This is a genomic window from Marinoscillum luteum (assembly GCF_044005705.1).
GTDB lineage: Bacteria > Bacteroidota > Bacteroidia > Cytophagales > Cyclobacteriaceae > Marinoscillum > Marinoscillum luteum.
This window is the reverse complement of the sequence record NZ_JBIPKE010000020.1, coordinates 865,073-922,743: the sequence shown is the minus strand read 5'-3', so window position 1 is coordinate 922,743 and position 57,671 is coordinate 865,073. Positions and strand designations below refer to the sequence as shown.

General features: G+C 44.8%; 41 protein-coding genes, 1 pseudogene and 1 riboswitch (2 of these 43 running past the window's edge). Of the genes and pseudogenes, 30 read left to right on the top strand and 12 right to left on the bottom strand.

The window, feature by feature from the left end:
• The 3 genes in view from ACHKAR_RS21500 to ACHKAR_RS21490 are tightly spaced (at most 12 nt apart) and all read left to right on the top strand, a layout consistent with a single transcriptional unit that may run on beyond the window.
• Nucleotides 1-2,490: the 3' portion of a hypothetical protein gene (locus tag ACHKAR_RS21500; protein WP_395419534.1), read on the top strand. 822 nt of this gene lie to the left of the window's left edge; the window shows 2,490 of its 3,312 coding nt (coding positions 823-3,312); its start codon lies off the left edge, out of view; it ends in the stop codon at nt 2,488-2,490.
• Between the two features lie 12 nt (nt 2,491-2,502).
• A complete protein-coding gene (locus ACHKAR_RS21495; protein ID WP_395419532.1) occupies nt 2,503-5,931 on the top strand; it encodes a DUF6443 domain-containing protein in 3,429 nt (1,142 codons plus the stop codon).
• Entirely contained in the window at nt 5,932-6,429 is a 498-nt protein-coding gene (locus ACHKAR_RS21490; protein ID WP_395419530.1) for a hypothetical protein, read from the top strand.
• Between the two features lie 32 nt (nt 6,430-6,461).
• Here the strand turns inward: ACHKAR_RS21490 and ACHKAR_RS21485 are convergent.
• Nucleotides 6,462-6,710: pseudogene (locus tag ACHKAR_RS21485) on the bottom strand (helix-turn-helix domain-containing protein); the annotation flags it as partial.
• A gap of 700 nt (nt 6,711-7,410) precedes the next feature.
• Here ACHKAR_RS21485 and ACHKAR_RS21480 point away from each other — a divergent pair.
• The 8 genes from ACHKAR_RS21480 (at nt 7,411) to ACHKAR_RS21445 (ending at nt 21,489) form a co-directional block, all read left to right on the top strand.
• Nucleotides 7,411-8,274 carry a hypothetical protein gene (locus ACHKAR_RS21480; protein ID WP_395419528.1) on the top strand — a complete coding sequence of 288 codons (864 nt, stop codon included), beginning with the start codon at nt 7,411-7,413 and terminating at the stop codon, nt 8,272-8,274.
• A gap of 175 nt (nt 8,275-8,449) precedes the next feature.
• The gene (locus ACHKAR_RS21475) at nt 8,450-16,936 is read left to right on the top strand and encodes an RHS repeat domain-containing protein (RefSeq protein ID WP_395419526.1); all 8,487 of its coding nucleotides are present in this window, start codon (nt 8,450-8,452) and stop codon (nt 16,934-16,936) included.
• Complete coding sequence (locus ACHKAR_RS21470; protein WP_395419524.1) at nt 16,933-17,577, top strand: hypothetical protein; 645 nt, start codon at nt 16,933-16,935, stop codon at nt 17,575-17,577. Before ACHKAR_RS21475 ends, ACHKAR_RS21470 begins: the two co-directional genes overlap by 4 nt.
• A 213-nt stretch (nt 17,578-17,790) precedes the next feature.
• Nucleotides 17,791-19,008, top strand: coding sequence for a hypothetical protein (locus ACHKAR_RS21465; RefSeq protein ID WP_395419523.1), 1,218 nt, complete (start codon nt 17,791-17,793; stop codon nt 19,006-19,008).
• A complete protein-coding gene (locus tag ACHKAR_RS21460; protein WP_395419521.1) occupies nt 19,008-19,349 on the top strand; it encodes a hypothetical protein in 342 nt (113 codons plus the stop codon). Before ACHKAR_RS21465 ends, ACHKAR_RS21460 begins: the two co-directional genes overlap by 1 nt.
• Nucleotides 19,330-19,791, top strand: coding sequence for a PulJ/GspJ family protein (locus tag ACHKAR_RS21455; RefSeq protein ID WP_395419519.1), 462 nt, complete (start codon nt 19,330-19,332; stop codon nt 19,789-19,791). The genes ACHKAR_RS21460 and ACHKAR_RS21455 overlap by 20 nt, the downstream gene beginning before the upstream one ends.
• On the top strand, nt 19,778-20,914 hold the full coding sequence (locus tag ACHKAR_RS21450) for a type II secretion system F family protein (protein ID WP_395419518.1): 1,137 nt from the start codon (nt 19,778-19,780) through the stop codon (nt 20,912-20,914). The genes ACHKAR_RS21455 and ACHKAR_RS21450 overlap by 14 nt, the downstream gene beginning before the upstream one ends.
• A gap of 11 nt (nt 20,915-20,925) precedes the next feature.
• Complete coding sequence (locus ACHKAR_RS21445; RefSeq protein WP_395419516.1) at nt 20,926-21,489, top strand: toxin-antitoxin system YwqK family antitoxin; 564 nt, start codon at nt 20,926-20,928, stop codon at nt 21,487-21,489.
• 16 nt (nt 21,490-21,505) lie between these two features.
• Here the strand turns inward: ACHKAR_RS21445 and ACHKAR_RS21440 are convergent, their stop codons facing one another.
• From ACHKAR_RS21440 to ACHKAR_RS21400, 9 genes are all read right to left on the bottom strand, one after another.
• The gene (locus ACHKAR_RS21440; protein ID WP_395419514.1) at nt 21,506-22,459 is read right to left on the bottom strand and encodes a hypothetical protein; all 954 of its coding nucleotides are present in this window, start codon (nt 22,457-22,459) and stop codon (nt 21,506-21,508) included.
• Between the two features lie 309 nt (nt 22,460-22,768).
• Nucleotides 22,769-23,377, bottom strand: a complete 609-nt coding sequence (locus ACHKAR_RS21435) for a porin family protein (protein WP_159582183.1) — start codon at nt 23,375-23,377, stop codon at nt 22,769-22,771.
• Between the two features lie 73 nt (nt 23,378-23,450).
• Nucleotides 23,451-24,350, bottom strand: coding sequence for a Cbp1 family collagen-binding glycoprotein adhesin (locus ACHKAR_RS21430; protein WP_159582182.1), 900 nt, complete (start codon nt 24,348-24,350; stop codon nt 23,451-23,453).
• A gap of 52 nt (nt 24,351-24,402) precedes the next feature.
• Nucleotides 24,403-24,534: a hypothetical protein gene (locus ACHKAR_RS21425; protein ID WP_395419512.1), complete on the bottom strand. Its 132-nt coding sequence runs from the start codon at nt 24,532-24,534 to the stop codon at nt 24,403-24,405.
• Between the two features lie 49 nt (nt 24,535-24,583).
• Nucleotides 24,584-25,165, bottom strand: a complete 582-nt coding sequence (locus ACHKAR_RS21420) for a hypothetical protein (protein ID WP_395419511.1) — start codon at nt 25,163-25,165, stop codon at nt 24,584-24,586.
• A 173-nt stretch (nt 25,166-25,338) separates the two neighbouring features.
• A complete protein-coding gene (locus ACHKAR_RS21415; RefSeq protein ID WP_395419509.1) occupies nt 25,339-26,685 on the bottom strand; it encodes a sigma-54-dependent transcriptional regulator in 1,347 nt (448 codons plus the stop codon).
• A gap of 14 nt (nt 26,686-26,699) precedes the next feature.
• Nucleotides 26,700-29,192, bottom strand: coding sequence for an ATP-binding protein (locus ACHKAR_RS21410; RefSeq protein WP_395419506.1), 2,493 nt, complete (start codon nt 29,190-29,192; stop codon nt 26,700-26,702).
• Between the two features lie 4 nt (nt 29,193-29,196).
• Nucleotides 29,197-29,730 (bottom strand): lipoprotein, encoded by a 534-nt coding sequence (locus ACHKAR_RS21405; protein WP_395419504.1) that lies wholly within the window; start codon nt 29,728-29,730, stop codon nt 29,197-29,199.
• Between the two features lie 92 nt (nt 29,731-29,822).
• Nucleotides 29,823-30,716 (bottom strand): DUF4382 domain-containing protein, encoded by an 894-nt coding sequence (locus ACHKAR_RS21400; protein WP_395419503.1) that lies wholly within the window; start codon nt 30,714-30,716, stop codon nt 29,823-29,825.
• Between the two features lie 351 nt (nt 30,717-31,067).
• Here ACHKAR_RS21400 and ACHKAR_RS21395 point away from each other — a divergent pair, with 351 nt between their 5' ends.
• The 9 genes from ACHKAR_RS21395 (at nt 31,068) to ACHKAR_RS21355 (ending at nt 43,598) form a co-directional block, all read left to right on the top strand.
• Nucleotides 31,068-32,750: a PAS domain-containing sensor histidine kinase gene (locus tag ACHKAR_RS21395; protein ID WP_395419501.1), complete on the top strand. Its 1,683-nt coding sequence runs from the start codon at nt 31,068-31,070 to the stop codon at nt 32,748-32,750.
• A 223-nt stretch (nt 32,751-32,973) separates the two neighbouring features.
• Nucleotides 32,974-33,165: a hypothetical protein gene (locus ACHKAR_RS21390; RefSeq protein WP_159582175.1), complete on the top strand. Its 192-nt coding sequence runs from the start codon at nt 32,974-32,976 to the stop codon at nt 33,163-33,165.
• A 287-nt stretch (nt 33,166-33,452) separates the two neighbouring features.
• Nucleotides 33,453-33,839: a hypothetical protein gene (locus tag ACHKAR_RS21385; protein ID WP_395419499.1), complete on the top strand. Its 387-nt coding sequence runs from the start codon at nt 33,453-33,455 to the stop codon at nt 33,837-33,839.
• Nucleotides 33,840-33,857: 18 nt separating this feature from the next.
• Nucleotides 33,858-35,723 (top strand): tetratricopeptide repeat-containing sensor histidine kinase, encoded by a 1,866-nt coding sequence (locus tag ACHKAR_RS21380; protein ID WP_395419497.1) that lies wholly within the window; start codon nt 33,858-33,860, stop codon nt 35,721-35,723.
• A 141-nt stretch (nt 35,724-35,864) separates the two neighbouring features.
• A complete protein-coding gene (locus ACHKAR_RS21375; RefSeq protein WP_395419495.1) occupies nt 35,865-36,230 on the top strand; it encodes a hypothetical protein in 366 nt (121 codons plus the stop codon).
• Between the two features lie 70 nt (nt 36,231-36,300).
• Nucleotides 36,301-38,151 carry a tetratricopeptide repeat-containing sensor histidine kinase gene (locus ACHKAR_RS21370; RefSeq protein WP_395419493.1) on the top strand — a complete coding sequence of 617 codons (1,851 nt, stop codon included), beginning with the start codon at nt 36,301-36,303 and terminating at the stop codon, nt 38,149-38,151.
• Between the two features lie 48 nt (nt 38,152-38,199).
• Complete coding sequence (locus ACHKAR_RS21365) at nt 38,200-40,101, top strand: tetratricopeptide repeat-containing sensor histidine kinase (RefSeq protein WP_395419491.1); 1,902 nt, start codon at nt 38,200-38,202, stop codon at nt 40,099-40,101.
• A gap of 39 nt (nt 40,102-40,140) precedes the next feature.
• Complete coding sequence (locus ACHKAR_RS21360; protein ID WP_395419490.1) at nt 40,141-40,641, top strand: hypothetical protein; 501 nt, start codon at nt 40,141-40,143, stop codon at nt 40,639-40,641.
• Nucleotides 40,642-40,643: 2 nt separating this feature from the next.
• Nucleotides 40,644-43,598 carry a T9SS type A sorting domain-containing protein gene (locus tag ACHKAR_RS21355; RefSeq protein WP_395419488.1) on the top strand — a complete coding sequence of 985 codons (2,955 nt, stop codon included), beginning with the start codon at nt 40,644-40,646 and terminating at the stop codon, nt 43,596-43,598.
• Nucleotide 43,599: 1 nt separating this feature from the next.
• Here the strand turns inward: ACHKAR_RS21355 and ACHKAR_RS21350 are convergent, their stop codons facing one another.
• Together ACHKAR_RS21350 and ACHKAR_RS21345 are read right to left on the bottom strand one after the other, a co-directional pair.
• Nucleotides 43,600-44,076 (bottom strand): gluconokinase, encoded by a 477-nt coding sequence (locus ACHKAR_RS21350; protein ID WP_395419486.1) that lies wholly within the window; start codon nt 44,074-44,076, stop codon nt 43,600-43,602.
• Nucleotides 44,077-44,159: 83 nt separating this feature from the next.
• Nucleotides 44,160-44,642 carry a hypothetical protein gene (locus ACHKAR_RS21345; RefSeq protein ID WP_395419484.1) on the bottom strand — a complete coding sequence of 161 codons (483 nt, stop codon included), beginning with the start codon at nt 44,640-44,642 and terminating at the stop codon, nt 44,160-44,162.
• Nucleotides 44,643-44,922: 280 nt separating this feature from the next.
• Between ACHKAR_RS21345 and ACHKAR_RS21340 the strand changes: the two genes are divergently transcribed.
• The 10 genes from ACHKAR_RS21340 to cobA all read left to right on the top strand — a co-directional run.
• Nucleotides 44,923-45,978 carry a complex I subunit 1/NuoH family protein gene (locus ACHKAR_RS21340; RefSeq protein ID WP_395419482.1) on the top strand — a complete coding sequence of 352 codons (1,056 nt, stop codon included), beginning with the start codon at nt 44,923-44,925 and terminating at the stop codon, nt 45,976-45,978.
• Nucleotides 45,975-46,841 carry a 4Fe-4S binding protein gene (locus tag ACHKAR_RS21335; protein WP_395419481.1) on the top strand — a complete coding sequence of 289 codons (867 nt, stop codon included), beginning with the start codon at nt 45,975-45,977 and terminating at the stop codon, nt 46,839-46,841. Before ACHKAR_RS21340 ends, ACHKAR_RS21335 begins: the two co-directional genes overlap by 4 nt.
• Nucleotides 46,828-47,331: an NADH-quinone oxidoreductase subunit J family protein gene (locus ACHKAR_RS21330; RefSeq protein WP_395419480.1), complete on the top strand. Its 504-nt coding sequence runs from the start codon at nt 46,828-46,830 to the stop codon at nt 47,329-47,331. The genes ACHKAR_RS21335 and ACHKAR_RS21330 overlap by 14 nt, the downstream gene beginning before the upstream one ends.
• The gene (gene nuoK, locus ACHKAR_RS21325; RefSeq protein WP_159582164.1) at nt 47,328-47,636 is read left to right on the top strand and encodes an NADH-quinone oxidoreductase subunit NuoK; all 309 of its coding nucleotides are present in this window, start codon (nt 47,328-47,330) and stop codon (nt 47,634-47,636) included. The genes ACHKAR_RS21330 and nuoK overlap by 4 nt, the downstream gene beginning before the upstream one ends.
• Entirely contained in the window at nt 47,636-49,600 is a 1,965-nt protein-coding gene (locus ACHKAR_RS21320) for an NADH-quinone oxidoreductase subunit 5 family protein (protein WP_395419479.1), read from the top strand. The genes nuoK and ACHKAR_RS21320 overlap by 1 nt, the downstream gene beginning before the upstream one ends.
• 13 nt (nt 49,601-49,613) lie before the next feature.
• On the top strand, nt 49,614-51,242 hold the full coding sequence (locus tag ACHKAR_RS21315) for a complex I subunit 4 family protein (protein WP_395419477.1): 1,629 nt from the start codon (nt 49,614-49,616) through the stop codon (nt 51,240-51,242).
• Nucleotides 51,243-51,245: 3 nt separating this feature from the next.
• Nucleotides 51,246-52,682 (top strand): NADH-quinone oxidoreductase subunit N, encoded by a 1,437-nt coding sequence (locus ACHKAR_RS21310; protein ID WP_395419475.1) that lies wholly within the window; start codon nt 51,246-51,248, stop codon nt 52,680-52,682.
• 6 nt (nt 52,683-52,688) lie between these two features.
• The gene (locus tag ACHKAR_RS21305) at nt 52,689-54,575 is read left to right on the top strand and encodes an amidophosphoribosyltransferase (RefSeq protein WP_395419474.1); all 1,887 of its coding nucleotides are present in this window, start codon (nt 52,689-52,691) and stop codon (nt 54,573-54,575) included.
• A gap of 172 nt (nt 54,576-54,747) precedes the next feature.
• Nucleotides 54,748-54,857: riboswitch (SAM riboswitch) on the top strand.
• Between the two features lie 338 nt (nt 54,858-55,195).
• Complete coding sequence (locus ACHKAR_RS21300) at nt 55,196-57,316, top strand: nitrite reductase (RefSeq protein ID WP_395419473.1); 2,121 nt, start codon at nt 55,196-55,198, stop codon at nt 57,314-57,316.
• 3 nt (nt 57,317-57,319) lie between these two features.
• On the top strand, nt 57,320-57,671 hold the start of the coding sequence (gene cobA, locus ACHKAR_RS21295; RefSeq protein WP_159582158.1) for a uroporphyrinogen-III C-methyltransferase. 416 nt of this gene lie beyond the right edge of the window; the window shows 352 of its 768 coding nt (coding positions 1-352); its start codon is at nt 57,320-57,322; its stop codon lies beyond the right edge, outside the window.

The following is a 57,671-nucleotide window of genomic DNA, read 5'->3' as shown; positions in this document are numbered from 1 at the left end:
ATCAGCTTTTCCAATGGGAGTGTAGTTTTTAATTCTAGCGACAATCGAAGTGATTTGTACAAGACGCGACTTACGTCTATTGATGTATTTGATGATGTAAGCGTTAGCCCAATCAAATCCTTTGTATTAAGCAATAATTCTTACTTCTCTACATCGGGAGGTACTTCAGCGACTTATAAGCGAATGAAATTAACTGCCATTCAGGAGTTTGGTAATGATGGGGTATCCTCTAAACCGCCTTATGAGTTTACATATTTGGAAAGTGGCAACTACGAATTGCCCGTTTTCCAGTCCTACAAACAGGACTATTGGGGTTTCAAAAACGGGAACACCTTCAACTCTCATATTCCCAAAATCACGGTTAATATTGATGGTTCATTGTATACACTTGGAGCGGCAAATAAAGAGCCGCACAGTGAGTATATGAAAGCTGGCATCATTCGTAGTATAAAATATCCAACTGGTGGTAAATCAGTTTTCGAGTTTGAACCAAACAGTGTTAAGTATACTTATCCGGTGGAGGTTAGTGGGCAGGGCTACACGGAAGAGGCCAGAGTTTTCCCTAATTCATCCACGAGAACCAAGATAACTACTTTTACTTTCCCTAATCAACTGAACAATGTAAGCGCTCAACTTAATTATTCCATTGGGAGTGCAGGAGGGACTAATTTTGTCGGAACCTTTGTGGAGCTAAAGGATGTAACTGCTAACTCAATTAAGTTCTCTCAAGGAGGCAATCAGATTTCAGGAACTGTTGAGGTTATTTTAATACCCAATCATCAATACAGGCTTGAGGCCAGAGGCACTGGAGATCCAATGCAGTATGCTAATCTCATTTTAGAGTGGTCTGACCCTTCTACAACCGAGTGGGTTACCACTAACAAGGTGGTCGGAGGTTTGAGAGTAATCAATATCAAGAATTATAATAGCAATGATGATCTTCTCACGCAAAAGACATACGAATATGATAGCCCGGAGGATGGCTATTCATCTGGAGTGTATAATTCCAGCAATGTCCCTATCCCAGAGGACTATTTAGTAAAATCAAAATATTGGAATGAGTGTGGTGGATATGATTTTGTTTGGAGTGCGAGCAACACTCCGTTTCATAGTCGAAGTTTTCCTTCTGGTGATTTGGTAACATATAGATATGTCACGGAAACTGATGGGGATGGTTCTGGCCTTAATGGTAAATCAGTTTATCAACATGATATTGTTCAGGATGGTCTCCTTTATACCCCACATGAATTTTTAGGGTTTGAACTGCGAGATCAGGGATACCTGCGCGGGAATCTGGTTGACGAGAAACATTACAATGCAACCGATGACCTTCTAAGGCACGTAAGTTATCTGCATGAAACCATTACGCTCGATGAAAGAGTGAAGGCTATGCGGGTGGGGCTCAACTTTGAAGCAACAGAACTTTGTCTGTGCGGAGCTGCATGTGATGAGGGTTATTTGGACGAACTAAGGCAACAGCAAATTGATTTGCGTAATTATCAGATTTTTATGTCTTGGAAGAGACTGAAAACCAAGACAGAGCTTGTTGATGGTGTTTCTACCATTACGCAGTATTATTATGATCCCGACCTTCGACACACGAATATAGTTGCTATTGAAGTTCCCGATGGAACCGATGATGAGATTCGAACAGAGTTCAAGTATGCGCACGAGGTAGGGGAGGCATTCATGAGAGATTACCGAAATATGGTTGGAATCCCATTGGAGTCTAGGCGATGGAAAGACGGCATATTGCTCGGTGGGTCAAAACTAATTTACGGCTCCATGAGCGGCCTTTATGTTCCGCAGTTCTTTTATGAGGAATTAACGGATCAGACCTTTCGACTCATTGCTGAGGTCAATAGTGTCGCGAGTACTGGAAAATTGAGACAGATATCAACCAATGATGGGATAACGAAGAGCACTATATGGGATATCGATGAAATATATCCAATGGCCTCCGTTGTTAATGGTGATCTGGGAGAAATTGCTTTTACATCTTTTGAAAGTGGAAGCAATGAAGGTGGATGGAGTTTTGTGAGTACTCCAACCTCGGATACAAGAAGCTCCGATGCAAAATTCGGAGCTGTTTCTTTTAGAAATGCCAGTATCACTAAATCCAACTTACCCTCGCAGAAATACAGAGTCGGTTTTTGGGCAAAAAGGACAACATCTACTGGTTCCATTGGAGGGACAGTTAGTGCGAGTGTAAATCATACCGATTGGCGATATTATTCATTTGAAACAGAGGTAGTTACCACTGTTTTAGTGAGCGTGAGTGCTACTGTCCTAATAGATGATCTGAGATTATGTCCGACGGATGCGCAAATGACTAGCTATTCTCATAAACCACTTGTGGGCATTAGTTCTCAAACGGATCATAACGGGAGGGTTTTGCACTACATATACGACACACATGGCCGTCTATCTCAGACCATAGACCATCATGGAAATGTCCTGGAGGAGTACACCTACAATTACAAAAACTAACCGCCTGATCTGATGAACCTAAGAACCATACTACTAACGCTCACGGGTATCGTACTATCCCACTTTAGTTACTCACAGACCTCAGATGAGAATTTTGTGACCACCCACAGGGCCCGGATTAGTGGTTATACCGGAAGTATCACTGGGGTCACTGATCAGACAAAGGTTATGCGCTCTACCCAATACTATGATGGTTTGGGCCGACCCATGCAGCAGGTCATACGAAAAGGATCCCCCAATAGCAAAGATTTGGTGACCCCAATAGCCTATGACACCTACGGAAGACAGGATAAAGGCTACCTGATGTATGAAAATGCGCACGCCACCCCAGGGAACTATCATAGTAGCTGGAGTACGGAGATTGCTTCTTTTTACTCCTCCACTACCAATAAGGTGGCCGATGAATCCACGTACTATTATAGTGAAACGAAGTTTGAAGCATCACCGCTTAACAGACCGTCAAAGCAATACGGCGCGGGTGGCGGCTGGAGAAGCCCAGACAAATTTGTCGCTATGGACTATTCATCAAATGTCCCGATTATGGACTCTAAACATATTCTACAGCGTTTTAGTGTTGCAAATAATAGCAATCAAACGATCACCCATGAGAGCGCCTATAGTGCCGGGGACCTGTGGGTGACAGAGACGACTGATGAAAACGGAAACATTAGCCTTGAGTTCAGAGATAAGCTGGGGCAGACGGTGGCCAAGAAAAGCCAGGTATCTGGTAACACCTATGCGACTACTTATTATCTGTACGATGTGTATGGCCAACTCACTTTTGTGCTTCAACCGGAGGGAACGGTGCAGATGGGAACAACCTACAGTCTGCTCAATGATGCCGCTTTTCGTAAGAAATGGATGTTTCGTTACCAGTATGATGGCAGAAGGCGCATGATCGAAAAACAGGTACCGGGAGCTGAGCCGGTTTATATGGTATATGATGCCAGAGATCGGCTGGTACTGACCCAGGATGGCAACCAGCGTGTGCAGCCGGTCAGTAGCAATATTTCTTTGGATAAGTACTCAGGGCAATCGTACCAACTCAATGGAGGCACCGTTACCCTCACTCCGGGATTTCATGCCGGCGGAAGTAGTACCAACGCTTTTTCCATCTCAACCACAGCATATAATCAATACACCTTTACCAAATATGATGTGCTGAACAGGCCAATTATGACAGGTATCTGTACCATCACAGATGACCTTGTGGATATAAGGGCGGATGCCCAGGCCATGAGCGGAGGTGAGACCATCACTACGACAGGTCACGGCTACAGCACAAGCACTACCTATCCCAATGAAAGCAGAAGTAGCATCACGTTTGATCAGGTACTATCGGTGACTTATTATGATGACTATCGGTTCAAGGGACAGGGTTATTTTGGAAACCATACGCACAACTACATAGACAAAGGGGCTGATTTTGAAAACACGGCAATGAGTGCTGTGAGCGGACAAGTGACAGGGAGTAAGGTCAAAGTACTGGGTACAGACGACTACCTTTATACGACCTCCTACTATGATGACAGGTATCGGATGATCCAGAGTATGAGTACCAACATCCATGGGGGGACAGACAGGGTGAGTAATGCCTACTCCTTTACGGGCACCGTGAAGAAGAGCATCCGCAACCATGATGGGGAGGAGAGCGTGGATACTGAAGAGACTTATGCTTACGATCATATGGACCGGTTGATCACTGCTACGCATAAGATAGACCAACAAGGAGCTGTGACCATGCAAAGCAATAGCTACAATGAGATCGGGGAGCTGGTGGAGAAAAATATTGGCAATGCTGTGCAGAGCGTAGATTATCGGTACAATATTCGTGGTTGGCTGACAACCATTAATGGCGGCACTTTTGATAATGATGATGGTAACGATAAATTTGGGTTACAGTTAATGTATGAGGTTAGCTCATCAGGCCATCAGCAATACAATGGGAACATTGGGAGAATGCTTTGGAAAAGCGTAGATCAAGAGACTACCACTCTTGATGACCTTCAGTATTATGATTTCACCTATGATGGTCTTAACCGGTTAAAGAGGGCAGACCATGATTCATCTCATCCTGATTATGCTGACCAGTATACCTTATCTGGTGATGATGGAGGTATTCGGTATGATATGAATGGTAACATTGAGGATCTTACCAGAAAGTATCAGGGTATGATAGTGGATAATCTAACCTACAATTACCTAGGTAATCAACTGACCAGTGTAGGGGACAGTGGGAATAACACACTATTTGATGAGGCTGGGAGTGAAGGCAACATGGCTAATGAATATCTTTACGACCAAAACGGCAACATGATCAGTGATGCCAACAAGGCGATTGGTAGTATTACTTACAACTACCTGAATCTCCCTGAGCGCGTGAGCTATACTGATGGGAATGGTGTGCAGGAGGTACAATATACCTATGATGCTTCAGGAGTAAAGCTGAAAAAAGAGACTACTTCGGGAGCGGATATAGACTATCTCGGGGGGATACAGTACCGTGATGGGCTACTTGATTTCATCCAGCACAGTGAGGGCCGGGCGCGCAAGAGTGGCGCCAGCTTTCTGTATGAGTACAACCTCACTGACCACCTGGGCAACGTGCGGGTGACCGTAGATGCAGGTGGAAATGTGATCCAACGGGATGATTACTATCCTTTTGGGGGGACTTTTAACTCCTGGGCACAGGCCCCTAAAAACAACTACTTGTACCAGGGAATGGAATTGCAAGATGAGACTGAAACCTATCTGACTGAGTTTAGAACCTATGATCCTTGGTTAGGTAGATGGGGACAAATTGATCCAAAGGCAAATCCTTTTGAGAGTCCCTATGTTGGGATGGGTAACAACCCTTTGAAATACATTGATCCTTTAGGTGACACGGTAATTGTCATAACTGCTCCTGAGTCAGTTGCTGGTGCCGGACATGCTGCTATCTTGGTGGGAAATGATAACGATGGTTATACCCTTTATTCTAAAAATGGTACTGCATCTTCAGAAAGTTCAGTAGAAGGTGGAGTTACTAGTTCATCGGGAGAAGGAGACAATGATCAGAAAGGAGTTTATGTCGGGTCGTTGCAAGAATTTGCAAATAGTGATTTAAATAAAGATGAGGATGGGAATCCTTATTACACTCAAGGTTATATGTTGCCATCTGATAGCGAGACAGATAATAAAGCTGTGGACGGAGCGAATAGTCAATTAGATAAAGACTACAATGTTCTATCAAATAATTGTGTAGATGTTTGCTCAGATGCTTTATCTAACGCTGGGTTTGATCCGGGTTACTCGACTGGCTCTTCTTCATACATTAGCCCAGGAGGAATCCCAACAACCAAAACAACCAAAACTTTATCTCCAATCCCCAATGTTAGATACCAAAAAATCAAGAAAAATAATAAAGGAACGGATGTGTCTGACCGTTTAAGAGTGAATTAGATGAAACTTATAATCGTATTGGCTTTTTTGGGTATGGCTTTCTCTGGCTGCAATATCAAGCTTGATGGAAGACCGGGAGTTAGTCAAAGCATATCTGACTCTAAAAGTAGAGAAGTGTTTACTGCTGAATATGAAGTTCGATATCGGCCAATAGGGTCTGACCTACCAGAAATCAATGTGACAGAAGCTTGGGTAGAAAAAAAATGGAGGTTCACCAAGTTCAGTTACGATGATACGAATATTCAAGAAGGGTATCAACTGTGCTTTAAAGTGGATAAAGGATCGATAAAGGATTTAAATAACGAATGGTTTATTGAAAGGAAGGGAAGCGAGGCAATGGGTCAAGTTGGAGAAGATCGTATATGGATCAGCGATTTTGATATGATGGATACTGACAGTGTTTTCTACAAAGTTTTTAAGGGACGGCCTAGGTTAGAAACCCCAAGCAGTAAGTCGCTAGGAGAATTAATCCTGATAAAGAAGAAAGAAACGAAATAAGTTGAAAAGCCCGGCCATTTGGTTGGGCTTTTTTAATGCGCTAGTTGTTGCTGGAAGAAATCCTTCATCTTCATTTTGGTGAGTGCCATATCAATGACCTTCAGGACAGTCTCTTTTTCTTCGGTAGGCAGTTGATCTATCATCTGAATTTTGCTCATTAGAGACTTATCCTTTACCTCTACTTCCTTCAAGGGGTCATCCTTACCTTTCACCAAATCATCCAGAGTCACTTCCAAAGCATCCGCAATTTTGAGCAAGGTTTTAAGAGTCGGTTCTACCTTGTTGTTTTCCCTCCGCTAGCGCACGCGTGTCGCGTGTGCCTTGAGCAATATCTGGTTCTTGGTCTATTCATGTGATTTTCTATTTCTTGAGTATTTTTCTGTTATGAGTAGAAAGTACAAGTTTCACAATCCTGAAGGACTATATTTCGTGAGCTTTGCCACGGTCTATTGGTTGGATCCGCAGTGGAGCTGGTTTTTGTTAGAGACCTCTATAGTTCGATTATCGTCGAGAGTCTTGACCATCTCAGGACATTTCCTTCCATCTGCCCAAGCATGAGATAAAGAAAACTGGCGCAATGCGTCTCACTTGTGCCTTTTCTTTGGTAGGAAATTGAAAAAGTAGCCTCTGAGAAGTCAGGGGCTTTTTTATTGTGCCAGTTGCTGTTGAAAGAAATCCCCCGCCCTGGCTTAAGTTTAGCGCAGCGTAGCTTAAGTCTAACATAAGTGGTCAGTAAGTAACTGACTAAATAAGAAGGATAAAGTAAGCCTCATTTCCAAACAGAAGCCAGTGGAGGGGAACATCAGCAGCCAGGACTGAAGCCCGCTGAGGGAGTCACTTTAAGGGCATTGACCACTCCAAACCACTGCCTATTATATTGATTTTCACATCCCCGAGATTTTAATATTGCACATCCGGGATTATTTCTTATTTTGGTTCCGCAAAAACCAACCATTTTTTTATTTCCAACCCTGTTGACCAATGAAACGCCTCTCCTTATTGATAAAAACCGCCTTTTTACCTGTCTTCATGCTTATACTTGGATGGGGAGAACTCAAAGCTCAATCTGCAAATGTTGCGCTCAATCATGGAGATGGCTGGTACCGCCTCATTCTGGGAGGGCATCCGCGAGCTGGTGGAGAGATCAGCATTTACGGTGGCTTGGGTAATAATAAACTCACCCTTATTAAGCTCCATGCCACCTTCATGGGGTATAGTCAATATGGATCCATAGAAATCGTAGAAAACCTGTTTTATAATGGAAACCATGTGGCTGCCATACGCTCGGGGACTACTGGCGGAGGGTTGAGTGCTCTGGACTTTCATTTCGTTGGGATCACAGGCACTCCCACGGTAGTAGTAGAGGTGGATGGTATTAATATGACCATTGCCGACCCGCCAGAGTACGAGCCTGTCGCACCTACGGGAGTCACAAATATATCGGGTCGTGTTCTTGGTATATCGAGTGTGCAATGGCCGGTCTATTTTGGGAACAAGGTGGGGATTGGTACTTCCATACCATCAGAGGAACTAGAGGTGAATGGCACCATTCGCTCCAAAGAAGTAAAAGTAGAAGCCGCCCCCTGGCCGGATTATGTTTTTTCCGCTGACTACTCCCTCAAATCTCTGGAGGAAACAGAAGTCTTTATCAGAGAAAACAACCGACTGCCTGACATGCCTTCAGCCAAAGAAGTGGCCGAAAACGGAATCGCGCTAGGTGAAATGAACGCCAAACTGCTCGAGAAGATCGAGGAGTTGACATTGCATCTGATCGAAAAAGATCACGAGATCAAAGAACTCAAAAGTCAGATGTCAGAGGTTTTAAAGGAGCTGAAGGTGAAATAACTCCTGATTTTTTAGCACGAACTGTCATTTGCCATGCCATCAATGATTTGCAGTTGTGGTATATTCTGAAGCTTTCAGACAATGTGGCCCGTTCTGTTGAAATTTTACTTGCACCATTTAATAAAAAAATTGATTTTAGTGAATTGAAATCAATTATCACCTAACCTAATTGATCATGAATGCAAAGAGTTTAATGTTCCTCACGGCACTGCTATGTACTCACCTGTCATTTTCTCAGGAACAATCCTCTGCTGGTAAAATCGTTGATACCAATACCTTTTCCGTGGGTGGAGTAGACGCAGGGTCTCTCCAAAACAGCGTTAATTTATTCAGTGGAGAAGTTAATCTACCCGTAAGTTTAATAAGTGCTCCAGGAAAGCAGGGTTTGGGAATTAATGTTGCGATCAGCTATAATTCTAATGTTCAGCATCAGGCACAAACCATCAATGAGGAGTCTGCGACTGGAGTGTTAGGGCTCGGCTGGACCCTCAGCTACCCCGAGATCGTCGTGGATCATAAAAACACCGGAAATGTGGAGGATGATCAGTATTATTTGAAGGATGGGTCGCTTACAGAATTAATTTATACAGGTACCGAGTCCTATTACTCAAAAGATAGAAACACTACCTATACAGCGGAGGTTTTTAAATCAAAGAATTATACCAATTGGAAGATCCGATACATTACTTCCAGAGAAAGATGGGAGATCACAAAGGAAGATGGGACGGTTTATATATATGGAGACCAATATACTTTTCCGTCCTCTATTCCTTGGGTGGTCAAATGGGGCAATTGGATTGGGAATAGCAATGTGACCAGTGGACAGAGTCAGATGCCAAGGGCATGGAATCTGTCTAAGATAATTAATAGATTAGAAACAGATTATGTGATATATGGCTATGATAAAGTTGAGAGCAAGGTTGGTGGTTCATCTGGCCTACTACATACTGAAGCCTGCTACTTATCAACTATAGAAAATGGGTTGGGATATGATGTATCACTTACTTATTCTTCCAAGAATTCTTATGAGTATTATGAGCCACACAGGGAGAATCCAACTGAGCCGGATGCATATCAGGAAATCTATGAAAAGAAATATTTAGTTGATGTCAGGTTAAACCTGAATGGTGACTTAATCCAGACAGTTACCTTGAACTATCATCCATTGACTGAGCTCAGTTCTGACGATCGGTATAAAAAAAGGTTGTTATCTGAAATTCGCTCATCAGATCGATTTGGTAGCTATACCACCCAAGCGTCTTTTGAGTACTACACATCGGGAACCTACATAGGAGCATTACAAACGGTTTTGACTGCATCTGGGGCATCCATCTCATATACTTATCAGACCAAATCTGTGGGAGATTTGGATTTGCCAATTTATGCCCCCGCGGGCTACTCCGAGCCCCAAATCTGGCAAGGACCCGGTTATGTGGTGGTCTGCTGGAGAGAATTGAACGGGGTAAATCATGATAACTCTGATAGGCCTGTCAAGGTGTATGTGTATGAGTGGGATGGCAAATGGAAGGAGAATTTCATTACCACCATCCAGGGGGTTGACCGGGATGCACTGGGAGGAGACAGATATCAGGAGTTTTTCGTACAAACACAAAAGGATTTTTTCGGGATAGCTACTCCGGGGACAGGAGGATATTGTGAGCTTTTCCTCGTGAGTAAAAATGACCAGACTGGTGGGTGGAGCCTCTATAGTCCACAGGTCAATATTGGCAGTTCGAAACCCTCCTTTGTGTCAGGAGATAATTTTGTAGGAGTTGGCCAAAGAGCAGAAGGAAGTAGCACCAGTTCCAAATTGACTGTTTACATCAAGAATAATAATATGAACTCCTGGCGCAGTGCCGTAATTAATAATTATAGTGGAACCCGTGATCCATATCATATTGGACAGTCAAATTATATATTCACAACTTACGAAATAGGAGATTATAATTACCGGGACATTCATTACCTGAAGAGGGATAAAACCTTTGCCAATAAGCAGACTTACGACGGTAATGATTCATGGAATGCACAAATGGGGATTGCATCAAACAATTTTGTAGCACTTAAATATTCAAATGGGAAAGCCGTAATTTATCAATGGGATCAATACTTCAATCAGACTATGACCCAGCTTGGCACAGGGTTTAGTAATTTGATGCGGATGCAATCAGTCAATAATTCCATCGTCCAGGCCAGTGATTATTATCAAAGTAAAATTGATTTGGGGAGATTTAACGGCCAAAGTTGGATTACTTATAGTGAGGCTACTCATAACGACGTATGGAGGAGTTCTTTAAATGATGACTTCTTCGTTTGGTCTGACAACAGTGGTGGGTATGACGGATTCAGAATGGAGTTTAACCCCAATACCAATTCGTGGAAAACGAGAACCCAGCTTCCAGAACACCCGTCTTACCCAAATGATGGCTTGACGGTTGGTTCATTTTGGGGGAACTACTCTTATTACTGGCCCTACTTGCATAAACGTAGCAATACGGGTATTTGGAACAATACGTTTTACACTTCTGAGCTGTCTGATACACAGGGTGAATCGAGCTACGTGTATGGTAGCCCGAACTTCTTTTTTCACGAGCAAAGTGATGGAACAGGTCTTTATAAGTACACCTTGCACAATGGAGAGGTAGAGAAAACCTACATAGACGGTACTTACCATTCCGGTTTTTTTGCCAATGAGGCAGGTGGGTTGGGTGTTTTTGTTACCTATGGTTCGTCAGATGAGTGGAGTGCTACATCTCTGAAATTACATAAAGTGATTCGCCACTCTGTGGGTGGAGCATTGAGTTTTTATCCTGTGAAGTACATTTCTGTTAATGACGGGTTTAGTACGATTTCTACAGCTTATAATTTCACCACCTCCACAGCCACAATAACACCAGACGGAAGGTCTCCTCAGTTTAATGAAGCCACTACGCTACTTGGCACGACATCTACTACTACTTCACCTAATGGTAAAGTGATTTCTTACTTCTACAATGGAGAGGTGTTGGCTGATGAGCATTTGACCAATGTCAATAGTAAGTCGCCCTTTGTAAGGGGAATGAGCTACAAAACGATAGCATTAGACGCTGGTAATGCAGAAGTATCTAAAACTGAGAGCTATTTCACTAGAAAATCTCTTAGTATCACCAACGCCTTAGGGCAAATGATTCAGACGGCCGAGCTGATACTCCCGACACAAACGAAATCTACTGTTGAGGGAATAACGTCTATCGTAACCTACGATTATAATGTACTCAACCAACCGGAGGCTACCACTTCTGTCAATTATGATGCAGATGGTAATAGTGATGTATATAAGCAAACGCAGAAGTATTATTGGCAGGTTTATAGTACAACAGGGCTATCTGATAATCTCTTGAGCCCTGTGATTCAACAAACTAGTTTGGTAAACGGAGTAATTCAGGGATCCTCTGTGACCACATGGTCTGGAGATCTACCATTCAGAAGTTATTCTCAGGTGGCCTCGGGTAGTGCTTTTAATGATTGGACCAATTCGGGCACTATTCCCTCCAATTGGCAACTTGTGGGGGAGATGGTTTATGATTCAGACGGACGAGTGATTGAAACCAAAGATGCATTGGGGGTGTGGTCATCCACTTTATATCGGAATGATCTGCCTGTATTGAAGGCTTACAATGCCAGGGAAGATGAAATTTGGTCTGCAGATTTTGATGATGGTACCTTTGGAGGAACTTCTACCTGGTACACCCCGGTATCAGGAGGCAATTGGTCGACATTGTCAGGAAGCGCAGTTTTTGATCAATCCACCATCACAGGAATGATGTATACTGATCTATCTGGTCAATTCGATGGGGATTACATTTTTGAATTTGATTTGACATTTGAGCACAATGCGACGAATGGTTCTGTGGAGATAAATTGGGATAAAACGTCCAGTGCAGATGGGTATGTGTTGACGATTGATTTTGATGGGAAAGTTACCTTATTTGACGGAGCTAGCGAACTAGCGACAAATGTTACAGATTTCAATTTGAGTAAGTGGCAACCGTGCCGTTTGGTGAAAAGTGCTGGGGAGATTCATGTGTATATCGGTAATGAAAAGGTCCTTAGGTCCGCTGTTTCAGAAAGATCCGGATCCAGAGTAGAAGTATGGGCTAATCAGATCGCATGTGCGTTTGACAATTTCCGGGCCTATCCCGAAGATGCATATGTTTCTTCATTTTCTTATGACCCTAAAACAAGGTCTGTGATTGCTACTAAAAAGGAGAGTGGTTCAACTAATTATTACGCCCAGGATGAAAATTATGCTACTTACGCGCATATAGATCATAACCTGAATCCGGGAGGAAGTTCTGCTAACTATTTACCTGGTAAATATGGTTTATCCGTCAGTTCTTCCAACCCTATTATTGGATTGCAGAGTGCATCCAGTGGTACAGAGGGTTTTTATGAGGGTTTTGACTTTAATCTGGGTCGGTGGTCGGCCAGTGGTGGTGACTGGACGTTTGAGGAGGGGGGGCTTACGCATTTCAATAATGCCGGAGCCAGCGGGAAGTTCATTTTGGATTTACCGGAGGACATTACTGGCAAAAGAGTGGCTGTGGAGTTTCTGGTGAAAATGCCATCCTACTATACAGGGGGATCGGGCAAGTTGAGTTTTGGTTTTGGGGCAGGTTCCTCCACCTGGGATGGTAATGAAGGAACCTCGGGCAATGCGGTTTTCAACGAATTTATGTACGATGGTAGTGGATTTGATTTTCTGCTATATACTACACCGCGGGATGTCAATATGAAGATGGGCAAGACCTATAAGGTGCTCACCATTTTGGATTTCGAAACGCAAAAGGTGGATTGCTACGTAGACGGCAAATACATTATTACGGAGAGTTTTAGATCAGGAGCTTCTAATGTCGGAAAATTTGTCTTCTTCAACCGAGGAGACTACGGCTATTCTACTCCGTGGACTGTTGATAATCTACTGATCTATTCAGATCCAAGTCTCTCAGCCACTTTTGTAGATGCTTCAGGAAAGGTACGTCAGTCACAGAGTGAATTACCAGATACCAAAGTGATGGTTTCGGGCGTATTCTATGACAACCTTTCCCGACCCTATGTGCAGACCAGATCCCTGGTTTTGGCAGGTAGGTTGGGCTATAAGTCTTCCTTTGCCAGCTGGAACTCTTCTACCAAACAGCTTTCCGGTGATATCGCGGCAGAGTATGGTGCATTGGCTTATTCAGCATCAGTATATGAAACATCACCATTAGGGCGTGTGTTAGAGTCGAAAATTCCAGGAAATGATTTCGTGTTAGGGGGGGTGAGGACTACCCGGATGGCCTACGGAACCAATGGTGATGCAGGACTGAACTTTGACAATGAAATTGGTTTTGATGTTGACTTACCTGATAATTTTTATCGAGCCAGCAAGGTGGTTAACGCCGATGGCTTGGAATCATTTCAGATTAGTGATCTGTCGGGTAATACGGTATTGACCAAAGCAGGAAGTGTGAAAGGGATAAAGTACGAGGCCCAGAATTTCCAGCTCAGTTCAAGCCAATCGACGCACTCATTTACTGCCGTTAGAGACCAAACCATTGATTATGGCTATTATGGAACCTCCTTTAAAGTAGGAACTTCAGGGCCAGGATCATCCAATATCGTGAATAATACGGTGGGCTACGGATCATTTACATTTCAGGCTACCCAGGGCGTGACTTATTATGTGACGTATGCCGGATCATATGGCGGATCGATCACCTACGATACCAAGGACCCGAATGCTGACATTTATCTGTACAGCAGGTCAACCTACGATGATGTTAGCAATATATCTTATTACTATCCACCTAATTATTTTGACCAGGGTCTGTCAGAGAGTGAAAGAAACTCTTTTGTGGCGACTTCCACTCACAATTTTATTGGGCAGGTGACTGAATCCAAAGATGCTGAGTCGGGGATCACGAAATATAAATACGATGCCTATGGTAGGCTCAGGTTCTTGGAAGATGCCAAGGGGAGGGCTCAAGGGTACTTTCTCTACCGCAAGTATGATGCTTTGGGCAAAATGATTGAGGAGGGTTATATCAACAGTGGCTTTACCAGTGCTAATCCGGATAACCAGGCATGGCCACCTACGCCTGCCACCTGGAGAAAGAAGTACACCTATGGTAATCATGAGAATACGACTTACGATAGGGACATGTTGATCCAGGTGGAAGTGAACAATGACGATGATAATGCTGCTGAGGTGACCGAAAGTTATGATGCCCTGGATGGTGAAGGCTATCAGAACGCCGTAAGAACAAAAATACATGGTGAAGGAGTAGCCATGCCGATCATAGCTTATAGCAGGAATAACAGTGGTCAGATAGTACAGGTAGAGTATACGAAGCCCGTAGATCAGTTGATTGGGGAAATTGTCACCGGCACCAGGGAGGTTCAGGCAAAAGAGGTGGTGCTTTCAGGTACTCGTGTTGAGTCTGGTGGAGATTTGTCCGTGATGGCGTCTAATAGTATTGTCCTTAAGCCAGGCTTTTGGGCTAAAACCGGATCATCTTTCATAGCTTCTGCCGGAGTGGCCGCTATTGATGAAGCGGCTATTGTTTATGATTATGACTTGTCCGGGCGTTTGATATCAATAGGGAGTGAATCAAATCCGAATGAGTATGCTGTCTATGTATACGGGAACAATGGAGCCTTAAGTCAGGAAATACTGAATAACGAGACTCTTCCAATTAATTATAGTTATTATAGTGACAATGGATGGCTAGCTTCCATTGACGTTCCTTCGAAGTTCACAGAGTCTATCGAGTATACCACCAATGCATATGGCAGCCCCTCTGGTTATTATTCAGGCAATATCTCCAAGGTAACACATACCTACCCCAGCGGTCTCGGCATAGAGAACTATTCCGTCAGATACAAGTATGACAAACTCGGCAGACTACTGGCTGCCGATAACAGCAGGTATCATGAAAATGACATTGGAGTGGGTGGAGATATGTTTTATGACCGAAATGGAAACATTCTGACTAAGCGGGTGCAAAGTACGAATTGGAACTATTCGTATATAGCTGGCACCAATAAGGTATCCACTCTGACTGGAAGCGGCACACTGGGGACTTACACTTATGACAATGTAGGCAACATCACCTCTAATGTAACCGATGGACTGTCAAATATCACTTATGATAAGGGACTAGGACTCACTACCTCCATTGACTTGTCAGGTGAGATGACCTCCTTTCAATATGGTGCAAATAATCAGCGCCTGCTAAAGAAGGATCAGGAAGGCGCCAATACCTTCAAAACCTATTATGTACATGGAGATGCTGATTATCCTCTGGTGGAGATCAATGACGATGGAGCTACTCAGGATGTCAGCAAGTATATCTACGGACCGGGTGGTGTAATCGCCATAGCCAAAGAAGGAAACTGGAGTTTTGTGATCAAAGATCATTTGGGCAGTACCAGAGCGGTGGTGGATGCATCTAATGCCTATACTGCCGGGTACAACTACAGACCATTTGGACGGCCATTCAAAAAAGTAGGCACTGAGGAGGTCGCCTATCAGTTTACCGGGCAGGAGTATGATCAGGAGACAGGCCTGCACAACTACAGAGCTCGCTTATACGATGATGAGCTGGGCAGGTTCTATGCGGTAGACCCCGCAGGGCAGTTTGCGAGTCCTTATGTCGGGATAGGGAATGATCCGGTGAATGGAGTGGATCCCGATGGGGAGTTTGTTACATGGAGTATTGGAAATGGAGGGTTTAGTGTTGGCTTTAATCTGACACCTATCGGAATACCATTGGGAGCGGGCTTAAATGTGGGATGGCAGGATGGCTTCTCGGCTGGGCCTTACGGGGAAGTTGGGTACAGGGTTGGTGGTAATGGCTTGGGGGCTGGCGCTGCGGTTCAGCAAGGGTTAAATTACAATTTCTCGAATGGAAATTTGAGTACTTCCACAACGGGTCTTGCCTATGGTTCAGTCGGGCCTTTTACTGCAGGAGGATCGGTCAGCTATAATTATGATATTACCAATAATCAATGGAGCAACAGTTGGGGAGTAAATGCCGGGATTGGGTTTAGTAACTCTGACGGTAGTGGTGGTATGGGTATCGGCATAGGTTACGGTTCTGGAGGGTTTTCATATGGTTTAAGTGGTAACTATAATTCCGTTGGAGCCCGGAATAGAATTATTGGATACAACCTCGAAAGGAAGGGCAATACTCTTTATCAAAACTCTCCAGAGTTAATTGAGAGTTTTCTAAGTGACGGATTTACAGCGCCAAACGGAGAATACATTTCGAGAGATGAGCTGGTGATTACATATAACAGGGATAAAAAAGGTAATGGAAGATATTTAGGATTTGAAGATGGTAAACACCATGTCAATTTTGATATCCAAAGTTATGAGACTACAATACATAATGTAAAAGCACTTGCTGTTCATGAAGTTTATGGGCATGGTATGAAGGGATATCATAATGTGCTAAAAAATCACCACATGGCATATTTTGCTTCAATTGACAGTAAATATTGGGCGGGAACAACTCCGGGTTTTAAAACGCACACAGTGAACCGAATGTATGAGTATTTTAATACTCAAACGGGTGGTACGAGAATGCCGATGCCTTATCATAACATATTTTGGAAATATCAAACCTTGTTCAAATGATCAAAAGTACACTTATTATATTTTTTATAAATATTGGCCAAATATTGATGGCTTGTGATTGCGCAGAATTTACCCAAGAGTATGAGCAGAATAATTCTGACATGATTTTTTTAGGTAAGATTATCGAGAGTAATAGCGAATACTACACGATAGAAGTTTTAGAGGTTTTTAAGAATCACTTATCCTCAAGAGACAGTATTTTCAAAATAGGAATAAATAGCTGTTCAATTAGTACAACAAATGAGGAAGTTTGGTTAGTCTATGGACAATTTGAAAACGGAAATCTAGAGGTCAGTTCTTGTGGTTATTCAAAAAGTCTAACCTTTTTTAATCAGAGTGCGAGTTCAAAAATTTTACCGCCACGTCCTCTTAACTATACTCGAGAAGAAGAAGAGATTGTTATGAGTATTCATAACTCGAAGGTAGCAAGTCAACTGTATTTTACGATTAATGGTTTAAGGCTGAGTAAATTGGAAAAGATGATCAAAAACAGTTCGGAAGAAGATGTCCAAAAAGATGTTGAAGATAATTCTGGCTTCTATATCTCTGCTCTTGTTTTGGCAGCCTTAAATTTGATAATCTTAATTTTTCTCGCATCAAGATTATCCACCGTGGAAAGAACTTCACGAAAGAAACCATGAAATAAATATATTTGAAATTTTGCCCTTGTTGGTCTTGTGACTAACAAGCAAGATGCAGTCCGAGCGGGTGCGAGGTGAAGTTTATGTCAGCCAGTGGCGGGATTGATCAAAATTCAGTTCCGCAGGTTGTTTATGCTCTCATTCCCCCAATCAGATTTTGCTCCCAATACCTGAGTGCTCATCCACATCTTTGTTAAATTCACCTCCATGGTCATGAGAATATCAGGTGGGGTGTTGTCCTATGTGCTCGCCATCAGCTTGCTGATGAGTGTGGGCTTGTCCATGCTCACCCTATATGTCTATTATGCACGGATGGAGCAGATTCATTACCTCACCAGAATACGACTCCAGAAAAACCTGGCCTCCGGGATACAGATGACGCTTGGGGAATATGACCACTTTGAGTATGACCGTACCTATGATTTCGACCTTTATGGGGAGGAACAAGATAGTATTTCCATCTTGCGTAGGGCATGGGGGCTTCTGGATCAATACCGGGTTACGGCCTATAAACGAAACCAGGAAGTAAGTCGCATCTACACGTTAGCTCATCGTCCTGAGAACAAAGGAAGATCAGCAGTATTTTTGGTGGATGACAGGCGTCCATTGTCGCTGGTGGGAGATACGCGCCTGATCGGTGATTGTTACCTGCCGGTATCGGGTGTACAAAGTGCCTATATCAATAGAGTGGGGTATACCAATGACTCACTAATTTACGGCACGGAGTTGAAGAGTGAGAAAAAACTTCCCGAAGTGACGCTGAGAGAAGCTTTTGGGCGAATGGAGCAATTGGAGGGCGTACAACTGGAGCAGGACAATGACACACTGATCAATTCATTTGATACGGATCTCGTGGAGGTCAAAGCAGGTAATGCTGGAGTTAACAAAGTTTATTCGGGTCATGTGCTGATCACATCTCAAAGTCGTTTGATCTTTGATACTTTGGCCAGCACCACGGATATTGTGGCCTATGCGCCAGTGATCGAGTTTCTGAGTGGTTTTCGGGGGAATGGTCAATTTTTTGCCACGGATACCATCATTGTTCACGACAATGTGAAGTTGACCTATCCGACGGTGCTGGCCACGTATAACCGGAATGACCTTGCTACCATTCAAACCCGTGGGAAGTGTGAAATTACTGGCTGGCTACTAATGGATGGGAGCAAAGATGGTTTCAGAAGGCGGGTAATCTATCTGGAGGATGGCACACAATTTCGAGGTATGATTTACTGCAATGGAATGTTGGAAACCTATGGCACAGTGGAGGGACACGTGACAGTGAAGCGTTTTCTGGTAAATGCTCAGACAGGCGTGTATGAAAATTACTTATTCAACGCGACCATTGATGGCACTCAGTTGGACACTGCTTTTTTGGCCCTGTCCCAGTGGTTTTATAAGAAGGAAGGTAAAGTATTGAAATACCTAAACTGATGCGGCTAAAAGCGTATACAATTATTGAGGGCATTGTATCGATGGTATTGCTGAGTATTTTGCTTTCCATAGCGGTGATCGTGTCATTTAACCTTTACAGGTCCTTTCCGGCCCGTCGTGAGTTGGCGTTGAAAAATCAGGTTACACAACAGTTGGATTCACTGGTGGCGATCAAACAAATTCGACCTCTTACTTTCTCCAAAGACCATTTATCTTTATCGTATGAGGTGAGGGATTTTCAGGGGTTTGATCTTATCAAGATCGGCTCATGTATAGGGCAGGACAGCACCGGGTTGAAGGAGCAAGCATCTACCATTTTTTATGTACCAAAAGAGGATTAGTGGATTTACCATCATAGAGCTACTCGTGAGTATGATCATCGCATCGATCATCATGTCATTGTGCTGGGGGGTGATTTCATTTGTTCAGGGTTACAAAAGTCGGATTGAGACCAAAGCAGAAGAGATCACCCAGGGAGCACGCGTGGAGTACCTGTTGTCGAAAGATTTTCAAGCCTGCGAGGCATATAAACTATCCACAGGACATTTACATTTGATTTCCGAAGGTCGGGAAATTGATTATGAATTCGGAGCTGAGGTGATGGTAAGGATCCTTAAAGGTACAAGCGATACCTTGGGAGTCGGTATGAACGTATCGATAGAGGAAAATGCTCCTGGTGTACTACGTACCTGTCTTTTTTTTGGAGAAAACAGTCATTGTTTCCAACTATATCAGATAGTTTCGAGTGAAAATCAGATGAATAATACCATTGAAACTTACTGACCTGGACATATCTGGCCCTAAGGTCACTCAGGAGAAAAAACAGGAGTCATTTCTGACTAAAGAAATTGACCTTTTTCCACATAGGGTTTCTGACAAAGAAAAGGAAACCATCTATCGTCAACTGAATGTGCTACAACAGTCAGGGGTAGACATCCGTGCATCTTTTGAGATATTGTTTCAGCAACTCAAACGCAAAAAGACCAGGGAGAAATTGCAAATGGTGCTTACGGAAATTGTGAAAGGAAAGTCGCTTTCAGAATCACTGGCACAATTCAAGGATTTCACACCCTATGAGGTGTTTTCATTGAAAATTGGGGAGGAGACAGGTCGTTTGACCCTTGTTTTCGAAAAATTAACCACCTATTTCGAAAATCAGATAGCACAAAGGAGGCAAATCGTGAGCGCCCTTTCGTACCCGATTTTGATTACGCTCACTTCTTTTGGGGCGGTCTCCTTTATGATCTTCTTTATCATTCCAATGTTTGAGGAGGTCTTCCTGCGTTTTAATAGTGACCTCCCGGCTTTAACCAAAACCATCATTGGTCTTTCACGCGGATTCAGATCCAATGCCTTATTGCTCTTCTCATCGGTGGGCATCATACTTTTTTCGATTTATGCGCTCAGAAAAAATCTTAGATTCAGATGGTTTAAAGAATGGATTTGGCTCAGGGTACCGCTTGGGGGAGAAATATACAGACAGATATATCTGGCTCGTTTTTGCGACAGCATGGGATTGCTTATTCTATCAGCGGTTCCCATGGTGCATACGCTGGAGATGGTCAGGAAGATGATTGGCTTCCTCCACATTGAGGTGGTTCTTGATCAGATCAAAACGGATCTTGTTCAGGGAAAAACCATTACGGAGGCCTTTGAAAAACATCCTGTTTTTGACAATCAGATGATCGCTTTGATCAAGGTGGGTGAGGAGGTGAATCAGTTAGGCTCGTTTTTTCAGAAATTGTCACTAGATTATACCAACTCGGTCAAACATAAAACGGCCTTGATGGCTACTTTTCTGGAGCCATTCATGATCATATTTTTGGGACTGGTGGTTGGGGTTATCCTGGTGGCGATGTACCTTCCGATGTTTGAGCTGTCGTCCAGTATGGATTTTGGAAATTAAAATTTATGGCAATGAACAAGTTTTTATTGGTGCTGGGGTTTCTTCTTGTTTTAACAGGTTGTGGTCAACGGATATTTCCGTCAGATGATGGAGAACTTCAGAAAGTGACCACCAAAGCGGGTGATGACTTTCTCGAATTTCGGTTGACCAGAACGAAGGTGAATCCTGACCCAAACCGGGAATATTTTTGGTTTAAAAGTGGGCAACTTCAATCCACCCGAGGGAGCTTTTCGGGGTACTTGCTGGATGGGGAATTTACCCGAATGAATCAGGAAGGTCAACTGTCAGCCAGGGGCGAATTCAAGGATGGCCTTAAAACGGGTACCTGGTATTCATACGAGCAGGGTGATCTGGTAACCATAGAAACCTACCGCAAGGGCCAGCTTTCAGGTAAGTCGCAGGATCTTCTAGGCGGAGAGGTTGTGGAAGAACGTATTTATAAATCCGGTGTTTTGAATGGATTCCGAAAGGAGTTGCAGGGAGATTCTGTGAAACAGATCAAATATCGAGGTGGAGTGCCCACCGATACCACCTATCTGAAAAGTGGAATTTTGTCTTTAGATTTTCTCCATTAAGACAATTTGTTGAACCTTAGTCTCTTTGAATGTGCTGATCCAATAAGGTTTGATTTTCCACTTTTAATTGTTGAATCTGTTTGTTCATTTCTATCATATGAAGTGTAAGCTCCTCTATTTTCTGCAATAATTTGGCATTCATTTCACCTAAATGAATGCCACTTTGCAGCACTTCCGTTTCACTGGGTATTTCAGGTAGATGCCCGTTTTCGGTAATGTACTGTTCCATTTCTTCTAGTGTAAGGAGCTTGTAATTATCATCAAAAACAAAATCTGACCATCCATCCATAGTTACCTTGACTTCTTGAGAAAGTATCTTACCCTCCACAGTCAATAAATAGTCATCAATTATATCCGGTCTACCAATAGCAATACCATTTTCGTAATAAAGTGTGGAGCCATTGATTGCCCATTTGGCTGTGCTGGGAGAGCTAAACGAGTCGGATATTTGCAGGTTATTTAAGGATCCGTCATGGAACGCAACATCCACTATCAATGCTGTAGTGGATAGTACCGTGGAAGTATAAAAAGTAACGTCATTTTTTTTATAGGTGATGGTACCACTTTCCCGCGCTATCTTCAGGATGTCTCCTACGGCGTAAGGTGATGCTGAGGTATACATCAGAACACCTTTTTCGTATACTCTTAATTCTCCTCCTTGTCTTAAATAGATGGCAAAATCAATTGATAAATAATGCGCATCTTCGTTGGTTTCTGAAAGACCTAACATTCTTGCAGTTACTGTTTGATTAGCGGTTGTTTCAACCCAGCCGTCGGTATTTTCATTTAGTATATTAACCGAAGCTGCACCACCATCCCCCCAGTTGTATACATATCCGGTTAATGTAAGGTTATCTTCAGAAACCTCAACATTGACAAGATCTGTCCAATTGGCTGCTTTTTGTGCATTTGAAGGATCTAGGATAATGAATGTAGCACTTAATATAAAAATGACTTTGAGAGACTTCATGGCGGATTCCTTATGGGTGAAAAGTTACTTTGGTGTTTGGTTGAACAACGGTCTGGTTATTAATGGATAAAAATGATTAAAAACAATGGAATTGCAAAGAGCGAGCTGAATTTTGAGATCTCTCATTTTGTTCAGGATTCGTAGGCACGAAATTTTTTTTCATGCGCATGAAATTGGAAAAACGTAGGCATGTTTTTCGAGCTCTTTTGGTAAAGGGGCTGCATAGACGGTATGGGGTGAACAAAAAATAAGGCCCTGAACGTAGTTCAGGGCCTTATTGCCTTTCGGCGAATCTATGTACTTTTCGACTTAAAAGTCGAAACCAAGGTAAAGTTGCAGGGCGGAGTTTTTAGAGTTTTCGGTGGCCTGTCCGGCTACCCCGCTTTGTCCAATCTCCACAAAACCGTAGTTATACCTTAGACCAAGCATGCCATCAGGAAAGTCAAACCCTATACCTCCGGCAATACCATAATCAAATGTATTGAAGTCATCACGATCCAGCGACTCCACGTCGTTTACACTACCATCATCGTCAATGTCCTTCACTTTGGCACCCACCAGAAATCCCAGATAAGGACCAGCGTGAATGTTGAAGCTTCCTATCTTGGCCATGGCCAGTACAGGTACTTCCAGGTAGTTGAGGTTGAACCTGTATTTTCCGCTGCCACCAAGAAACCCACTATACTGTATTTCGGATCCCTTCTGAGTAAAAAGAAACTCGGGCTGTATGGCAAAATTGTTGCTGATGTCTGACCGGTGGAATAAACCCACATTGAATCCAACTTTCATGTTTTCATCGTCCACATCGTCCACGTAGAGATTGGTGAAGTTCACACCCCCTTTGAGTCCCGCTCGCTGAGCCTGGGCAGAGGTGAAAAAGATACACATTGTGGCTAGAAATAGTATTTTGAATTTCATGGTCTTAATGTTTTAGTTTGAAATGTTAAAATTAGGGTCCGGATCTGTTCCGGACCCCATAGCTGATCGAATATTATCCTTTTACGGAAACAACCAGGTACTTGGATATTTTCCAGAATTCTGAAGGGTTCACCACTTCCAGGTATTTCACTTTACCGTCTTCATTCACCAACTTGTAGCTCTCGCTGGGGTGCTCCGTCACGATTTCCAGTTTCTCACTGTCTATGTAAAACCGCTTGGTGTTCTGTATATCCACTTCGGTGAATTTCTGCTGGGCGGCATCCGCTTGCAGCTCGGTGGTTTTTCCTATCCAGAGGAACCCACCTTCTTTGGTCACTAGTCCTTCTTCTTTGAGTTTTTTCTCAGTGTCTACCGCAAAAAAGGCCGTGTTCAGATCGTTTTCACGCTCCACGAGCTCCTGGTTTTGGAGTTCTATGGTTTCCGTTTGCAGCTGCACACGGGTCACCAGTGAGCCCACCTCGGTATCCAATTCGGCGATTCGGTTATCTCTCATCTGAATGTCTTCCTTCAGCTGAGCGATTGATGCTTCTCTGGCTTTCAGGTTTTTCATCATATCCTGTACCCTTCTTTTAAAAGCATTCAGCTCTATGTTTGAGTCTTCCAATTGACTCGATAGGGACTTTACTTTTTCATTGGTACTGGTGATCAGCTCATTGATTTTCTTCAGGTCACCCACCATTTGGTCTTTTTCCATGCTGGAAAAGTCACCTGATGACGAATTGGCAATGAGGTTTTCCTGCGTTTTGATTTGCTCGATCTGAGTTTCCACTTCGGCCATCACGTTCATGATGCTGTTGAAAGCCGAATCACGCTCGTGCAGTTTTTGCTCCAGCTGGTCAGCCTGAGCTTTTAGTTGTTCGCGTTCTTTTTTGTCGCAGGAGGTGAAAGCAAGTGCTCCTACCAGCAATATGGCTGAGATTTTCAGCGTACTTTTTTTTGTTTGAGAGTTCATAACAGTATTGATTTTAAGGTTATCATCTTATTTAATGGATCCGTTTCGGACTTTATCTTTCTTCAGTAGCAGGTTGGTTTTTGCTGTTTTCCGTTCTCAGTGGAAGGTGACGTCTGATCTTTCTGATCCCAAACAACATCACCAGCGCACCTAAGCACAGATATATGATGGCTAGAGTTTCCATGTTTTGTTCTTTTATGATGAATCAAAACACCTGTTTGCTTTAACTTTTTTTAGAAGGTAAACTTGATGCCCAGTCCGGGGTCCAGTGCGAGGTACGCATCCCCGTTGGTGGTGACCTCCAGAAATGGCTTTACATCCAGACTTACCGCTATGGGTACTTCGCGGATTTTATATTCCAAGCCGAAGATTCCATCTATACCCACTCCAAAGTCCCCGTTGGACCTGCGGTACCCTCGTACACCATCATAGTATACCCAGTCGGTTTGGGTGGCTATGTGACCACCGATACCATAGTACCAGTTGAGCCCTGGTTCGTCAAATGCATTGACATATCGTTCGAAAAGGATGGTGGCGGACAGGGCGCTGGGCCACAGACCGATGATTCCTTCTATCGCTCTGGAGTTGGAGGTGAAATGTTTGATGGTAAGACCTGAGGTACCAAGTCCCCGCACACCGAAAGCGGTGTTGTAGCTGGAGGTGTTGATGGCCAGCGATGGCTTCACAGGATAATGAAGAGAGGAGGCAGAGAGTTCTGCTTCTGTTTTTTCATCTTTTTGGTTACCACTGGCAAGTACACCGCCGATGGAAAAGGTAAAGAGAATAAATGCTGAAAGTATTTGTTTATAGTTCATGGCTATACGTTTTGATTTACGAATAGCCATTATGCCAAACTTGTACCAGATTTTTATCGTGATTTAACTAGCTGATAATTAGGTAATTGTATTTTCATCTAATTCTCACTTTATCCCAAATTGACAGGCGCATTCTCAAAAAGAGAAGCCTATCTCAAAATTGTAGTGCTAAATCACTTCTCTTTTTTCAGCATCCGATAGATGGTGGACTGGCCAATGTCCAGCAGCTCGGCCACCTTTTTGATGTCATCGTTGTGGTTTTTGAGGTACATTTTCACGATTCTAAGTTCGTAGTCCTTCATGGTGAGCGCTTCATCGAAGAGTTCCGTGATGGGATTGGACTGAGTAAAGGTGATGTCTTCGGCAGTAATCTCATGGTCTTCCGCCATCACCACGGATAGCTCCACGATGGATTTGAGCTCCCTGATATTTCCTGGGTAGGAGTAGGTCATGAGCTTCTTGAGGGCATCCTTAGTGAAGGTTTTCGGCGGCATGTCGTTTTCTTTATAGAAACTCTCCGCGAAGTGTTTGGCCAGGATCACAATGTCATTCTCACGATCGCGTAAGGGGGGCAGCTCTACCGGTAGCCCAAAGAGCCGGTAATAGAGGTCTTCCCTGAAGGCGCCCTTTTTCATCTCGTCCAGCAGGTTTCTATGGGTAGCGGCTATGATCCTGCAGTCCACCTTTACTGATTCGGTACCCCCTACACGCACGATTTCCTTTTCCTGAAGTGCTCGCAGCAGTTTGGCTTGCAGCTCAGGAGCCATTTCACCTATTTCATCCAGAAACAGTGTGCCGCCGTGTGCCTGCTCAAACTTGCCCGCATGCCTGTTGGCAGCGCCGGTGAAGGCACCTTTTTCATGGCCAAAGAGCTCACTTTCTGCCAGCTCCTTGGGGATGGCACTCATATTGACCGCCACAAAGGATTTCTTGCTTCTGGGTGAGTTGTAGTGGATGGATTTGGCCACCATTTCCTTACCGGTACCAGTCTCACCGGTGATAATCACCGAGATGTTGTTGGTAGTGGCCTTTTGCATCATCTGAAAGACCTTTTTCATTTCCTTGCTCTGGCCTATGATAGATGTCTCAAACTCATACTTCTGAGCCACCTCCGTCTGGAGATTTTCCAGCTGGGTTTTGAGTGAGCGGTTTTTGTTGATGTGCTGGACCACATTGAGGAGGCGATCGCGAATGTCTTCGGTCTTGGTGATGTAGTCATATGCCCCGGCTTTCAGCAAGGAAACGGCCGTTTCTATTTCACTTTGCTCCGAGATGATGAGCACTTCTATGCTCGGATCCGCCGCCTTTATTTTTTTGAGCAGGTCCTCTCCATTATAGTCTGGCAGGCGGTAGTCCAGGGTGACCACATCCGGCTTTTCATTGATTTGCTTCAGAAAAGCTTCCCCATTGGCAAAGGTCTCCACCCGGTATTCAGGGTTCAGGGTGAGGTTGTGATGGAGGAGCTTTCTGTACCAGTCATCATCTTCTACTACAAAAATTGTAAATGGCTTTTGACCCATAAGTTTTAATGTTTTCAGTTGAATATCTGCGCCTGAAGGGCTGATCTCAGGGAGGCTATAACTCGATCCAGTTCCTGTCGGATATGGTTCAGGTCGGCCTCCGAAATGGTAGAATCCTGGTCATCTGCTCGTTTTTCCAGGTTTTTCAATAAATCTACTAATTGTCCCGCTTTGAAGTGTCTGGCGGGAGCCACTATTCTGTGTGCAACGAGCGAAATGTTTTCGTATGCTTGATTTTTCAAGGCGATATCTATTTGCTGGAGACCATCCTTTGCCCCATTGATAAAGGTCTCTACCATGTCTTCCACAAACTTTTGGTCACCCATTTGCATCAGCGAGGAAAGGTCGGTGACCCTTTTTGGGGAATCTTCTGGTGGGGCGATGTTCAGAGCGTTGGCTATAGAATCAAAAAGTTCGGCTTCTTCAAATGGCTTTCTCATAATGTGATCAAAATGGAAAGTGGTCCCCCGACTTTTGTCCAGGCTGGAGACAGTGGCTGTGAGGGCGATCATTGGAGTGTTTTGATTGGGCCCAGCTGTGGATTTGATCTCTTCGAGTAGCTCCCATCCGGTATGACCAGGCATCTTAAGATCGAGCAGGAGCATGTGATACGGCTTGGTCATGGCCAACTTCAGAGCGCTGGTGCCATCATGTGCCACATCAAAGGTGATTTGTTTTTTACTCAGGATGGTAGCCAGCAGTTTGGTATTGAAGGGCTCATCGTCTGCAATGAGTACGTGCACACCCTGAAAATCATGTTTTGTTTCTTTGGTAGATTCTTCCACGGGCTGCTTGTCAGTGAGCGGATAGGCCATCTTCACGAATACTGAGGTACCTACTCCTTCCTTGCTGTCTAGACGTATACTTCCTTGATGCAGGTTAACAAGCCTCTTGGTAATGGCCAGTCCCAGTCCTGTACCCTTAGAGAATGAACTCTGATTGGCCTGCTCAAACTCCTGAAAGAGCCTCAGTTGATGGTTTTTGGAAATCCCTATTCCAGTATCTTTTACCTCCAGGGCCACGTGGAATTTGTTTTGCTTGCGCTCTCCGCTTACGAGTAGCGCCACTTCGCCTTTTTCGGTGTATTTGATGCCGTTGTTCAGCAGGTTGAGTATGATTTGCCTGAGCCGATGCGGATCTCCCAGTACATACTCAGGTACATTATCAAGCTCGCTATAGAGTTTCAATCCTTTGTGCGCGGCGCTGGCTTTTAGTAGCGTAATGCTGTCATCGCAGACCTGACGGATACTGAAGGGTGTTGTCTCCAGTTGGAGTTTTTCCGCCTGTAGCTTTGAGAAGTCCAGGATGTCATTGAGGAGTCTCAGCAGGTGTTCACTGGATTTGTGAATGATTTCCACCTGTTCCTTTTGTTCTTCATTCAGCTCGGTTCTCAGGAGGACTTTGGTGAAACCCGATATGGCGTTCATCGGTGTACGGATTTCATGGCTCATGTTGGCGAAGAACCGCTCTTTGGCTTTGGCCAGGGTTTCGGCCGATTTTTTAGACTCCCGCAGGAGCTCCTGATAGCGGCCGTTGCGCTGCACGTAGGTCACCATCATGATCACCGACGAGAGCAGCAGGAGCGTAGCCAGGCTGAAAAACAGGGTGATCTGCTGACTGGTTTGATTGGCCAGTTCTTTGGCCTTGATGGCCTTGATTTTCACCTTGGTGGTTTCACGGCTTTCCAGAAATGTCACCAGGTCTATTATTTGGTTTTGAATGCCAAAATGAGCCGAAAGGAGGTTCATCTCCTTTTCACGCTGGCGCTGACTGACCAGTCGCTGGCTGGATCTCATCTGATCTACTTTGCTATTAATCTGAGAATGATATTGTTTTTTCTCGGCCAGAATGATACTGTCCTGATTGACCTTCGGGGTGGCCACAGGTTCAGGTTTTTTGGCCAATAGTCGCTTGAAAAACCCTTTTTTCTCTTCTGGTTCTGGTTCAGTGACCCTGGCAGTATCTTTTGTTGTTTGAGCGGGGGGGATGGGATTGGCGGATATCGCATCCAGAAACCCCTCTAGTTCTTTGAAATCATCCTGGTCCTGATTGGATCGGAAATCAATTAGCTGGTTAAGTGTAAAGGTTTTTTCATTGATCAGCGATCTCAGGGAGTCGTTGAAAACGAGCAGCTCTGTGTCAGTTTGGTTGAGCCCATTGATGGAGTCCACACGGGCAAATACCCTCGAAATGCTCCGGTTGTACCTTTCTATATATTTGGGATCACTGGTGAGCTCGTAAGACTCCACCTGGTTTTCCATATCGTGGAGGTTCACCAATATCTCTTTGTATTGGAGAAGGTTCTCATTGGAGCGATCATCTGTCTCCAGCTTGGAGACGATCTCCTCCAGATTCCTATAGGTGATGAACCCTGCACCTGCCAGGGAAATGGTAAGTATAATTAGCAGGATTCCCAGAAAATTGGCAATATGACTTCTCTTCACGCTTATTTGTAATGATCCTACAAATAAACGCTCTTCTCCGCTAAGTGTTATATCAAAAGCCATGAGATCAGGTCATTTCCAGCGCCTTTATCTTTTCATTTAGTGGTGACAGGATGTGAATGATTTTTTCACTAAAGTCTTTGAGGCCTTCATTGTGTCCTTCAAGGGTGTAGTCCTCCGAAATACTCTGTAGCTCAGCTATTTTTTGAAGCATTATTTTTTGATAGAGACTGTCAAAATCATCCTTCTGCGCGGTTCTCAGCTGCTGGTAGATGAGGTCATTGTCTTTGCTGAGTACACTCGATAGTTTCACTCGCCTGGCTGCGGCCTCTATTTTAAAGTCTAAGAGGAGGTTTTGAAATTCTGGATAAGCCTCTTCGGCAGTGAGGTACGTGTCTCTGCGATTGGCTTCAGTCATTGCCAGAGTGGAGAGATTTTGAAGCAGGAGGGTGAGGTCATTGGCTTCCATCAGGAAGGTAGCGTTTTCTTCCTGCCATCCGTCAAATCGCTGCAGATTGGTGCTCTGGGCACCGTAGTAAGTTTTACTTTGACAGCCTGCCAGGGCTAATATCGGGAGGAGTATGAGTATGAATTTTTTCATGGTGATTGGCTTTTGATGGTGGATAAAAAGAGAAAGCAGGACAGTAATGCCCTGCCTTCTCATTTCAAACAGGTGAATGTTTGAAGGTCTTTTTAGAAATCAAGATTGATTAATACGTTGATGTTAGCGTTTGCTTCCACTTTGAGTACACTCAACAGTGAGCCAGCTACCATCATGTCCACTTCAGAGGCGCTTCTGAAAGCGTAAGTATCCTCTTCAGGGTTTTCATCATAGGCCACAGCAATCAGGTCGTACTCGCCTTCTTCCATGTAGGCCATTGTGAACTGGCCATTGGCTACCACGGCACTGTTGATGGAGTTTTCAAACCTCGACTCGCCATCTGCTGGCTCAGCGGTTTCAGACTCTTTATAAGTACCCTTTTCGTAGGCATAAACCACCACTTTATCAGCTGTATTACCAGACACGGTACCGTTGATGACCGCAGATCGGTCTTTATTCACGATTCGTGCTGTCGATCTGAGTTTGTACTCACCAGATCCGGTTTTCACAAAAGCTTTTCTGAGGTCAATGTCAACCACAAGGTTGGTTCTGCTATCGCTGTTGATCTCATAATCACCTTTTACTTTATAACCGGAGGTAGTACCGCTAGGTACATCCAGGTCAGCGGTAGTTCCATCTTTGAACTTCACATAAGAACCTTCATCCAGTATGAATCTCAGTTCGCTGTAACTACCCGCATCAATCTGGCCTTCACCAAGATCGTAGGTGGCACCACTCTGATAGTCCATAACATTAAAAGTCTTAGGAGAATCAAAGGCCACTACCGTTTTGGTTTTACCCTGTGCTGTAGCTTGCACTTCATTTACTTTGAGGTAGACTCCAGATATATTTTCGGCATCAACGGCCGCATCGGTGACTCCAATGCTCGCGGTACCTTTGGATTCTAACTCACTTTCGCAGGACATTAAAAAACCTGCTGTTCCAACAATAAGAATCGCTGCTAAAATTGATTTAAACGTTTTCATAACTTTCATAATTTTTGGTACGTTCTCCATATGCCAAAGCCCGTTCCAGAATTGAGTTATAGAATTAAATCACTGTAATACAGGGTGTTGAAATTTTCTTTCAAAACTGTAGATATCCTTTTTCTTGTCATTTTGAACAAGACCTTCTCAAAATGACAATAGATTGTGCCCTGGAGAACGATCACATAGTTTTTGCTCCTAACCCCGGATATTTGAATAAAATGCTATATCTTAAGAGTGATTCAAACTTCCATTTAGGAGTTGAAGTCACCAGCTCTCACTCCAGGCTATATATAGTCAGGGGATTTACTCACTTCTACATCCATAGTGTGTTTCATAACAGAGGGTGTGATGGAGTTAACCAGGTTCCTTATCAGCGTGCATGATGATCTTTCTGGGTTAGAGAGGAGGAAGTTTGTGGTCTTAAAGAAGGTCAATTTTGTGGCCATAGTGGTTGCCTTGGCGCTCATGTGCATCAATGGTTTCTCGGGGTTGGTCCTTCAGTCCCTTGCTTGTTTACTTGCCATTCTACTTATCTTTTTGCCCGTCATTTTTTTACTCAACCTCGGAAGGTATCACTTTGCAGCATCATTGTTCACATTTGGGCTACTGGCTATGTTATCTGGTGTGGCTTACTCCAATATTCTCATAGATAGAAAAACGCACCTCGAGGTGATTATCATTGGTCTATCAGTCATAGCGCCGATTCTCTATGAGGGTTGGTGGAGAAGGTGCGTTTTCGCTTGCATTTTTCTTGCGCTCTGTGGCCTGGAGGCCCTCAAGTATATATCACATGATATTCCCCTTCCCTCCGATTATTGGTTTGCCCTTCTCAATTATTGCGTGGCGTTTCTGCTCATCTATTTCTTCAGTTCTGTTTTCAGAGATGAACTGGCCCGCTCTATAGAGGAGGCTGATCTCCTGAATGAAAAATTGACCTCCAGCGAAGAACAACTGAAAAAGTCCAAGCTGATGATGGATTCATTATTGAATAACCTGCCACTGTTTCTGGCTATGTTGGACAGAAAAGGGAATTATTTGATTGTGAATCAGAAATATGAAGATGCCTTTGGAATACCGATGGACGAGATCATTGGCCGTCACTATAGAGATGTACTGCCGGCTGAGATTGTGGATTTTCATGATCCGCTCATTGAGAAGTGTCTGGCAGGAACTCCCCAGGACTTTTATCAGAATATTTCTCAGGAAAACGGGGCTTTCACACACTCCTATGGGAAGTATTTTCCCATTTTCGGTGATGATAACCAGGTAGAGTATGTGACAGTGTTTGTGACGGACGTGACGGAGCTGAAGGAAGTGGAGCATCAACTGAAGGAGCTCAACCGGACAAAGGACAAGCTTTTCTCCATCATAGCCCATGACCTGATGAGCCCTATAGATACCCTGAAAAATACACTCTACTTGCAGGATCATGGCGAGCTAAGTCAGGAAGAGATGAAAAGATATACCCATAGCGTGAGGGAGAACCTTTCTGGCCTTTCGCATATGCTGGACAACCTTCTTTCGTGGGCCAAAGCTCAGTTTCATGGAGCACCCTCGCATAAGAGTGCCGTGTGCCTGCATCAGTTAATAGAAGAGAGCGCGGGTCTTTTCAAAGAGATTTTGCGGAAAAAGCAAATATTACTGCGCAACGAGGTGTCTCCGGATGTGATTTTGCAGGTGCATGAAAATGACCTTCGCGTGATTATCAGAAACCTGCTGAACAATGCCCTGAAATTTAACCGTGAAGGAGGGAGTATCTATGTGAGTGTGCAGACCGAATCAGAATCAATAGTCTGTACAGTGCGAGATGAGGGGGTGGGGATCTCAGAGTCGCGGTTGGAGCAGATCAGGGGCCGTGTGGTGATGGATTCTGAAATGGGCACTTCAGGTGAGAAAGGGACTGGCATAGGGCTTTCGCTCTGTTCAGAGCTTGCCACCCGAAATGGCTGGGGCATCCGGGTATCTAGCAAGAAGGGTGAAGGGGCGGCATTCACTGTGGTGATGCCAGTAAACGGCTTGATTTTAAGATGATCTAAATTTGGAGTTGACTCAAGTAGTATTGGTTTCTTAGGGAAAATATGAGAATAGTACTATATATGCCTGTGAAAATGCTATTTAACCATCGAAAATGATCTCCCATTTCTGATTAAGGGCTGAAAATCCCTATTCACTCCTGATATTTCCTGTTGGCAACTGTTCAGTTTTTAATTGATGAGGTTTTTAGGAGTTTTGATATGTCCTAAAGAAAAAGATTATGATAACCTTCACCAATCAGCCCCAGACTGCCAGTTTTCAAGCCGAATTTGATGCGGAGGAGCAAATGCTCATCGCTTCTTGCGTATCCAAAATAAAGAAGCATTTGGATAGAAATCTTGAGTTGGCGAAGAGCCCTTCTCAGGTGTCCAGACTGCTCACTGCCAAGTGGTACATCAACCAAAATTATTAATTGTAAGACATTGAATTGTAGATAGAAAGGTTTCTCTTAATTGGGAGACCTTTTTTTATGCCAAAGTATATCAAAAGATAGTGTGCATAGGTTGGATTGCACCTTGAGATCAATCAGTGCTGAACCACAAAATAGAATATTAGTGCCTGGAGGAATCTTTTTTTTCAAAGAATTACAAATGAATAGCTAACCTTTTGCGGATTAAGTTCTTTGAAAAACTATATCATTTGATATATTGGACGATCAAATTATAAACTAATTTTTTAACCGCTAAACCAAGCTAAACAATGGCAACAATTACAATTTATTTGAAGTACTCTGGGGGAGATTTACAGTATTCTACGGACAATGTAACTTATCATGATATGACCGAAACCTCCATAGTGGGAGCGAACCCTGGAGATACGGTTGTGTGGACATGCGCAGATGACTCCATTGACAAGATCAATAACATTAATGTGGGCAAAACGAAAACGTCAGGGGGAAATTGGAAAGATATTTGGTCTAGCAAACCTGCTGCCACTGATAATACAAAGAGAACCTATAGTGGGGTGGTGAGTACCGACCCGGAATCTCCAACCAATCCTGCATTGAATGGCTACGACATCAATTATAAGATCAAAAATGGAGGTAATGTGGATAAAGATCCTACCATTCAGGTGCCGCAACCATAAATTTTGTGATTTTTACATATGACTAATAATCAAATCAGAAAGGTGGTGATGTTCACCACCTTTTTTTTTCTGTACTTGGCCAGCTACGCTCAGAATCAGAAAATGGCTGACAGTCTCAAGCTGACCCTTCCCGGAATCATTGAAGACTCTGTTTCGCTGAGTGTGTTAAAGAAAATCACCCTGAGTGAGACTAATCCTGATGAAAAGATTAAGTACAGTCTCATGCTGATTGAGCTATCCGAAAAGAGAAAAGACCATTACCATTTACAGTATGGGTATAGTGCACTTGGTATAGGATACAGGCTCAGAGGGGACCTGGAGAAGTCCTTGGAAAGCCTGTTTGCATCCGCTACCATAGCAGAGAAGTATGATTTGAGAACCAATCTGGGAGAAGTATATGCCGAGATTTCAAATACCTTTCTAAGGAGAGATAATGACATTGTCAATGCGATCAGTTTTAACAACAAAGCCATTGACATTTTTCGTGCCACCGGAGATACTCAACAATTGGCACTGACACTGCTGAATACAGGCTATAACTATTATGAAAATAAGGAATATGATTCCGCGATCATCTATTATGATGAGGCAAAAGCCATTTTCATTGAGATCAAGCTGACCATTGGTATTGCCTATAGTATTGGAAATAAGGCCCTCATCAAGCGGGAGCTAGGCGACTATAAGGGTGCCGAGGCTGATCTCAGGGAGGCTATTGAGATCCTTAAGCCACTTGGAGATACTTACGGAATTTCGGATTACCTTATCCATTTGGGGAAAATTTATGTAGACCAGGGGTTGATCGATAAGGCAATAGCCATCTACAACGAATCGCTGAAGATGGCCCGAGATATTGGCCTGAAGGAGCAAATGAGAGATGCGTATGGCAAACTGGCGGAATTGTATGAGGCAGAAGGAAACTATCAACAAGCGATGGGCTACCTGAGGCAATATTTTCTCTACAAAGACAGTATCTCAGATGCTAGCACCGTGAAAAAGCTGGCGGATATCCGTACGGAATTCGAAGTGGGTCAAAAGCAGGCGGAAGTGGACTTGCTCACCGCAGAAAAGAAGACTCAGCGAGTGGTCATGATTTCGATCGCTGCGTTTGCATTCATTTTGTTTATTCTGGCTATTGTGATTTACCAATATTATCAAACCAAGTCCCGGATCAATAAGGAGCTGGAAGCACTCAACCAGACCAAGGACAAGTTTTTCTCCATTATCTCCCACGATCTGAGGGGGCCGGTTAGTTCGTTTTTTGGGATTAGCAGAATGATCAAATTTCTGGTGCAGTCCAAAGAGACTGAGCAGTTGCTGGAGATAGCCGATGACATAGATGAGTCTGTAGAGCGCCTTTCCACGCTGTTGGATAACCTGCTCACCTGGGCGATGCAGCAGCAGGGTCAGTTTCCGAATCATCCGGAAAAACTCCATCTGGCCGATATGGCTGGTGAGCTGGTGAACACACTTGGCACTATGGCCAAAGGCAAGAAAATTGACCTCTCTGCTGACGTGCAGTCAGATCTTGTACTCTGGGCAGACAAGAATACCACCATGACCATCCTGAGAAATCTCGTGAACAATGCACTGAAGTTTACACCTGAGGGCGGGCAGGTGACCGTCTCGGCCCAGCGAGATAAACAAATGGTGAAAATACGGGTATCTGATACGGGTGTTGGGATTCCAAAGGAGAAGATGGACAGCCTGTTTAGGCTTCAGGATAAGAAAAGTACCTATGGCACTTCAGGAGAAAAAGGACTTGGACTTGGGTTGCAGTTGGTGCATGAATTTATAGAGATGAACGGAGGTAGCATCGAAGTGGAGAGCGAAACGGGAAAGGGGACCACCTTTGTAGTGAGTCTGCCGTTATTTGTAGAAAAGTAGGGTTGGCGGGGTTGTGACATTGGTTTTTTGCAACTCAAGTGACGGTTTTTGGGGATGATGTGCCACAGAAAGTGTATCATTTGATATATTGAAGATAATTACGCTTAACTAATTTTTTCTAACCGCTAACCAACACAACTAATGGCTAAGAAGATTAAAATTTATCTGACCTATCAGAAAAAGGAGCTCTGGTGGAGCACAGACAAGGACAATTGGGGAATTGTCTCAGCCAAATCCCCGCAATCTGTTTTAGGTAAGAATTCGCAAATTACCTGGGTGGCATACGATAGTAGCATTGATGATATTACGGTGGATCTGGACAATGATGAAATCATTGACACTCCCCTTATAGGAGACAAGAAGGAGAAGACCGGGAAAGTAAAATCCAATGCTATCAAAGGAGCGCAGACGAAGTATACCATCAACGTGATCCCGGCGGGAGAGACCACTGCCATTTCTGTGGATCCCGATCTGAAATACTGTGACCCTGAGTGTCCTCCAGGATAGCAATCTGTATGGTGCATAACATGTTTTGGCAGGTGGTATTTTACCACCTGCTTGTTATCTTTCCAGCTGAATGACCACAAGATTCACTTTACTATTATTATTGACACTCCTTTTGAGTTCATGCGTGCGGGCTAGTGATAAACTCGATAGCCTGAAGGGAATAAGCCTTCAAAACATGGATTATGAGGAAAAAATCAAGGTGCTCAAGTCCATTTTGCTGCATTCGGTCAATAACGATGATTCTACCATTTTCTATGGCAACAGGCTTCTGCAGGAGGCTCAGGAGGCTGATCATTCCAATAAGTTCTGGGCCAATGTATATCTGGGTCAGGCTTATAAATCCCAGGGTAGCTATGAGTCAGCACTGGAATACCTTTTTGAGGCACTCCGAATTGGCGAGCATCTTACCAAAAAGGATGTGGCGATGGTCAACAGTCTTATCGGTACGCTTTATGGTAAAATCGGAGACGTTGAAAAACTTGCCCATTATTTCAGCTTGTGCATCGGGCAATACGAAACCGGAGATCATCAGGACTCTATAAGGCAGGTCATTGCTTACAACAATCTCGCAGAAGGATACTACAACAATGATTATCTCGACTCTTCGCTTAAGTACTATCAAAAAGCGGAATTTTTCGCTCAGGAACTCAAAAGAGAATACCTCACCAAGGTAATTACCGGCAATATTGGCATGGTGAATGCTCGTCTTGGTAACCTCGATTTGGCGGAAGAGCAACTATCTAATGCTTTGGAGTACAAATCGTCGATGGGAAATGATGCCGGTACGATTACCACTTATCAGTTTCATCTGGCGGATGTTTATTTTCAAAAGAATCAAATCAAGCAGGCCAGGGATCTGGTGGAAGAAGCACTGGCACTGGCTCATCAGCGCGGGCTCAAGGAGCAGATTAGCGATGGGAGTTTGAAAATGAGTGAATTTTATACTCATGTAGGTGATTTTGAAAAAGCCCTTCAGTTTTACCAACAGCACATTGTCTACAGAGACAGTATTCGCAATCTGGCCATGATCCAGAACCTAGCGGATATGCGGACTAGGTATGAGGTGGGTCAAAAGCAGGCTGAGGTGGATGTACTGACCGCAGAGAAGAGAATCCAACAATTGATCATGGTTGTCATTGGGGCTTTTGCGCTGGTGTTGGTGGTGTTGGCCGGGATTATTTACAAGTACTATCAGACCAAATCCAGAATTAACCGCGAACTGGAATCACTCAACCAGACCAAGGACAAATTTTTTTCTATTATCTCCCATGACCTTCGGGGCCCTGTCAGTTCATTTTTCGGGATTAGCAGAATGATCAAGTTTTTGGTGCAAACCAAAGAAACTGATCAACTGATGGTGATCGCCGATGACATAGACGAATCCGTGGAGCGCTTATCCAATCTGCTGGACAACCTCCTTACATGGGCCATGCAGCAGCAGGGACATTTTCCAAACAATCCCGAAAGGCTCGGTCTGGGAGAAATGGCTGAAGAGATTGTTAAAACCCTTGGTAACATGGCCAAGGCAAAAAATGTGGAGCTTTCAACCAGAGTGGAGGAGAATCTGGAAGTATGGGCAGATAAAAACATGACCATGACCATTCTTCGAAATCTGGTGAACAATGCCCTGAAATTCACCCCGGAAAAAGGTCAGGTAAGGATATCAGCCAAGACTGTGAATGGACTCGCGGTGATTCGTATTGCGGACTCCGGGGTGGGGATTCCCAAGAGTAAACTGGATACTTTGTTTAAATTTCACGATAAGAAAAGTACCTATGGGACGGCCGGGGAGAAGGGGCTCGGCCTGGGCTTACAGTTGGTACATGAGTTTGTGGAGATGAATGGGGGAAGTATTGATGTGGAAACGGCAGAGAGCATGGGCACCACCTTTATTGTGAGGCTACCGTTACCGATAAGCTAAAATGGATTGGAGAAAGCCTATTTTGATCGAAAGTAGTTACCTTCATATATGATGAATCGAGAAGGCTATCATATTCTACTAGCAACATTCCTTTCATTATTGCCCTTTTTGGGCATTGGTCAGGATCAGTCGGTGGCTGATAGCCTTATCGAAGTAGCCGATAGATTTCCTCGGCAAGACACTGCTCGTCTGAGAATTCTTACCCTGATCGCCAATAATCAAACAGACCCCCAAAAGAAACTGAAATTTGCTGACCTCCTCATGGAGGAGGCCAGAGAGATACAGGATCTCAAGTTTCTGCATCATGCTTATTTAAATCAGGGCCAGGCCTATCGGCTCATGGGTGACTTTGATGTGGCCATATACTCTCTTTTCAAAGCGTTGGACTATGCAGAGAAGTCGGGGTATATCAAAGGGGAGGCTGGTGCCAACACGGCCTTGGCGGATGTTTATTCCATTTTGGGAAACCATAACAATTCTCTTCTCTATTATAAGGAGGCGCTCGGTCAACTCACCTCTCAGGACAGTGTTTTACTGGCTACCATTTTACTCAATATGGGCGATGAGTATTATATGTCTAATATGTACGACTCGGCATTGGTCTGTTTTCAGGAGTCGAAGCGGATCTATGAGCGAATGGGTGGTGATCGGTCGGGGCTTGCTTATAATTTGGGGAATATTGGTCTGGTACAGGCGCAGCAGGGAGACCTTGAGCAGGCGGAGCGGAATGTGAGAGCCTCAATCCGGGAGCTGGAAAAGCTGGAAGATCACTATGGAAGCGCCATTTTTCTCACTTACATGGCGGAGATTTATCAGCGAAAGGGACTGCTTCGTGACGCTAAGGAATTTGCAGATTCGAGTATGTCTATTTCCAGGCGATATGGACTAAAAGCTGAGATCAGAGACAATAGCTTGAGATTGGCAGATATCTATGCGATGAGTGCTGATTATGAATCCGCTTATAGGTACCATCAGGAGTATGTTGCCCTGAAAGACAGTATCTCCAACGATGAAATCTATAACAGAATTGAGAATCTGGAAGGCGCCTTTGAACTGGCGAAGAAACAGGCGGAGGTGGACTTACTGAAGGCTGAGCAGAAAAATCATCAGATCATCGTCACCACCGCCACATTGATTGCAATCATCCTGACCATTCTGGCCTATGTCAGCTTCAGTTATTACCGATCGAAGGCGCGAATCAATGTAGTGCTGGAGGAACAAAAACGTGTATTGGAGACACTCAATGAAACCAAGGATAAGTTTTTTTCAATCATTTCTCATGATCTCCGAGGGCCGATCAATTCTTTTCATGGGATCAGTTCGCTGATCAAATACTTTGTGGCCTCCAGAGAGCCGGATCAGCTTCTGGAAGTGGCTGATGACATTGACAAGTCAGTGGACGAGTTATCCAACCTGCTGGATAATCTGCTCAGCTGGGCGATGAAGCAGCAGGGGCAGTTTTCTTATGCACCGGAATCACTCAATCTCAAAGAGATGGCCGAGGAACTGGTGGCCACACTGGGTAACATGGCCAGGGGAAAAGGGATCGCTTTGTCTGCGGATATTGATCCGGATATTTCACTTTGGGCGGATCGAAATACCACCATGACTATTTTGAGAAATCTGGTTAATAATGCTTTGAAATTCACTCCCAGAGGTGGCAAGGTGGAGCTTGCTGCCAAGGTTAAGGATCAAATGGTGGAGATACGCGTCGTGGATACAGGTGTGGGTATGACGGAGGAGAAGGTTGAGAACATCTTTATGCTGGAAGATGACAAGAGTACCTATGGTACTGCAGGCGAAAAGGGGCTAGGATTGGGATTGCAGCTTGTTCATGAGTTCATAGAGGTCAATAATGGTCGCATCTATGTACAAAGCCAGGAAAATGTGGGCACCGAATTTGTCGTTGAACTTCCTGCCAGTGTACAGACAGAAAGTGTAATGGTCTAATCATGCCAGAAACCCTATTCCGCTAAATTTGGTGCACCTATGAAAAAGCCCCTCATTGCCTTCATGTGGTTTTTGGCCAGTGCCTGCACACCCCCGCCCTCTCAGCAGCCTCTGGATGATTTTGGGCCTTTTACCGGAGTTACAGTTTCCTGTGGTCAGTTTCAGGTTTTTGTGCTCCACCAGTCAGGAACGGGATATCTGCGGGTTTTTGTTGATGATAAGGTGATGCCCCTTGGGCGGGAAAATACTTTCCGAGTGGGGGAGGATGGTCTGTCGGTGGAGTACAGAGCATTTGATCAGGACATTTCTTCCATGCTTTGCAATGACGTGATGCCCTCCGTGAAACCCAGGGAGCTTCAACGTGTGCCGGCTACTGCTGGGGTGGTTTATGTTTCCCTGAGTCAGGAAGATTTTGAACTTTACCTCAAAGGTGTCACCTATCGGGTAAATGTAGTATTAAACGATGTGTCAATAGATGGGCTTGCAGAGCCGCTTTCTTTCCGACTGGAAGGGATGGTGGTAGGCTGGTTGCCAGGTTAGATATGAAAAAAATTCTTTTCTTTTTTGCTTTCACTGCTGCCTGGCAGCTTCATGCCCAGCTACAGCCTTGTGCTACGGTGGTTACCCAGCGACAGCTTGAGCTGCTCAGGGATTTTCATCCGGATGCGAGATCTGGCGGCCGAATGGCCGATGTGCCTGTGCAAAATGTAGCCATTACTGCCCACCTGATCAGAAGGACAGATGGTACAGGAGGCTTGACCGAACAGGAACTCAATGATGCTATGGACGTGCTGAATGACTATTATAGTCACGCTAATCTGGCATTTTTTTTAGCTGGAATCACCGAGATTCATGATTCCGAATATTTTGACTTCAATACAGATGATGAAGTGGCTATGGGTGCAAAGTACGATGTGGCCAAAACCATCAATATCTATTTTGCCAACTCGGTAGGAGACAGTCAGGGTGGTAGCTATTGCGGATATGCCTATTTCCCCGGTGGGCCAGACCGTGTACTTATGGACAATAGTTGTGCAGTCAATGGGAGTACACTCCCGCATGAAATAGGCCATTATTTTACCCTGTATCATACCCATGGCAGTTCCAATAGCCAACTTACCGATGAGCTGGTGGCTCGCGTCAACTGTGAGACCGCCGGAGACGAGCTTTGTGATACACCCGCAGATCCTCAGTTGGGCGGATCCAATGTGAATGCGAGTTGTATCTATACTGGTACGAGCGTGGACGCCAATAACGATCCTTTCACGCCGGATCCCAGAAATATCATGTCTTACTCCCTCAAGTTTTGTCGGGATGTTTTTTCGGATGGGCAGTATTCAAGGATCAATCAGGCCTATGATGCCTATCGATCTTACTTGTATAAGAAAATTGTGTCCGCAGACTTCACTCAAAATCTCTCGGAAGCTTGCGCCGGTACATCCATCAATTTTTACGACCGGTCACTCAATGCGACCAGCTGGAGTTGGTATTTTGAAGGAGGGATTCCGGAGACCTCCACGGCTCAAAACCCAGAGGTACTTTACGAAACCGGAGGGGTATTTGACGTGCGGCTCATTGTGTCTGGTACAGGGGGAAATAAGGACACCCTTCTCATGGAAGATCAGGTGTTGGTGGCTGCTATTCCTCAGACTACATTGATCTCTAAGGTGGCCAGATTTGAAGGCTCCGGAATTGACCTGGAAGTGATCAATGAAGACGGACAGAAGACCTTTGAGCAGGTTTTGGGGGTTTCGTCAGAGGGGCAAAAGAGTGTTTTTGTGAATTTCTATGAATATGGAGTAGTGGGGGCAGAGGATTATCTGGTTTTGCCGCTGGTGGATAATTCCTTCTCCCGGGATTATCGCCTTACTTTCGACTATGCCTATACCTATTATGATAATACTTATTTCGACCGCATGGCTGTTTTGTATCGGGGTAGCTGTGAGGCCGACTGGGTGAGTCTGTGGGATAAATCAGGCGCCGGACTGGCTACCAAACCAGCACAAACAGGCTCCTTTTCGCCCACCTCAGGGCAATGGAAGTCCGTATCGCTGGAGTTTACTGTGCCCGAAAATCTGGAAGGTACTGAGGTAGCATTTAGAACGACCAATGGGTACGGAAATAACCTTTACATTGATAATATTCGACTTGAGGCCTTTGTGAAAATGGAAGCCACTCCATACACCTGCCCCAATGCCAATGACGGTATGATAACCGTCCAAACGAGCGGTACGCAGAATTATACCTTTAGCCTGGATGGTGAGACGTTTGTGTCTGATGGTGAGTTTGGCGACCTGGCAGCGGGTGCATATACGGTCACTGTCAAAGATGAATTAGACAGGACTTACAGTGAGTCACTGACTATTGAGAGCAGAGTGCTTAATAAAAGTGTGCAACCCACTTCCTGTCATGATGCTGCTGATGGTTCAGCCACCTTTACGGTTTCGGGTGGAGGTGCCTATCAGTTTAGTGTAGATGGTCAGTCGCTATCTGGTAATAATGCCGCGGGCTTATCTGCAGGGATACATACGGTTTCCCTGGAGGGCACAGATAATGAATGTATTCTAACAGAAGACTTTGAAGTCCTCTCCCCAGAGCCGCTTACTGTGGAGGTAGTAGTTACTGACGCTAAATGTTTTGGAGGCGAAGGAACCGTAGATGCAGAGGCCTCGGGTGGGAGCGGAGCGCTCAGTTATCAGATAAATGAAATGGGGTTCACCAATACCTCCACCTTTTCTCTTGGTTCGGGTGATCACCTTCTGACGATCAAAGATGAAAATGAATGCGAGTTGCAATACTTCTTGACGATTGATCAGCCGGACTCGCTGTACTTCACCTATGAGACTACCGGGTTTTTGTGTGCCAAAAATTCCTCAGGTCAGCTGACTATGACAGGAGCTGGCGGGTCAGGGGCTTATACGTTTTGGGTAGGCGAAGAGCAGTTATCCGGTGAGGTCCTGGAGAAGGACGAAGCTGGTAGCTTCGAGGTGACGGTGGTTGATGCCAATAGCTGTGAATTTTCTCAGGAAATCACAGTAGCCTATCAATATGAGCTTCCGGAGAAGCCTATGATCAATTTAGTGGATGGTCACCTGCAAATTGCAGAGACAGATGCAGACATTAGCTGGTACCTCGATGGTGAGCTTATGGCGGGAGAAACCGGCCCCTCTGTGGTGTTTGGAGTGGGTACATATGAGGCAGCGGTCACAGTAGGTGACGCAGGCTGTTCCGTTTGGTCAGATCCGTTTGTGGTCCTGGGCCTAACCGAATGGCCTGAGATTATGATTGTACCAAATCCTGTTGAGGATCAGTTCAGCATCAAAATTCCCAATGATTTAAAGGGTGGGTTTAGATCGGTAATGGTCTACGATATGAGCGGTCAGCTTATTTTGAGTAGCCATAAAATGGAAATCCATAACGAGTGGCCCGCCGGGATTTACCTTTTGGAAATCAAAGGAGAATCCTTTCACCTCATACGCAGGATCATCAAAAAGTAGTCTACGGTTTCAATGATTTGAGAATGACTGAAACGATTTCATCCGGATGCTGATCAATGCTGATCTTCAGTGCATCGGCAGGTACTTCGAGTGTCTTAAATTGACTGTCAAGGAGGTTTTCTTTCATGTAATGACCTGCACGCTTTTTAAGTCTTTCAAAGATCAGTTCCTTGCTACCATCCAGATAAATCCAGGAATAGGCGTGGTTGGGATCCAGAATGAAACGATAGCTGGCCTTCAGGGCTGAGCAAGCCAGCACCACGCCAGGAGTAGATATGAGTTGCTCTTTCAGTGTCTGAAGCCAAGGGAGTCTGTCATCGTCATTGAGAGGTATGCCACTGGCCATTTTGGTTTTGTTCTCTTCCGGATGGAAATCATCTGCATCCAGAAAAGTCTTACCGAGTCGATCAGCGACCAGATGGCCGATGGTCGTCTTGCCGCTGCCAGATACTCCCATGATGATAATTGGGTGCGCCATAATATGCGGAAGTTACCAAAAAGGACAATAAAAAAGCCAGCGTAAACGCTGGCTCTCATGACTAAATTGGAGAAATCTTTTACTTAATAGCTTAAAAGGACTTTTTTAGTGTACATCCCCACAATTTGCTCGTCTTCCTTGAGCTGACTCAGCAGGTCTTCAAACTCCGCAGTTTGTTGGTTTCTGATGAAGATGGCTATGTCCAGAATCTGTTGAAACTCGGCGATGGCCACCTCCTCTTTGATATATCCTTTCTTGATTCCTTTTTTGTAGAATCGCTCCAGTTTCTTCACCGAATTATAGATAGCAGGTTTATCTATATAGGTTTTCGGGGTGGGATTGGTCGAAGATTCCTCTTCTACCCAGGTGTATCGCTCACGGAGCAAGTAAAGTTTCTTAGCTACTTCCTCTCCCATGAAGTGACCCCTGATGAATGCCAAATCAATGGCGGAATCATCCAGTTTATCTTCCATGGCTCTGAAGTGAAACATCTCTTCATCTCCTGACTGGGCCAGTAGTGCAGTACCTGCAGTAACGGCCAAAAAAAACATTAATATCCTCTTCATATTTTTGCTGTTTTATGGTTCTGTAAATTCCAGTTTTTATATAACAACAGAACAAAATTAATCATTAAAATCAGAATATTATATTTTAAAAGGAAGATATTGCATAATTTTATTTCTTTTTTTTAATTATCGCAAAGATTGAGGAACATCCATATTTCATATTAATGATTTTCCAATGAGAGGTGTCCTTTGATGAGAAATAGGCAAACTTTTCTGCTTGTCAGTGTCTTCGTTTAACTTAGCCGCTAACATTTTTAGAAAGACCGATGTTTTAGGGCTAATGATCACTTTTTTATTCTTTTTGCCGTTTTTATTGGGGTTTGTCGTGGTGGGCGTGTACGGTGAGCGCAAGATCGCTGCGTTCGTACAAAACCGCCTCGGTCCGATGGAGGTGGGTCCAAAGGGCTTGTTTCAAACAGTAGCCGATTTGTTGAAAATGTTGCAGAAGGAAGACATTCGGCCAAAGGCAGCTGACAAAGCATTATTTCTTTTCGCGCCCATCCTCATATTTGCTTCTATTTTTGGAGGCTTTGCGGCACTCCCTTTGACTACTGATGCCTTTCCTCCCGCCTTTTCGGTAGGGGTGTTTTACCTTCTGGCTATCGTTTCCATAGATGTTCTGGGGATTTTGATGGCTGGCTGGGGTTCTAATAATAAGTATTCCCTATACGGCGCCATGCGCTCAGCAGCACAGATTGTTTCCTATGAGATACCACTCGGACTGTCGGTGCTGGCTGTGGTGATGTATGCACAGACCATGGACCTCCAGAGCATTACACAGCAGCAGGGTATTTTAGGAGAAGCTCCGCGTTACTTCCTGGGCATATCATCTTTGGAGGTGACCAGTATTGGTGGCTTCCTCAGCTGGAACGTCTTCACCATGCCTTTTATGTGGGTAGTGTTTCTGATCTTTTTCATTTCAGGACTAGCGGAGTCCAATAGGGTGCCTTTTGACCTGCCGGAGGCAGAGTCTGAGCTGATTGGGGGCTATCACACTGAGTATAGTGGTTTTCGCTGGGGTATATTCATGCTATCCGAATATGCCATGATGCTATTGGTATCTTTTCTGGCGGCCATTCTTTTTTTTGGTGGCTGGAACACACCTTTGCCCAATGTGGGTGTCTTAAAGCTGGCCGACTGGACCACAGGCCCAGTATGGGGTGCATTTTGGCTGGTGAGTAAGGGGACTTTCTTCATTTTTCTGCAGATGATGATTCGATGGACTTATCCCAGACTAAGGGTGGATCAGTTGATGTCATTATCTTGGAAATATTTAACTCCGGCAGCCATTCTGTTGTTGTTTGTGGTTGGCATTTGGAAACTGTGGATGTTATGAGTGGATACTTTAAAAATATCAAAGAGGCATTTAGCACCATGAGTGAGGGATTAAAGCTCACTTTTGGCTATTTGGCGGATGCCAGAAAATCAAGAACCCCCATAGGGGTAGCCGATGAAAAGTATTTTGATGCGGACAAAGGGATCGTGACACTGGAGTATCCTTATGAGTCTTTGCCTGTGCCCGACAATGCCCGCTATCGGCTGCATAATGAGATCGATGACTGTATTGTATGTGATAAGTGTGCCAAAGTATGTCCGGTAGATTGCATCGAGATAGACCCCATATTGGCTCCTGAGACTTTTGGGATGACCTCAGATGGAACACCCAAACGGATTCACGCCGCGAAATTTGACATAGATATGTCCAAATGCTGCTTTTGTGGCCTATGCACGACTGTATGTCCGACGGAGTGTCTCACCATGACCAAGGTTTATGATTTCAGTGAGTTTGATGTGAATGATCATGTGTACTCTTTTGCTGAGATGAGCCTGGCGGAGATCGCGCAGAAGCGAAAAGAACTGGCAGCGTTTGAGGAGAAAAAGGCGGCAGCCAAGGCTGCGAAAGGGGACTCTGAGCGTGAGCCTGTGAAAGCCAAAGCTGTGATGCGCCCTAAACCTATGGCACCTAAACCAGCTGGCGCAAAGCCGGTCATGAAGCCAAAACCTGCCGCTAATGAGGAGCAGTCCACTAAGCCAGCGGAGACAGAAAAGCCTCGGCCGGTCATGAAAAAACCTGCGATGAAGCCAGTATTGAAACCCAAAGCCGCCGATGGCGAGACTGACAAGCCAGAGAACAAACCTAAGTTTAAGCCCAGGCCGATGATTCCTAAGAAACCAAAAGATGACAATGGGGATAAGTGATGTATTTGCAGCGTTTTTCGGGCTAATGGTTGTAGTGCCCGTCCTGTACCTCATGTTTACCAAAAACATCATTCGGGCGGCGTTTGCTTTCGTGATTTCACTGCTGGGACTGGCGGCTACTTATGTGCTGCTTCATGCGGAATTGATGGCGGTCGTGCAGATTATGATTTATGCCGGGGGGGTCATTGTACTGCTTATTTTCGGAATTATGCTCACCAAGCGAGTAAGTGATGAGGGTGTGTTTACCCAACACCGAAGTGTGGTGCTGGGCGGTACTGTATGCGCCGTTTTCTTTTTGTTGTTGACGAAATGGACATTGAGCTCTGGGCTGACATGGACGAATGCTGAAGTTTCGGATATGGATCAGGTAAGGAAAATCGGTGTTCTCTTCCTCACAGACCATTTGATTGCTTTTGAGGTGATTGCATTCTTGCTTTTGGGAGCACTGGTGGGGGCGGCATTTCTGGCTAAAAAATCAGGAAACGCATGACTCAGATTCCTTTAACCTATTATTTGATCCTATCGGCTTTCTTACTGTGCAGTGGGCTGCTTATTGTGTTGATCAAAAAGAATGCTGTTTTCGTGTTGATCGGAATAGAGCTGATGCTGAATGCAGCCAACCTGAACCTGGTGGCCTTCTCAAAGTTTGATCCGGACCTGAACGGGCAGGTTTTTGCCATCTTTTCGGTGGTGATTGCTGCTGCGGAGGCAGCTATTGCCCTGGCTATCCTGCTCAATATTTATAAAACCTATGATTCGTCTGATCTGGATGATCTAAATACGCTGGAGAACTAATGACGACCTCAGCCATCTACATAGCACTTGTTCTTATTTTCCCCCTCTTGGGTGGAATCATTACTTACCTTTCAGGCTCAAAGAATGCTGGCAGACTTTCTCTGATAAGCATGCTGCCTGGAGCGGTAATGGCTGGTTTTTTAATTTATCAGAGTTATGAATCTAGTGTTGTGGTTCGATGGGAGTGGCTTCCCGGATATGAACTTGGGTGGGCCATAGACAGGATCAGTGCGGTGCTGATTGGGTTGGTCTACCTGGTGTCCCTGCTGGTGCATCTTTTCTCTGCGCATTATCTCAGTCATGACCGGGCCATTCATCGGTATTTTGGCAAACTCGGCTTTTTCACTTCTTCGATGATTGGGCTGCTGGCAGCAGATCATTTTCTTCTCATTTTCATCTTTTGGGAGCTGGTTGGTTTTTCCTCATACTTGCTGATTGGGTTCTGGTTTGAGGATAAAGAGAAAGCCGTTGCGGCCAGGAAAGCTTTTATGATCAACCGGGTGGCCGATGCAGGCCTGCTGATCGGTGTGATTTTAATGATTACGGAACTCAATCAGCCATTTTTGTCTTCTCTGACCGGAGGAGATTCCTCGTTGTTGGTAAATCTGGCAGGCTTTGGTCTGATGATTGGTGCGCTGGGTAAATCAGCACAGTTTCCATTTTCGGGGTGGTTGCCAAAAGCGATGGCCGGCCCAACGCCAGTGTCGGCGCTGATCCATGCTGCCACTATGGTGGCGGCGGGTGTTTATCTGCTGATTCGTGTGGTACCGTTTTTGTCTCCAATGGTGCTGAATGCTACGGCTGTCATTGGTGCAGTGACGGCATTTATGGCGGCAGTTTCCGCACTCACCCAGCATGACATCAAGAAGGTATTGGCGTATTCTACCATCTCACAGCTTGGCTATATGGTGATGGGCATTGGAGCAGGAGCTCATGAGTCATCCCTTTTTCACCTCTGGACCCATGCTTTTTTTAAAGCGGGATTGTTTCTGGCGGCTGGTGCGGTTATTCATTACCTCCACACCCTTAAGCATGATGATTCCACCTTTGATGCTCAGGACATGCGAATGATGGGTGGGTTAAGAAAAGTATTGCCTTTTACCCATATCGCTTTTATTATCTGTGGGCTCGCACTCTCAGGACTCCCATTGTTTTCAGGTTTTCTGTCCAAAGAAGGTATTTTGTCTGGGGTCTGGCTCTGGGCGATAGGGCATTCTGCCCAGGGGTACTGGCTGGCCTATCTGGTGTCAGATCTGGCATTTATTACTGCACTGCTTACCCCCATCTATATTGGGCGGCAAATCCTTTTGGTTTTTTATGGGAATCCCCGTACTGCCATTGAAAGGCTACCGCATATGGAGCCACTGGGTCTGGTGAAGGTTCCGTTAATCGTTTTGTCAGCTGGAGCACTTTGGCTGGCCAACGCACTCAGTCCACTGGATGCCAATGGTTGGTGGCTGGGGTCCTTTGTTTTTGGAAACACCGTAGACCATGGACATGGGAGCATCCAGATTTGGACCATGATACTATCCATAGCGCTGGCCGTTGCCGGTTTAGCGATCAGCTACATTTTCTTTAGACCCGGGTCAATGCGCACTTTGAGCTATCAGATGGCTCAGGTGCCAACGAAGTGGTACAGCCGATTGACCTTTGAGGGATGGTACCTGGAAAGGGTTTACGACGGTCTATCAAGAAATTATATAAGGATGGCGGGAGCAGCCCGTGTTTTTGATCGGAAGGTGATTGATTGGTTAGTCAATGCAGCGGGAGTGTCCACTGTGGTTTTTAGTAAAGCTTTGGCGGTGATCGATCGTGAAGTTGTGGATGGACTGGTTAATTTCGTAGCCTGGCTATTCAGAGGTGTGGGGGGAATGTTTAGCAAAATACAATCGGGCAAGGTTCAGAATCAGCTTATCTGGATGATGCTCCTGCTGTTGCTGCTTGTGCTGTGGTCTCAATATTAGTTAAGTAGAAAATATGATGAACTACCTGCTTAGTTGGATGATTTTTTTGCCGTTGGCAGCCGCTTTTTTGGTGGGGGTCTTGCCGGCTTCTTCGCGTCAGGCCATTCGGTGGATTGCATTGAGTGCCACGTTGGCACAGTTGGTTTTTGGCCTGATCCTGTTTTTTGGATTTGATGGATCCATTCAGCCAAAGGCCTGGGCGGATGCTTTCCAGTATGTAGAGTTGGCACCCTGGTTTTCGCTTCAGTTGGGCAATTATGGATCCCTTCAGGTGGACTATTCGGTGGGCGTGGATGGCATCAGTATGCCGCTCATTGTGATGAGCACCATTTTGCTGGTGATCGGTGTGGCTTCCTCCTGGAAGCTGACCACCAAAGTGAAGGGATATTTCATGCTTTACCTCATTTTGAGTGGGAGTTTGATCGGGTGCTTCGCTTCACTCGACTTTTTCCTTTTCTATGTCTTCTTTGAATTCATGTTGCTTCCTATGTTTTTCCTCATCGGGATATGGGGAGGGCCGAGGAGGTCTTACGCTTCAATCAAATTTTTCTTATATACCCTTCTGGGTTCTTTGTTTATCCTCATCGTGATGATCGGTCTGTACCTGTCGGTAGGGAGTATAGATGGTGCAGGCGCACAAACGAATACTTTTAGTCTGATCCAGATGATGGACGGTATTTATCTGAGTAATACACTGCTGTCCCCGGAAAGTGGATATGTGCTCTGGGGAATGCCTCTGAGGTCTGTGGCTTTTATCCTGTTGCTTGTCGGGTTTATGATCAAACTGCCTGCCGTGCCTTTCCATACATGGCTGCCGGATGCCCACGTGGAAGCCCCCACGGCCATTTCTGTGCTCTTGGCAGGGGTGCTCTTGAAAGTAGGAGGGTATGGTCTTTTCAGGATTTGTTATGCGATTTTCCCGGATGCAGCAATCTCCATGGCTTATCCGGTGGCCGTCATTGGGTTGATTTCTATTATCTATGGTGGCTTGGTGGCCATGGCTCAGAATGACATTAAAAAATTGATTGCCTATTCTTCCGTCTCCCACATGGGGTTTGTCCTGCTTGGTCTGGCAGCGATCACCAGCGAGGGCGTTTCCGGTTCATTGTTTCAGATGGTATCCCACGGCTTTATTTCCGGAGCATTGTTCCTGATAGTAGGGGTGATCTATGACCGCACCCATGACCGGCAAATTGAAAACCTGAGTGGCCTCGCCAGCAAAATGCCACAGTATACCTTTTTTGTGGTTTTATTCTTTTTTGCCTCTTTGGGGCTGCCCGGGCTCTCCGGATTTGTTGGAGAAGTTTTGGTACTTATGGGGGCCATCGGCACAGAGTCGCTCACGGGCGTATTCCCAAGGTGGATAGGTATGGTGGCCGTGCTTGGGATCATCATTTCAGCCGGGTATTATCTGTGGACCCTTCAGCGAATGTTTTTTGGTAAGTTCTGGACCAGGGAGCGTGAATGGGAGTCTTTAATGCGGGATCTCACTATTCGGGAATGGTTGATGCTGGGTCCGCTGGCAGTATTGGTAGTGCTCTTCGGGGTGTTTCCATCACTGATTCTTGATCCCATCGACAATTCCATTCAGTTTTTTGTAGAGCGTGTGCTGGATCAGGGGCACTATTTCCTAAATAAATAGACCATGCTCACCAATCAGCTCACCAATATTTTAGACAGTCTCGGAGGCCTGAGTTTTGAAATCTCGCTGGCTGCAGGTGCCCTTATTCTGTTGATGGCCGGTCTTGTATGGAAGCAAACTCTGGTGAGTCGGGTGATCTACGTGGTGGTCATCTTGGTGGCCATGTGGTTGGTTCAGGTAGATGGTGTTTCTGGATTTTTATTTGACCAAACGCTGGTGACTGATTCAATGGGGCAAATCATGAAACTTTTGTTTGGCGTGACCTCACTGTGGATTGTGTTTTTTCCTACAGCCGAAAGGCACCGATCAGAGTATTATTTCCTGATTCTTTCTCTGATATTAGGTAGTACTCTGATGCTCTCTGTGAATCACCTCCTTGTGATCTATCTGGCGGTAGAGCTCACATCGTTTTCGGCCTACATGCTCACCAATTTCAATTTTAGGAAGGGCGCTTTTGAGGCTGGAATGAAATACCTCATTTTTGGGGGCGTCACGTCTGCACTGGCGCTTTACGGAATGTCGCTTATTTACGGTTTTACAGGGACACTGTCACTTTCTGAAATGGATCTTCACCTGACGGGAGATCCGGTGCTCCTGAACGTGGGAATTTTACTTTTCATTGGCGGAATACTCTTCAAGGTGAGTGCAGTTCCATTTCACATTTGGGTGCCCTCTGCCTATCAGGAAGCACCAACTGATGCCGTAATGGTACTTTCAGTAGTTCCAAAGTTGGGTGGGTTTGTGTTGCTTCACCGAATCCTCATGACTGTGGGGGTTCAGGAACTTTACTGGCTGTACGTTACCATTTCCGTGATTGGCATCTTCACAATCGTTCTTGGCACACTTGGCGCTTTGGGGCAGACCAATGTTAAGCGGATGATTGCGTACGGGGCCATTGCTCATTCGGGATTTATTTTAGTGACCTTGCTCATTCCGTTTGAAAATGGTGCGGTGGCCTTTGCCTGGTATGCGGTGGTTTATGCCATGATGAATGTGGCTGTATTTTATCTGGTTTCTGTTTTCGAAATTCATGGAAAAACAGAGATCAATCATTTCTCGGGACTTTCAAAAACAGAGGCTTATATGGGCGGGTTGATGGTAGTAGTGATGATCGCTTTGATCGGCCTTCCTCCCACAGTCGGGTTCACAGCTAAATTTTACCTGTTTACAGTGATGTGGGACTGGTATCAGCAGGTGGGTGATCCGGTGATGCTTACTTATTTGATCGTAGCGATTTTGAGTGTTATTTTCTCCCTTTTCTTTTATCTGAAAATCCCTTATTTCTTTTTTCTTAAACAAGAAAAAACCGACCTTCAGGTAGGAATCCCTGTCAGTCAGCGGATAATTGCAACTATTTTCACCTCCGGTTTGTTGTGGTTTTTCTTTAGGCCGGAAATATTGAATAACATTGCAGAAATTATTAAATTCCTTGATTGGTAACTAACCATGAGCGACCCTATCAAACACGAATGTGGAGTAGCTGTACTTCGCCTCAGAAAGCCCCTCCAGTATTACATTGATAAATACGGATCTCCGGCGTTTGCAGCAAAAAAGATGTACCTGCTCATGCAAAAGCAGCACAATAGGGGGCAGGATGGCGTAGGAGTAGCCAACATCAAACTGGATATGCCGCCCGGCACCAGATACATCAGCAGATACCGCACCACCAATCAGCAGCCGATCGAGGACATATTCGGCAAAATCAGCAGAAAATATAATAAAGCAAAGAAGGAAGGAGGCGACAGCTTCTACGATGCTCAATGGATGAAAGATAATTATGCTTTCACCGGTGAAGTATGGCTGGGTCACCTGAGGTATGGTACACATGGAAAGAACGGGATCGAAAGCTGCCATCCTTTTTTAAGACAAAATAACTGGAGAAGTCGAAACCTGGTGATGGCCGGCAACTTCAACATGACTAACGTGGACGAGCTTTTTGACAAGCTGGTCTCTTTGGGGCAGCACCCTAAGGAAATGGTGGATACCGTTACCGTGATGGAGAAAATTGGCCACTTTTTGGATGAAGCCAATCAGGCAGTTTTCAATAAATACAGGGGGACTAAAACCAATATTGAAATCACGGACATCATAGAGCAGGAACTCGATCTGCAGCGTATTCTTGAAAAGTCCTGCCGCGACTTTGATGGTGGATACACCATGACGGGGATGCTGGGGTATGGCGCAGCATTCGTAGCGCGCGATCCCAATGGCATACGACCAGCCTACTACTATGCCGATGATGATGTGGTGGTAGTGGCTTCAGAGAAGCCAGCCATCAAAACCACCTTCGAATGTAATTACAATGAGATCCGTGAAATACCACCGGGTCATGCACTGATCATTGAGAAAGATGGTAGCTACAGGGAGGTGAAGTTTATTGAGCCAAGGGTGAAAAAGTCCTGTTCTTTTGAGCGGATTTATTTTTCCAGAGGTACCGATCCTGATATCTACAATGAGCGCCGGAAATTGGGAGAACTACTTATCCCGAGCGTCCTCAAATCGGTCAATTTTGACCTGAAAAATGCGGTTTTCTCGTACATCCCCAATACAGCGGAAACCTCCTTTTTGGGCCTCCTCAGAGGTATTGATAATTACCTCATTGCCCAGAGAAAGGATATTATACTCGATCAGAAGCCCAGTGCGGATTCACTGGAAGAGTTACTTTCTTTTCGCCCAAGGGTGGAGAAGTTAGTGTTGAAGGATGCCAAACTTCGAACTTTCATTACCGATGATGCGCACAGAGACGATCTGGTGGCGCACGTATATGACACCACTTATGAGGTGATCAACAAGCGAAAAGATACACTCGTGGTAATCGATGATTCTATCGTGAGGGGTACCACTTTGGAGAAAAGTATTCTGACACTGCTGGATAGGCTGGAGCCTAAAAAAGTGGTGATTGTATCATCTGCTCCTCAGATACGATTCCCGGACTGCTATGGGATAGATATGAGTAAGATGAAGGATTTTGTGGCCTTCAGGGCGGTGCTTGCCTTGCTTCAGAAGCATGATAAGGAGTATCTGTTGGACGAGGTATATGAAAAATGTCTGGCCAGCACGGGAGATAAAAATCAGCCCAACTTTGTGAAGGAACTGTATGCTCCTTTCACTTACGATGAAGTTTCAGCCATGATTACGAATATTGTCCGACCTAAAGGCATGAAAGCTGAACTGGAAGTGGTCTATCAAACGGTAGAAAACCTACACAAGGCATGCCCTAACCATATTGGCGATTGGTACTTTACGGGTGATTATCCTACGCCTGGGGGAAATCGGGTGGTGAATAAGGCCTTTATGAATTTTATGAAAGGCTCCGAGGTGCGCGCTTATTAACGTAGGAAGTGAAATGCTGGAAATGCCAGTGGTTCATTTGCGAAAATTGGAAATAAGAGCGTAAAATTTTGAAAAATTGAATTTTTCAATACAAGTTATCGTTATTTTGATTCGGAAGTTTTGAAGTCTCAGTTTTGTGACTCACCTTTGCCACATCAATTAGCGTATAATTGATTTATAAAGAAGCGTGGAGAGACGGGCTCTGTGAAGCGCTAGCAACCTGAAAGCAATGTTTAAGGTGCTAATTCCTGTTTCTGGCGGTTGCCGGAATAAATATGAATTAATTGACCATGAATTTACAAACAACCTTCTTTTTTAAGTCAATTGACCTCTCGAGACATTCGATGAGTTGTTGTTGCTGTTGTTGTAAGTGATCCCTATCCCTTACTGAAATACAGCACCTTTTTATCCAACAACTTTTATCGTAATGCCTTTTAAGTTCAATTGTAACCCTTTATTCTTTCTAATGTCATGTTGTTGCTGCGCATGCGTGTGTTGCATATGCTGCATTTGTACATGACATCCCGGGAAGCACCAGAAATAAATAAAATATTTTCATTGTGTAACTAAAGCCCCGGGAGACTTCATTCAGGGGCTTTTTTTATAGAAAAAACAAAAAAATGATCACAAAAGACATCAGCAAAGAGGCCAAAGCCGACATCAAAGAGCTCAAGGATAAAATCCAGGATTTTAATCTTGGCAGAATACCTGAGGAGCGTTTCAAGTCTTTTCGTCTGGCCAGAGGAGTTTATGGGCAGCGTCAGCAAGGCGTGCAGATGTTTCGTTTGAAGCTGCCGTTTGGGAAAATCACCCCGGATCAGCTGGAGACGGTGGCCAATCTTTCAGAAAAATATACGAATGGTAACCTTCACCTCACTACCAGACAAAATATCCAACTTCATTTTGTGAGGCTGCAGGATACACCGGAAATGTGGGAGGCTCTGGAGTCCGTAGGGGTGACCACCAAGGAGGCTTGTGGTAATACCGTTCGCAACGTGACGGCTTCTCCATATGCGGGTATTGATCCCGAGGAGCCGTTTGATGTATCTCCCTACGCTCAGGGGGTATTTGAGTACTTCCTCAGAAACCCCATTTGTCAGGAAATGGGGAGAAAGGTGAAAATTGCTTTTTCATCCTCTAAGTCGGATGCGGCATTCACTTATATCCATGATTTTGGGTTTATTCCTAAGATCAAGAATGGCGCCTACGGATTTGAAGTGATTGTAGGTGGTGGGCTTGGTGCTCAGTCATTTATGGGGCAGTTGGCTTATGATTTCCTACCTCAGGATGAACTGATTCCTTTTATAGAAGCAGGCCTTCGGGTGTTTGATCGGTACGGAGAGCGGGAGCGAAGACACAAAGCGAGACTGAAGTATCTGATAGAGCCTAACAAGGGGATCGGTCTTGAAGGGTTCATGAAACTGATAGAAGAAGAGCGCAAATCTCTGAAGCATCAGACCTACAAGATCAACACCAAAAAGGTGATCACCAAAGTGCCTGAGGATCAGTCGATCTTGGGAGTGGGTGATTTTGAGCCCAATACTGCTTATAAGGAATGGTTTCTCACCAACGTGTTTGAGCAGAAGCAGGAAGGATTCTACGCCGTGAAAGTGAGAATACCTCTTGGAGACATCAAATCACCAAAGGCAAGAAAACTGGCTGACATAGCTCGAACATATGCTGCTGAAGACATTCGGTTTACCCTCAACCAGGGGTTGCTACTCAAATACATCCGTCTGGAGAATATCCCCGCGGTGTACCAGGCCTTGCAGGAGTTGGATTATGCAGCTCCGGGCTTTGATACCCTCGCGGATGTGACAGCCTGCCCGGGTACAGACACCTGTAACCTTGGGGTGACCAATAGTACTGCACTGGCCCTTGTTTTGGAAGATTTGATCCGTGATGAGTTTCCCCACCTGGTGGATGAAACTTTGATTAAAATAAAAATAAGCGGATGTATGAACTCTTGTGGCCAGCATATGGTGGCCAATATTGGCTTCCATGGCAGTAGCATCAAGAACGGTGACAAGGTATCTCCAGCCATGCAGGTGGTGATAGGCGGAGGGCTTGATCCAGATGGAAAAGGGAATATTGCAGAGAAGGTTATCAAAATACCTACCAAGCGAATTCCGGATACGGTGAGGACTTTGCTCAATGACTATGAGGAAAATGCCACTGAGGAGGAGTATTTCAACGCTTACTTTAGAAGAAGGGGAAAACGATACTTCTATGATATCCTGAAACACATTGCCGATGTGAAAACGCTTCGTGATGAAGATTATCAGGATTGGGGCAAAGTAGATGATTTTGTGCCGGAAATTGGCGTGGGAGAGTGCGCAGGAGTTATGATGGATTTGGTGGGTACCATCCTCAATGATGCCGGCGATCGCTTGGCTAGTGGTAAAAGAACCCTGGCAGAGGGCAAGTGGGCGGATGCTATCTACTACAGTTACAATACGTTTGTCATTGGAGCCAAGGCTATTTTGCTCAGCAAAGATGTGCAGTGCAATACCCACATTGGTATCATAGAAGACTTCCAGAAACATTGTGTCGAGACAGGTGAGTTTGAAGGGATCGAATCCTTCTCTGAGTTAGTACTCCAGATTAATAAGTACGAGCCCGACGAAGCTTTTGCAGCCGCATATCTTGGTCAGGCCAATGATTTCTTTGCCCAGGTCAATAATTTCCGAAGCAAAGAGGCTAAAGACAAGTTGGTAGTAAACGAATTTTATAAAGCATAAGTGATGACGAAAACACCAAAACTTACGCTCGTGGGCGCTGGTCCCGGAGATCCTGAGCTGATCACTGTGAAAGGTGTGAAGGCTCTACAAAAAGCTGATGTAGTCCTGTATGATGCGCTGGTGGATCCTGAGCTTTTGAGCTATGCGCCAGATGCGGTGCACATACCTGTGGGCAAAAGGGCAGGCAAGTCTAGTGTGTCGCAGGATACGATCAATCACCTGATTGTGCAATATGCCAAAGAGATGGGCCATGTGGTGCGTCTCAAGGGTGGAGATCCGTTTGTTTTTGCACGCGGGTGTGAAGAAAAAGCGATTGCTGAGAGGCATGGAATAGAGGTGGACGTGGTGCTGGGTA

What these genes read in the sequence shown, in the direction of transcription:
- ACHKAR_RS21495 (WP_395419532.1), top strand. Translation starts at nt 2,503, where the DNA reads ATGAACCTAAGAACCATACTACTAACGCTCACGGGTATCGTACTATCC.
- ACHKAR_RS21490 (WP_395419530.1), top strand. Translation starts at nt 5,932, where the DNA reads ATGAAACTTATAATCGTATTGGCTTTTTTGGGTATGGCTTTCTCTGGC.
- ACHKAR_RS21480 (WP_395419528.1), top strand. Translation starts at nt 7,411, where the DNA reads ATGAAACGCCTCTCCTTATTGATAAAAACCGCCTTTTTACCTGTCTTC.
- ACHKAR_RS21475 (WP_395419526.1), top strand. Translation starts at nt 8,450, where the DNA reads ATGAATGCAAAGAGTTTAATGTTCCTCACGGCACTGCTATGTACTCAC.
- ACHKAR_RS21470 (WP_395419524.1), top strand. Translation starts at nt 16,933, where the DNA reads ATGATCAAAAGTACACTTATTATATTTTTTATAAATATTGGCCAAATA.
- ACHKAR_RS21465 (WP_395419523.1), top strand. Translation starts at nt 17,791, where the DNA reads ATGAGAATATCAGGTGGGGTGTTGTCCTATGTGCTCGCCATCAGCTTG.
- ACHKAR_RS21460 (WP_395419521.1), top strand. Translation starts at nt 19,008, where the DNA reads ATGCGGCTAAAAGCGTATACAATTATTGAGGGCATTGTATCGATGGTA.
- ACHKAR_RS21455 (WP_395419519.1), top strand. Translation starts at nt 19,330, where the DNA reads ATGTACCAAAAGAGGATTAGTGGATTTACCATCATAGAGCTACTCGTG.
- ACHKAR_RS21445 (WP_395419516.1), top strand. Translation starts at nt 20,926, where the DNA reads ATGAACAAGTTTTTATTGGTGCTGGGGTTTCTTCTTGTTTTAACAGGT.
- ACHKAR_RS21440 (WP_395419514.1), bottom strand. Translation starts at nt 22,459, where the DNA reads ATGAAGTCTCTCAAAGTCATTTTTATATTAAGTGCTACATTCATTATC.
- ACHKAR_RS21435 (WP_159582183.1), bottom strand. Translation starts at nt 23,377, where the DNA reads ATGAAATTCAAAATACTATTTCTAGCCACAATGTGTATCTTTTTCACC.
- ACHKAR_RS21430 (WP_159582182.1), bottom strand. Translation starts at nt 24,350, where the DNA reads ATGAACTCTCAAACAAAAAAAAGTACGCTGAAAATCTCAGCCATATTG.
- ACHKAR_RS21425 (WP_395419512.1), bottom strand. Translation starts at nt 24,534, where the DNA reads ATGGAAACTCTAGCCATCATATATCTGTGCTTAGGTGCGCTGGTGATG.
- ACHKAR_RS21420 (WP_395419511.1), bottom strand. Translation starts at nt 25,165, where the DNA reads ATGAACTATAAACAAATACTTTCAGCATTTATTCTCTTTACCTTTTCC.
- ACHKAR_RS21415 (WP_395419509.1), bottom strand. Translation starts at nt 26,685, where the DNA reads ATGGGTCAAAAGCCATTTACAATTTTTGTAGTAGAAGATGATGACTGG.
- ACHKAR_RS21410 (WP_395419506.1), bottom strand. Translation starts at nt 29,192, where the DNA reads ATGGCTTTTGATATAACACTTAGCGGAGAAGAGCGTTTATTTGTAGGA.
- ACHKAR_RS21405 (WP_395419504.1), bottom strand. Translation starts at nt 29,730, where the DNA reads ATGAAAAAATTCATACTCATACTCCTCCCGATATTAGCCCTGGCAGGC.
- ACHKAR_RS21400 (WP_395419503.1), bottom strand. Translation starts at nt 30,716, where the DNA reads ATGAAAACGTTTAAATCAATTTTAGCAGCGATTCTTATTGTTGGAACA.
- ACHKAR_RS21395 (WP_395419501.1), top strand. Translation starts at nt 31,068, where the DNA reads ATGGAGTTAACCAGGTTCCTTATCAGCGTGCATGATGATCTTTCTGGG.
- ACHKAR_RS21390 (WP_159582175.1), top strand. Translation starts at nt 32,974, where the DNA reads ATGATAACCTTCACCAATCAGCCCCAGACTGCCAGTTTTCAAGCCGAA.
- ACHKAR_RS21385 (WP_395419499.1), top strand. Translation starts at nt 33,453, where the DNA reads ATGGCAACAATTACAATTTATTTGAAGTACTCTGGGGGAGATTTACAG.
- ACHKAR_RS21380 (WP_395419497.1), top strand. Translation starts at nt 33,858, where the DNA reads ATGACTAATAATCAAATCAGAAAGGTGGTGATGTTCACCACCTTTTTT.
- ACHKAR_RS21375 (WP_395419495.1), top strand. Translation starts at nt 35,865, where the DNA reads ATGGCTAAGAAGATTAAAATTTATCTGACCTATCAGAAAAAGGAGCTC.
- ACHKAR_RS21370 (WP_395419493.1), top strand. Translation starts at nt 36,301, where the DNA reads ATGACCACAAGATTCACTTTACTATTATTATTGACACTCCTTTTGAGT.
- ACHKAR_RS21365 (WP_395419491.1), top strand. Translation starts at nt 38,200, where the DNA reads ATGATGAATCGAGAAGGCTATCATATTCTACTAGCAACATTCCTTTCA.
- ACHKAR_RS21360 (WP_395419490.1), top strand. Translation starts at nt 40,141, where the DNA reads ATGAAAAAGCCCCTCATTGCCTTCATGTGGTTTTTGGCCAGTGCCTGC.
- ACHKAR_RS21355 (WP_395419488.1), top strand. Translation starts at nt 40,644, where the DNA reads ATGAAAAAAATTCTTTTCTTTTTTGCTTTCACTGCTGCCTGGCAGCTT.
- ACHKAR_RS21350 (WP_395419486.1), bottom strand. Translation starts at nt 44,076, where the DNA reads ATGGCGCACCCAATTATCATCATGGGAGTATCTGGCAGCGGCAAGACG.
- ACHKAR_RS21345 (WP_395419484.1), bottom strand. Translation starts at nt 44,642, where the DNA reads ATGAAGAGGATATTAATGTTTTTTTTGGCCGTTACTGCAGGTACTGCA.
- ACHKAR_RS21340 (WP_395419482.1), top strand. Translation starts at nt 44,923, where the DNA reads ATGATCACTTTTTTATTCTTTTTGCCGTTTTTATTGGGGTTTGTCGTG.
- ACHKAR_RS21335 (WP_395419481.1), top strand. Translation starts at nt 45,975, where the DNA reads ATGAGTGGATACTTTAAAAATATCAAAGAGGCATTTAGCACCATGAGT.
- ACHKAR_RS21330 (WP_395419480.1), top strand. Translation starts at nt 46,828, where the DNA reads ATGGGGATAAGTGATGTATTTGCAGCGTTTTTCGGGCTAATGGTTGTA.
- nuoK (WP_159582164.1), top strand. Translation starts at nt 47,328, where the DNA reads ATGACTCAGATTCCTTTAACCTATTATTTGATCCTATCGGCTTTCTTA.
- ACHKAR_RS21320 (WP_395419479.1), top strand. Translation starts at nt 47,636, where the DNA reads ATGACGACCTCAGCCATCTACATAGCACTTGTTCTTATTTTCCCCCTC.
- ACHKAR_RS21315 (WP_395419477.1), top strand. Translation starts at nt 49,614, where the DNA reads ATGATGAACTACCTGCTTAGTTGGATGATTTTTTTGCCGTTGGCAGCC.
- ACHKAR_RS21310 (WP_395419475.1), top strand. Translation starts at nt 51,246, where the DNA reads ATGCTCACCAATCAGCTCACCAATATTTTAGACAGTCTCGGAGGCCTG.
- ACHKAR_RS21305 (WP_395419474.1), top strand. Translation starts at nt 52,689, where the DNA reads ATGAGCGACCCTATCAAACACGAATGTGGAGTAGCTGTACTTCGCCTC.
- ACHKAR_RS21300 (WP_395419473.1), top strand. Translation starts at nt 55,196, where the DNA reads ATGATCACAAAAGACATCAGCAAAGAGGCCAAAGCCGACATCAAAGAG.